This is a genomic window from Acetobacterium wieringae (assembly GCF_001766835.1).
GTDB classification, from domain to species: domain Bacteria; phylum Bacillota; class Clostridia; order Eubacteriales; family Eubacteriaceae; genus Acetobacterium; species Acetobacterium wieringae.
Genome location: NZ_LKEU01000043.1, coordinates 1 through 57671, shown reverse-complemented (window position 1 = coordinate 57671; position 57671 = coordinate 1). Strand labels below are relative to the sequence as shown.

60 protein-coding genes (1 of these 60 running past the window's edge) are annotated in these 57671 nt (G+C 41.9%); 44 read left to right on the top strand and 16 right to left on the bottom strand.

Going from position 1 to position 57671, the window contains the following annotated elements; genetic code table 11:
* The 24 genes from ACWI_RS16555 to ACWI_RS16445 all read left to right on the top strand — a co-directional run.
* Positions 1-1532, top strand: the 3' portion of a protein-coding gene (locus ACWI_RS16555) for a phage major capsid protein (RefSeq protein WP_070372558.1). The gene continues 124 nt to the left of window position 1, outside the view; the window shows 1532 of its 1656 coding nt (coding positions 125-1656); its start codon lies beyond the left edge, outside the window; its stop codon occupies positions 1530-1532.
* A 17-nt stretch (positions 1533-1549) separates the two neighbouring features.
* Entirely contained in the window at positions 1550-1834 is a 285-nt protein-coding gene (locus tag ACWI_RS16550; RefSeq protein WP_070372557.1) for a hypothetical protein, read from the top strand.
* On the top strand, positions 1827-2195 hold the full coding sequence (locus ACWI_RS16545; protein WP_070372556.1) for a hypothetical protein: 369 nt from the start codon (positions 1827-1829) through the stop codon (positions 2193-2195). Before ACWI_RS16550 ends, ACWI_RS16545 begins: the two co-directional genes overlap by 8 nt.
* Complete coding sequence (locus tag ACWI_RS16540) at positions 2182-2514, top strand: DUF3168 domain-containing protein (RefSeq protein WP_070372555.1); 333 nt, start codon at positions 2182-2184, stop codon at positions 2512-2514. Before ACWI_RS16545 ends, ACWI_RS16540 begins: the two co-directional genes overlap by 14 nt.
* A gap of 2 nt (positions 2515-2516) precedes the next feature.
* Positions 2517-2933 carry an HK97-gp10 family putative phage morphogenesis protein gene (locus tag ACWI_RS16535; RefSeq protein ID WP_070372554.1) on the top strand — a complete coding sequence of 139 codons (417 nt, stop codon included), beginning with the start codon at positions 2517-2519 and terminating at the stop codon, positions 2931-2933.
* 41 nt (positions 2934-2974) lie between these two features.
* Positions 2975-3877: a major tail protein gene (locus ACWI_RS16530; protein ID WP_070372553.1), complete on the top strand. Its 903-nt coding sequence runs from the start codon at positions 2975-2977 to the stop codon at positions 3875-3877.
* 47 nt (positions 3878-3924) lie between these two features.
* Entirely contained in the window at positions 3925-4245 is a 321-nt protein-coding gene (gene gpG, locus ACWI_RS16525) for a phage tail assembly chaperone G (RefSeq protein ID WP_070372552.1), read from the top strand.
* A gap of 206 nt (positions 4246-4451) precedes the next feature.
* The gene (locus ACWI_RS16520) at positions 4452-8453 is read left to right on the top strand and encodes a peptidoglycan DD-metalloendopeptidase family protein (protein ID WP_070372551.1); all 4002 of its coding nucleotides are present in this window, start codon (positions 4452-4454) and stop codon (positions 8451-8453) included.
* A 10-nt stretch (positions 8454-8463) separates the two neighbouring features.
* Entirely contained in the window at positions 8464-9342 is an 879-nt protein-coding gene (locus tag ACWI_RS16515) for a phage tail family protein (RefSeq protein ID WP_084633770.1), read from the top strand.
* A gap of 3 nt (positions 9343-9345) precedes the next feature.
* The gene (locus ACWI_RS16510) at positions 9346-10503 is read left to right on the top strand and encodes a siphovirus ReqiPepy6 Gp37-like family protein (protein WP_070372549.1); all 1158 of its coding nucleotides are present in this window, start codon (positions 9346-9348) and stop codon (positions 10501-10503) included.
* A gap of 14 nt (positions 10504-10517) precedes the next feature.
* Positions 10518-11312 (top strand): hypothetical protein, encoded by a 795-nt coding sequence (locus ACWI_RS16505; RefSeq protein WP_070372548.1) that lies wholly within the window; start codon positions 10518-10520, stop codon positions 11310-11312.
* Complete coding sequence (locus ACWI_RS19115) at positions 11312-11641, top strand: hyaluronate lyase N-terminal domain-containing protein (protein ID WP_070372547.1); 330 nt, start codon at positions 11312-11314, stop codon at positions 11639-11641. The genes ACWI_RS16505 and ACWI_RS19115 overlap by 1 nt, the downstream gene beginning before the upstream one ends.
* A gap of 14 nt (positions 11642-11655) precedes the next feature.
* Positions 11656-12870: a hypothetical protein gene (locus tag ACWI_RS16495; protein ID WP_070372546.1), complete on the top strand. Its 1215-nt coding sequence runs from the start codon at positions 11656-11658 to the stop codon at positions 12868-12870.
* A complete protein-coding gene (locus ACWI_RS16490) occupies positions 12870-13064 on the top strand; it encodes a hypothetical protein (protein WP_070372545.1) in 195 nt (64 codons plus the stop codon). The genes ACWI_RS16495 and ACWI_RS16490 overlap by 1 nt, the downstream gene beginning before the upstream one ends.
* A 1-nt stretch (position 13065) precedes the next feature.
* Positions 13066-13401: a hypothetical protein gene (locus tag ACWI_RS16485; RefSeq protein ID WP_070372544.1), complete on the top strand. Its 336-nt coding sequence runs from the start codon at positions 13066-13068 to the stop codon at positions 13399-13401.
* A gap of 12 nt (positions 13402-13413) precedes the next feature.
* Positions 13414-13977 (top strand): hypothetical protein, encoded by a 564-nt coding sequence (locus ACWI_RS16480; RefSeq protein ID WP_070372543.1) that lies wholly within the window; start codon positions 13414-13416, stop codon positions 13975-13977.
* Between the two features lie 14 nt (positions 13978-13991).
* Complete coding sequence (locus ACWI_RS16475; protein ID WP_070372542.1) at positions 13992-14345, top strand: hypothetical protein; 354 nt, start codon at positions 13992-13994, stop codon at positions 14343-14345.
* Positions 14342-14491 (top strand): CD1375 family protein, encoded by a 150-nt coding sequence (locus ACWI_RS19110; RefSeq protein WP_175440968.1) that lies wholly within the window; start codon positions 14342-14344, stop codon positions 14489-14491. The genes ACWI_RS16475 and ACWI_RS19110 overlap by 4 nt, the downstream gene beginning before the upstream one ends.
* Before the next feature lie 57 nt (positions 14492-14548).
* Positions 14549-14923 carry a hypothetical protein gene (locus tag ACWI_RS16470; RefSeq protein WP_084633769.1) on the top strand — a complete coding sequence of 125 codons (375 nt, stop codon included), beginning with the start codon at positions 14549-14551 and terminating at the stop codon, positions 14921-14923.
* A gap of 11 nt (positions 14924-14934) precedes the next feature.
* A complete protein-coding gene (locus tag ACWI_RS16465; RefSeq protein WP_070372541.1) occupies positions 14935-15321 on the top strand; it encodes a phage holin in 387 nt (128 codons plus the stop codon).
* 15 nt (positions 15322-15336) lie between these two features.
* Positions 15337-16851 carry a GH25 family lysozyme gene (locus tag ACWI_RS16460; RefSeq protein ID WP_070372540.1) on the top strand — a complete coding sequence of 505 codons (1515 nt, stop codon included), beginning with the start codon at positions 15337-15339 and terminating at the stop codon, positions 16849-16851.
* 108 nt (positions 16852-16959) lie between these two features.
* Positions 16960-18303, top strand: coding sequence for a P-loop NTPase fold protein (locus tag ACWI_RS16455; protein ID WP_070372539.1), 1344 nt, complete (start codon positions 16960-16962; stop codon positions 18301-18303).
* A gap of 363 nt (positions 18304-18666) precedes the next feature.
* A complete protein-coding gene (locus ACWI_RS16450; RefSeq protein WP_070372538.1) occupies positions 18667-18942 on the top strand; it encodes a type II toxin-antitoxin system RelB/DinJ family antitoxin in 276 nt (91 codons plus the stop codon).
* On the top strand, positions 18939-19181 hold the full coding sequence (locus ACWI_RS16445; protein WP_423230216.1) for a type II toxin-antitoxin system YafQ family toxin: 243 nt from the start codon (positions 18939-18941) through the stop codon (positions 19179-19181). Before ACWI_RS16450 ends, ACWI_RS16445 begins: the two co-directional genes overlap by 4 nt.
* Positions 19182-19216: 35 nt before the next feature.
* On the opposite strand, the gene ACWI_RS16440 is transcribed toward ACWI_RS16445, so the two are convergent.
* The 3 genes from ACWI_RS16440 to istA form a co-directional block, all read right to left on the bottom strand.
* Positions 19217-20137, bottom strand: coding sequence for a LysR family transcriptional regulator (locus ACWI_RS16440; RefSeq protein WP_070372537.1), 921 nt, complete (start codon positions 20135-20137; stop codon positions 19217-19219).
* 181 nt (positions 20138-20318) lie between these two features.
* Entirely contained in the window at positions 20319-21107 is a 789-nt protein-coding gene (gene istB / locus ACWI_RS16435; RefSeq protein WP_070372536.1) for an IS21-like element helper ATPase IstB, read from the bottom strand.
* Entirely contained in the window at positions 21101-22345 is a 1245-nt protein-coding gene (gene istA / locus ACWI_RS16430; protein ID WP_070372535.1) for an IS21 family transposase, read from the bottom strand. The genes istB and istA overlap by 7 nt, the downstream gene beginning before the upstream one ends.
* A gap of 130 nt (positions 22346-22475) precedes the next feature.
* Between istA and ACWI_RS16425 the strand changes: the two genes are divergently transcribed.
* Complete coding sequence (locus ACWI_RS16425; RefSeq protein WP_070372534.1) at positions 22476-23462, top strand: uroporphyrinogen decarboxylase family protein; 987 nt, start codon at positions 22476-22478, stop codon at positions 23460-23462.
* A gap of 441 nt (positions 23463-23903) precedes the next feature.
* Positions 23904-24224 (top strand): hypothetical protein, encoded by a 321-nt coding sequence (locus tag ACWI_RS16420; protein WP_070372533.1) that lies wholly within the window; start codon positions 23904-23906, stop codon positions 24222-24224.
* Between the two features lie 133 nt (positions 24225-24357).
* Here the strand turns inward: ACWI_RS16420 and ACWI_RS16415 are convergent, their stop codons facing one another.
* Both ACWI_RS16415 and ACWI_RS16410 read right to left on the bottom strand, forming a co-directional pair.
* On the bottom strand, positions 24358-24840 hold the full coding sequence (locus ACWI_RS16415) for a hypothetical protein (RefSeq protein WP_070372532.1): 483 nt from the start codon (positions 24838-24840) through the stop codon (positions 24358-24360).
* A 170-nt stretch (positions 24841-25010) separates the two neighbouring features.
* Positions 25011-26036 (bottom strand): uroporphyrinogen decarboxylase family protein, encoded by a 1026-nt coding sequence (locus ACWI_RS16410; RefSeq protein ID WP_070372531.1) that lies wholly within the window; start codon positions 26034-26036, stop codon positions 25011-25013.
* A 128-nt stretch (positions 26037-26164) separates the two neighbouring features.
* Between ACWI_RS16410 and ACWI_RS16405 the strand changes: the two genes are divergently transcribed.
* Complete coding sequence (locus ACWI_RS16405) at positions 26165-27820, top strand: PucR family transcriptional regulator (RefSeq protein ID WP_070372530.1); 1656 nt, start codon at positions 26165-26167, stop codon at positions 27818-27820.
* 240 nt (positions 27821-28060) lie between these two features.
* On the opposite strand, the gene ACWI_RS16400 is transcribed toward ACWI_RS16405, so the two are convergent.
* Positions 28061-29590, bottom strand: a complete 1530-nt coding sequence (locus ACWI_RS16400; protein ID WP_070372529.1) for a PucR family transcriptional regulator — start codon at positions 29588-29590, stop codon at positions 28061-28063.
* Between the two features lie 134 nt (positions 29591-29724).
* Between ACWI_RS16400 and ACWI_RS16395 the strand changes: the two genes are divergently transcribed.
* From ACWI_RS16395 to ACWI_RS16370, 6 genes are all read left to right on the top strand, one after another.
* Positions 29725-30738, top strand: coding sequence for a uroporphyrinogen decarboxylase family protein (locus tag ACWI_RS16395; RefSeq protein ID WP_070372528.1), 1014 nt, complete (start codon positions 29725-29727; stop codon positions 30736-30738).
* 23 nt (positions 30739-30761) lie between these two features.
* Positions 30762-31391 (top strand): GTP-binding protein, encoded by a 630-nt coding sequence (locus tag ACWI_RS16390; RefSeq protein ID WP_070372527.1) that lies wholly within the window; start codon positions 30762-30764, stop codon positions 31389-31391.
* Complete coding sequence (locus tag ACWI_RS16385) at positions 31375-31782, top strand: hypothetical protein (RefSeq protein WP_070372526.1); 408 nt, start codon at positions 31375-31377, stop codon at positions 31780-31782. The genes ACWI_RS16390 and ACWI_RS16385 overlap by 17 nt, the downstream gene beginning before the upstream one ends.
* Before the next feature lie 16 nt (positions 31783-31798).
* On the top strand, positions 31799-32596 hold the full coding sequence (locus ACWI_RS16380) for a methyltetrahydrofolate cobalamin methyltransferase (RefSeq protein WP_070372525.1): 798 nt from the start codon (positions 31799-31801) through the stop codon (positions 32594-32596).
* 94 nt (positions 32597-32690) lie between these two features.
* Entirely contained in the window at positions 32691-33317 is a 627-nt protein-coding gene (locus tag ACWI_RS16375; protein ID WP_070372524.1) for a corrinoid protein, read from the top strand.
* Positions 33318-33567: 250 nt separating this feature from the next.
* Complete coding sequence (locus ACWI_RS16370; protein ID WP_242871641.1) at positions 33568-35952, top strand: methyl-accepting chemotaxis protein; 2385 nt, start codon at positions 33568-33570, stop codon at positions 35950-35952.
* Between the two features lie 64 nt (positions 35953-36016).
* Here ACWI_RS16370 and ACWI_RS16365 read toward each other — a convergent pair whose 3' ends face one another.
* Positions 36017-37348, bottom strand: a complete 1332-nt coding sequence (locus tag ACWI_RS16365; protein ID WP_175440969.1) for an aminomethyltransferase family protein — start codon at positions 37346-37348, stop codon at positions 36017-36019.
* A gap of 175 nt (positions 37349-37523) precedes the next feature.
* On the opposite strand from ACWI_RS16365, the gene ACWI_RS16360 reads away from it, so the two are divergent.
* On the top strand, positions 37524-39074 hold the full coding sequence (locus ACWI_RS16360) for a PucR family transcriptional regulator (protein ID WP_070372523.1): 1551 nt from the start codon (positions 37524-37526) through the stop codon (positions 39072-39074).
* An 85-nt stretch (positions 39075-39159) separates the two neighbouring features.
* Here ACWI_RS16360 and ACWI_RS16355 read toward each other — a convergent pair whose 3' ends face one another.
* From ACWI_RS16355 to ACWI_RS16345, 3 genes are all read right to left on the bottom strand, one after another.
* Entirely contained in the window at positions 39160-39642 is a 483-nt protein-coding gene (locus ACWI_RS16355; RefSeq protein ID WP_070372522.1) for a hypothetical protein, read from the bottom strand.
* 34 nt (positions 39643-39676) lie between these two features.
* The gene (locus ACWI_RS16350) at positions 39677-41008 is read right to left on the bottom strand and encodes an aminomethyltransferase family protein (protein WP_070372521.1); all 1332 of its coding nucleotides are present in this window, start codon (positions 41006-41008) and stop codon (positions 39677-39679) included.
* A gap of 254 nt (positions 41009-41262) precedes the next feature.
* Positions 41263-41535, bottom strand: a complete 273-nt coding sequence (locus ACWI_RS16345; RefSeq protein WP_070372520.1) for a hypothetical protein — start codon at positions 41533-41535, stop codon at positions 41263-41265.
* A 186-nt stretch (positions 41536-41721) separates the two neighbouring features.
* Here ACWI_RS16345 and ACWI_RS16340 point away from each other — a divergent pair, with 186 nt between their 5' ends.
* From ACWI_RS16340 to ACWI_RS16330, 4 genes are all read left to right on the top strand, one after another.
* Positions 41722-42930, top strand: a complete 1209-nt coding sequence (locus tag ACWI_RS16340) for a PucR family transcriptional regulator (RefSeq protein ID WP_070372519.1) — start codon at positions 41722-41724, stop codon at positions 42928-42930.
* Positions 42931-43121: 191 nt separating this feature from the next.
* Positions 43122-45083, top strand: coding sequence for an oxidoreductase (locus ACWI_RS16335; RefSeq protein WP_070372518.1), 1962 nt, complete (start codon positions 43122-43124; stop codon positions 45081-45083).
* 20 nt (positions 45084-45103) lie between these two features.
* Complete coding sequence (locus tag ACWI_RS18650; protein ID WP_423230215.1) at positions 45104-45250, top strand: hypothetical protein; 147 nt, start codon at positions 45104-45106, stop codon at positions 45248-45250.
* Positions 45251-45406: 156 nt separating this feature from the next.
* Positions 45407-46642 (top strand): IS256 family transposase, encoded by a 1236-nt coding sequence (locus ACWI_RS16330; RefSeq protein ID WP_070372517.1) that lies wholly within the window; start codon positions 45407-45409, stop codon positions 46640-46642.
* 275 nt (positions 46643-46917) lie between these two features.
* Here the strand turns inward: ACWI_RS16330 and ACWI_RS16325 are convergent, their stop codons facing one another.
* Both ACWI_RS16325 and ACWI_RS16320 read right to left on the bottom strand, forming a co-directional pair.
* A complete protein-coding gene (locus tag ACWI_RS16325) occupies positions 46918-47403 on the bottom strand; it encodes a pyridoxamine 5'-phosphate oxidase family protein (RefSeq protein ID WP_070372516.1) in 486 nt (161 codons plus the stop codon).
* A 406-nt stretch (positions 47404-47809) separates the two neighbouring features.
* The gene (locus ACWI_RS16320) at positions 47810-49045 is read right to left on the bottom strand and encodes a glycosyltransferase (protein ID WP_070372515.1); all 1236 of its coding nucleotides are present in this window, start codon (positions 49043-49045) and stop codon (positions 47810-47812) included.
* 118 nt (positions 49046-49163) lie between these two features.
* Between ACWI_RS16320 and ACWI_RS16315 the strand changes: the two genes are divergently transcribed.
* On the top strand, positions 49164-49730 hold the full coding sequence (locus tag ACWI_RS16315; protein WP_070372514.1) for a TetR/AcrR family transcriptional regulator: 567 nt from the start codon (positions 49164-49166) through the stop codon (positions 49728-49730).
* Positions 49731-50416: 686 nt separating this feature from the next.
* A complete protein-coding gene (locus ACWI_RS16310) occupies positions 50417-51394 on the top strand; it encodes a Fic family protein (protein WP_070372513.1) in 978 nt (325 codons plus the stop codon).
* A gap of 333 nt (positions 51395-51727) precedes the next feature.
* Here the strand turns inward: ACWI_RS16310 and ACWI_RS16305 are convergent, their stop codons facing one another.
* The 3 genes from ACWI_RS16305 to ACWI_RS16300 are packed head-to-tail and all read right to left on the bottom strand — an operon-like array spanning position 51728 to position 54198.
* Positions 51728-52972, bottom strand: coding sequence for an MFS transporter (locus tag ACWI_RS16305; protein ID WP_070372512.1), 1245 nt, complete (start codon positions 52970-52972; stop codon positions 51728-51730).
* Positions 52973-52976: 4 nt separating this feature from the next.
* Positions 52977-53276 carry a glycosyltransferase gene (locus tag ACWI_RS19430; protein ID WP_242871640.1) on the bottom strand — a complete coding sequence of 100 codons (300 nt, stop codon included), beginning with the start codon at positions 53274-53276 and terminating at the stop codon, positions 52977-52979.
* Complete coding sequence (locus ACWI_RS16300) at positions 53230-54198, bottom strand: glycosyltransferase (protein WP_242871639.1); 969 nt, start codon at positions 54196-54198, stop codon at positions 53230-53232. Before ACWI_RS16300 ends, ACWI_RS19430 begins: the two co-directional genes overlap by 47 nt.
* Positions 54199-54316: 118 nt before the next feature.
* Here ACWI_RS16300 and ACWI_RS16295 point away from each other — a divergent pair, with 118 nt between their 5' ends.
* From ACWI_RS16295 to ACWI_RS16280, 4 genes are all read left to right on the top strand, one after another.
* Positions 54317-54883, top strand: a complete 567-nt coding sequence (locus ACWI_RS16295; RefSeq protein ID WP_070372511.1) for a TetR/AcrR family transcriptional regulator — start codon at positions 54317-54319, stop codon at positions 54881-54883.
* Between the two features lie 191 nt (positions 54884-55074).
* Positions 55075-56007: a 4Fe-4S binding protein gene (locus ACWI_RS16290; RefSeq protein WP_070372510.1), complete on the top strand. Its 933-nt coding sequence runs from the start codon at positions 55075-55077 to the stop codon at positions 56005-56007.
* Between the two features lie 13 nt (positions 56008-56020).
* Positions 56021-56476 carry a MarR family winged helix-turn-helix transcriptional regulator gene (locus ACWI_RS16285; protein WP_070372509.1) on the top strand — a complete coding sequence of 152 codons (456 nt, stop codon included), beginning with the start codon at positions 56021-56023 and terminating at the stop codon, positions 56474-56476.
* Positions 56477-56863, top strand: a complete 387-nt coding sequence (locus tag ACWI_RS16280) for a hypothetical protein (protein WP_070372508.1) — start codon at positions 56477-56479, stop codon at positions 56861-56863.
* Positions 56864-56938: 75 nt separating this feature from the next.
* Here ACWI_RS16280 and ACWI_RS16275 read toward each other — a convergent pair.
* Positions 56939-57671, bottom strand: a 733-nt coding sequence (locus ACWI_RS16275) for an ExeA family protein (protein ID WP_070372507.1), incomplete at its 5' end; no start/stop codon positions are given.

Below are 57671 nucleotides of genomic sequence, written 5' to 3'. Positions count from 1 at the left end.
AGGCCGAAACCGAAGAGGAAAAAAAGGTCGTTGAAGAAGAGGTTGAAAAGTATGAAGCGGATAAAGCTGAAAATGAAGCAGCGATAGCAGAAACTGAGACTGAAATTGCCGGAATCGAAGCGGAGATTGCTGAGATCGAAAGATCTGCACCTGTTGGAACTCCGGCAGAACAACCAAAAAACACAGAAGAAAAGAGAGGTAATATTATGCCAATGAACACCAGAAGATTTTTCGGAATGACACCAGAAACCCGGGACGCATTTCTTGCCCGCGAGGATGTAAGAGACTTTATTGAAGCGATTCGTGAAATCAAAACAAGAGGTATTACAAATGGGAGCCTGTCTGTTCCGGAAGTGATGCTGGAACTTTTACGGGACAACATGGAGCAGTACTCAAAACTTACAAAATACGTAACCTTGAAGCCAATTGGCGGAACAGCCCGGGAAAACATTATGGGCGCCGCTCCTGAGGGCGTATGGATGGAAGCAGAGGGCGAATTGAATGAACTTGATATGTCATTAAACCAGGTTGAGGTTGATGGTTATATGGTCGGTGGAATCATCTGGATCCATAACAATTTGCTGAAAGATAGTGATTTGGCACTTGGCAGCGAAATTATGGATCAACTGGGTAAAGCCATCGGCAAAGGTATTGACAGAGCGTTGCTGTATGGAACGGGAACAAAGATGCCGGTTGGTATTGTAACCAGACTTGCCCAAACAGCAGCACCATCTAACTGGCCAACGTTCGCCCCAGCGTGGACAGATCTGCACACCACAAACGTTAAAAAACTGAATATTAACGGAACCACGGGTGCTGCGTTTTACGCTTCACTCATTGAGGCCCTTGGCGTGGCAGCACCAAATTATTCAGATGGTAAAGCCTTTTGGGTAATGAACAGAAAAACGCATATTAATTTAATGACAAAAGCCCTGGCATTTGATGCGGCAGCCGCTCTGATCGCTGGTGTTAACAATCAGATGCCAATTATCGGCGGCAGCATTGAAGAAATTGAGCTTGTTGGAGATAATGAAATTATCGGAGGTTTTGGTTCTGTTTATATTCTGGCAGAACGGGAAGGATCTGCCCTTGAAAAATCAGAGCATGCCAGATTTGCACAAAACCAGACCGGATTTAAGGGCTATGCCCGTTATGATGGGATGCCTGTTTTTGGGGAAGCATTCGTGATGGTATCATTCGATAATACCGACGCAGCCACTACTTCAACTTTCGAAACTGACTACGCCAACACTGAACTGGGAGCATTGGCCGTAACCTCGGTTGCTGGTACCGCATCGGGTGATACATTAGTAACCGTTGCCGGAGCTGAAGCCAGTGGAACGACCCTGGGTTATAAAGTTCTCGGGAAAGCAGCAGCGGTTAAATCCGGTGATCCAAGCACTGGTTACACAGCCTTTACTACGCCAGACGATATTACCGCAGCAACAGGCAAGATTATTACAGTTGTCGAATTTGACGCTGCTGGCCGGGCCATTAAAGTCGGTACCTGCAGCGTAGTGGCAAAAGCCTAGTTTTAGGAGGTTAAAGGATGCAGGATGATCTATTACTGGTAATGTTAAAGCAGGATCTTGAAATCCTGCATACAGCAAAAGACGAATACCTGACAAATCTGATTAAAATCGCCAAAGAGATGATTGCCCGGGAGGGCATCACTCTGGGCGATGATTATGAGGATCAGGGAATTGTAGTGATGTACGCCGCCTGGATGTACCGGAAACGGGCGGCCCCTGATTCGGCAATGCCCCGGATGATAAGGGCCGCTTTAAACAATAAACTGTTTTCCCAGAAAGCGACGGTGACAACCGATGTTTGATGGGGGACTAGTAAAAATTTATAAGATTGGTAATGTGAGCAACCCCGGCGATACGCCGGTGGAAGCGCTCACGTTTTACCAGTCTTTTTATTTTGAAGAAAAAACAATCGGCATGACCAGGGCATACGCTGCCATGCAAGCCGATTCAAAGATTGACCGGTTGATAAGCATCTGGCAAGACCGATCAGTGACCGATCAATGTGTTTGTGTGATTTTTGATGGCTCAAAGATTGAGGACAATGTTGAGGTCGGGATTCAATACCGGATTACCCAGGCGCAGCATAAGACAAATAACGATGGTCTTAGAATATCAGATCTGACACTGGAAAGGTTGGATGGTGGGTTATATGACATTAGCTGATGTAAAAAACGCCTTATTGGGTGTTTTGCCGGGGAAAGTCTATCATCATTTCGCAGCGACCGGAGCAGTGGCCCCGTATATCGTTTGGGCAGAGGACGGCCAGTCCGGAAGTTTGTATGGTGATGGGAAAATGGTTAAACAGGTCATGGAAGGAACCATTGACTTGTTCACAAAACAGGAATATGATCCGCTGTTTTCAGAAATACAGCATGCATTAAACAATGCCGGGATCGGGTTTCGTCTGAATTCTGTGCAGTTTGAAGAGGACACACAGATATTTCATCACGAATGGGTGTGGAACATACCGATGGGGGTGTAGATATGGCTATGGCATCATTCATGGCGGGAGATGATTTCATGTTGAAGCTTTCAAGACTGGAAACAGATATGGAAATGATCGCAAAGAAAGCGATCTATGCCGGGGCAAAAGTTGTGGCCGATGCCATGAAAATAAATCTCAAAGGGGTATTGTCTGATGAAGCAACCGGGGAGCTGGTTGAAGCCATGGGGATCACACCCATTAAATTGCTGGGCGGACAATGGACTGCAAAAATCGGTTTTGATGGATATGATGCAAATGGAGTAGCATATCAGCTTATTGCCCGTATCCTGGAATCGGGAACGAGCACAAGAAAAAAGAAGCCGTTCATGAGAAAAACAATGAACCAGGTTAAAAAGCAGGTTGCAGAAGTAATGACGCAAGTCATTGATGAAGAAATGAAAAAAATATTTGGTTAAGGCGCTTTCGGGTGTCTATTTTATTTGAAGGAGAAATCAAAATGACGATTAAAAAAATGAATTTACAGTTATTTGGTGATACAGTTCCGGTAAATATTAAAAATTTTTGTTATGCAAAATTGAATGTAAACACCGGTGTCTATGAACCACCAGTGGTAATTCCGGGATTGATGGAAGTAAAAATGGAAATGAAAGTAGAAGAATCAAAACTTTCAGGGGATGGAAAAACAAGATACATTGTCAATACCGAGGGTGATGTCAGCATTGAGGCAACGGTGAATAAATTTCCATTGAAAGATCGGGCAACACTGCTGGGAAGAACGTTCGATGCTGAAAAAGGGACATTGCTGACAACTGAAAATGATGTTGCCCCATATGTAGCAACCGGATTTGAGATTGAAAATGAGGATGGAACCAGTGCGTATACCTGGTTATATAAGGGACGGTTTGGTCAACCATCGGAAAGCTACAAACAAAAGGAAGAAGGCAAGGTCACATTCCCTAATCCAACACTAAAGGGAACATTCATTGCCGATAAAGACGGTCACAAAGGTATTATCATGGATGAGTCCGAAGGAATCACGCCGCCGGCAAACTTTATGGCATCTGTTTATAAACCGACAATCGATTTAGTAGCACCGACGGTAACGAGTGTACCAACTGATGGAGCCACCGGTGTACTGGGAACCGCCAATCTGGTGCTGACATTCAGTAAAGCAATTTTGGCTGATACCATCAATACGGCAAATATCTTCGTGATGAAATCGGACGGAACAGCTGTACCGGCAACATTATCAGTGAACGCCACAAATACCATTGTAACCGTGGATCCGGTTGCGACACTGACGGCAGGGGATTACATTTTAATTGCGACCACTGGCGTGAAGAGTGCTGCAGCAGGCGTCAACATGGCGGAACGATACATCGTAAACTTTACAGTGTAATGTAACAGGGGGGCTTTAAGCCCATTTTTTCGAGAAAGGAATAAATAATGGAAATTAAATTACAAATAGGCGATACAGAAAAAACATTTGTTACCGGAAGACCCAAAGCAAGAGCCGTTCGTGATGCCATCAAACTGGCTAAGAACCTGGACCCGAAGAATATTTCAGAAGAAACGCTTGATGAAATGGTTGATTTTACCGTTGATACATACGGAAAACAGTTTACCAGGGATGATGTATATGACGGAATCTATGCAGATGAAATGATTGAAGTGCTTACCAAAACGGTCAGAGAGGTTGCCAACGGAACATCTAAAAAGGTGGAGTCAAAAAACGATCAGGCGGGGACGGTAGTGGAAAACTGCTGACCCTGCATGAATGGATTGATGAATTCTATCTGCATCTTTTAAAAGACGGATGGAAACTGGGAGAGATTGATGAAATGGATCTGTGGTATTACCTGGATCTGATAAATTACAAACAGGAAAAAGAATATTGGGAAAATCAAAGAAAAGCAGTTGCGATGCTGAAAGGCATATTGTAGCTGTTTTTATTTTTCCGGAAAGGAGGAAACATGGGATATGATGCAGGCTTAAAAGTTGGCATTGATGGAGAAGCGGATTTTAAGAACGGCTTGAAAAGCCTGAACAGTGAAATAAAAACAGTCGGATCCGAATTAAGGGCCGTTACCAAAGAATTCCAGGATAATGCTGACTCCATGGAAGCCTTAACAACCAAAAACAAAGTGTTGGCCAAAGAAGTTGATTTGCATAAATCGAAGGTCGAACTGTTAAGCAGAGAGTACAAAAACCAGACCGATGAGTTAAAAAAACTGGAACAAAAGCTGGAAGAAACAAAAAAAGCCCATAGCGATGATTCTGAAGAGGTAAAAAAGGCCCAGAAAGAATATGAAAACCAGGCGCTTAAAGTAAGAAAACTGGAATCCGATTTGGGTACAGCAACTTCAATGCTGAATCGGTACACCAAAGAGATGAACATCAATTCTCAATCGGTCAAAGATCAGACCAGTGATACCGGAAAACTGGAAAAAGAACTGACTGACCTGAAGACTGAAATGGGATTGCTTGAAAGTGACCAGAAGAAGCTGACCAGCACCTTTAAACTGCAGCGGGCAGAACTGGGACTGAATGTCACCGAGGCTGAAAAAATGGAGCTGGCCCAAAAGCAGTTAAAACAACAGATTGAATTGACTGATATAGTGGTAGCCAATCTTGATACGCAGTTGGACAAAGCAAAAAAGGCCTATGGTGAAAATTCAAAAGAGGTTAAAGACCTGGAAACAAAAATCAATGAAGCAAAAACGCAGATCGTTGATTTTAAAAATAAGCTGGACGATGTCAAAGAAGGTTCTGACAATGCCGGAGCCGGACTGGAAGAACTGAATAAAAATGTCCAGTCCATCACGCTGTTTGAGATGGCAGATGCCCTGCAGGGTGTAACCGACAAGATTATTGAACTTGGAAAAATGGCAATGGATACAGCCATGTATTTTGGTGATTCTCAAACAAATATCAAAGCAAATTTGGGTTTAACAGCGGACGAAGCAGCAGCACTGAATGATGTGGTCAAAAATGTATTTGAAAATGGCGTGGTAGGATCTGTTGAAGAAGCAACCAATGCCGTTATCCTGGCAAAACAATCTTTTGGGGATTTGAATAATGCAGACCTGCAGAATTTAACAAACCAGATTGTCACCATTGCCGATCGTACCGGAACAGATGTTAAAGATAACATCATTGGCGTTGATAAATTGATGACAGCTTTCGGAATAACCGGTGAGCAGTCATTGGATTTGATTGCTGCAGGTTTCCAGAACGGCCTGAATAAAAACGGAGATTTCCTGGACACCTTAAACGAATATCCCTATTACTTTTCACAAGCTGGTTTTTCAGCGTCGGATATGATGCAGATCATTTCTAACGGTATGGAAAACGGGGCAATGAACACTGATAAAGCAGCAGATGCCGTTAAAGAATTTCAAATCAGACTTGGTGACGGATCTATCGAGAAGGTGATTAGCTCTTTTTCAACGGATACCCAGGACATGTTCCAGAAATGGAAGAATGGAGAGGCCACCGTTGCGGATGTGGCAAAGTCGATTGGTGCCGATCTGCAGAAGATGACACCGAGCGAACAGCAGGCAGCATTATCAGCGTTGTCTTCACAATTTGAAGATTTGGGGGTTAATGGAGCAGCAGCGTTATTCAATGTTGGGGATGCGTTCAAAGATACGACCGGAAAAGCAAAGGAAATGGCAGAACAAAGCCCGGGTGAAAAATGGGAAGCATCAATCAGAAAGCTTCAGGATGCATTATTACCAATCGGAAATGCTTTAAAAGATGCATTTTCGCCAATAATCGATGGACTGGCAACGGTAGCTGAACAGGTTGGAAAATTGCCGGCGCCGGTTCAAGCGGCAATAAGTGGTATTGTGATTGCAGTTGGCGGAATCATCAGTGCCATTCCGATTGTGGCAATGTTTGCAGCGTCATTTAACACACTGGCCCCATTGTTTGCAGGAATTACAGGAAGTGCCGGAGGCCTTGGCGGTGCATTGGCAGCATTGACAGGGCCGATCGGTATAGCAATTGCAGCAGTGGCAGCAATCGGGGCCGTGATCGCCGGAGCCTGGCAGAATTCCGAAACGTTCAGAACATCAGTAGGAACGGCATTTGAATCAATAAAGACAACCATTTCAGATGCGTTTGCCCGGATCAGTGAAGCTATGGCACCAGCGGTGGAAGCATTCCAGGGTTTTGCAGTGAATATTCAACCGATATTACAGCAAATCGGTGATTTTCTGGGAATCTATGTTGTGCCTTTGGTACAGCAGTTTATCGAAACATTTATAAACGGGTTTACGGCAATCATTGTGGCTATTGCGCCATTTATTGAAGCCATCGGAAATCTGCTTTCGATTATTGGAAATTTTGTTGGTCTGGTCTTTGCATTGCTGACAGGAGACTGGTCAGGAGCATGGCAGTTCGCTCAAAATATTGCTCAAAGTGCCATTGATTTTCTGGTTAATGTATTTCAGGGTTTGGTTAATTGGGTGACGCTTATTTTCCAGAGTATCTTTGATTTTATAAAAGGGATCTGGGAAGGGATTGTCCAAAAGACAAACGAGAATTGGACAAATATCGTCAATTTTCTACAGACAACGTGTCAGGTAATCTATGACAACACGATTGGGAAAATTACAGAAACCGCCACAGCGATAGCAACCAAGTGGCAGGAAACCAAGACGGATACTCAAATCAAGTGGGATGCGATTAAAAGTGATCTGGCCACCAAGTGGGAAGAGATCAAAACAAACATCTCAACAAAAGTACAAGAAGTATTCAATGATGTTTCTCAAAAATGGCAAGACACACAGAACGATTCAAATGAAAAATGGGGAGGAATTGTTTCTGACCTGACAGCAAAAGCCGGAGAAATCTTCACGAACGTTACCGGAAAAATAAAAGAAATCGTGGATGATCTGCCTTTAAAATGGGAGGACATAAAAACAACAGCCGGAACAAAATGGACAGAGATTTACAATAATATCAAAAATGCGATTACAAGTCTTCCAGGGGAATTGAATGCTATTGCAGTAAATATGCTAACCGAGATGAAAAACGGGATTGATTCAACTTCAAGTGCAGTTTGGGGAGCTATGGAAACTTTGGCTGGTGAATTGCTTAAAAAATTCAAATCAGCGCTAGGAATTGCTTCACCTTCAAAGGAACTGTTTGCAATTGGACAATACATGATTCAAGGTTTGATAAACGGACTTAACGGCGATAGTTTAATGACCTTTGTAAACAATATGGTTGAAGAAATCAAAGCAGCATTTGCTGCAGGAAACTTCAATCTTCAGGCTGCAATAGATTTTGTTGGATCGGGAGCCTTAGAGTTTTTCAAATCAATCGGAGTTGGTGGAGCATCATTTGGAAATCTAGTGGCACCGGTATCGGGAGATATTACATCCGGATTCGGTCCCCGTGATGCAAGCGACACTAATGGTGTAGGATCTACAGATCATATGGGAATTGATATTGGTGCAGCATATGGAGCCACTGTTGGAGCTGCCGGTGCTGGGACAGTTGAATTTGCCGGAGGAGATCCCGGAAGCGGATATGGTTATTACGTCATGATTGACCATGGCAATGGACTCGAAACACTATATGGTCATTTATCACAAATTTTGGTAAATGTTGGCGATTTGGTTAGCCAAATGCAAGCGATTGGACTTGTTGGTTCGACTGGTAATAGTACTGGTCCGCATTTGCATTTTGGAGTCATGCAGAATGGCGAATGGGTGGATCCTTCTTCTATCTTTGGTTTCGATGTGGGATCCCGTTATATTCCGCAGGATATGGTGGCCATGGTCCATGAAGGTGAAATGATCGTGCCTAAATCAGAAAATCCTTATGCAAACTCTGAAGGGCAAATCATGCCGGGTACAACAATTAATCAGACCGTCAACAATTATAGTCCAACGGAACTATCACCATCACAAACTGCTAAATTAAATAAACGGGCATTGCAGGAATTGGCTTTGAGTCTGTAGGGAGGTAATAATGAAGACAGTTAAATTCATAAATGGAATTGGCGCTGAGATAACACTTACAACAGATTCAGAGCCGTTTTTGATGGAAAAGTTCAGCCAGAGCACCGGAGCCACGCAATATACCATCAAGGGATCTGGGCAAGATGGAACGAAGTTCATAGAGAACACATTGAATGAAAGTGATGTGACCGTAAAATTATCTGTTATAGGAAACTCGAATGATGAATATATGCGGTACACAAATCAGGTAAGAAGAATTTTTAATCCGAAGCTGGGCCAGGGATATTTTGTTTATAATGACGGAGAAAAAGATTTGAAACTTACCTGTGTACCGGATAAAGTTTTCTTTCCGGAAGAGGTTGGAAGAATCGCTGGAAAAGGAATTATCAGTCTCACCGCCCATGATCCATATTGGCATGAGCTGCTTGAGACAAAAGAAGAAATCGCACTCTGGGTCGGAGATTTTGAGTTTGACTTCCTAAACGGCCTGCAGATCCCAGAAGAGGGAATCATCATGGGCCACCGGGAACTTAGTCTGATTGTTAATTGTCCCAACGATGGCGACGGGGAAGCCGGTATGATCATCGAGTTTCGGGCTTTGGCCACGCTCACAAATCCATCACTACGGAACGTCAACACCCAGGAATACGTCAAAATAATCAAAACCATGGTCGCCGGCGAGATCATCCGAGTGAATACACATTTCGCTGAAGAGGATGTGGAAATGGAATTAAACGGTGTTACATCCAATGCTTTTAACTACATCGATGAAGATATGACATTCCTGAAGCTTTACCAGGGCGATAATTTATTCAGATACGATGCAGAAACGGGCCTGGATAATCTGATCGTTAACATCTACCGACAAAACAAGTATCTGGGGGTATAGAGCATGGATCTTTATGTAGCAGACAGAAGCTTTAATAAACTGGGTACCGTCAATAATCGGACATCGCTTCGGTGGGTGCGCCGGTACCGGAAAACCGGAGAGTTTGAAATCCATTGCCCGGCAACGTCCCAGAACATAGAGAAGCTGCAGCGGGGCAATGTCATCATCAAGCCCGGTGATCCAGAAGCGGGTTTTATCTCATATCGCAATTTACAGGAAGACAACGAAGGAAAAGAGCTGCTTGTTGTTAAAGGGCAGTTCTTAACCGGATACCTGAACCGGAGGATCATCTGGGGGATTGAAATCATAAATGGACTGGTGGAAGTGGCCATGCGGACGCTGGTCACAAAAAACGCCATTAGTCCCACGGACGCTGACAGAATCATTACGGGATTATCCCTGGGGTCGTTGAAGAACTACACCGAAACAGCTGATTACCAGACATCCTATGCAAATTTGACGGATGAACTTGAAAACCTGAGCAATCTGTCAGATATTGGATTTCGTGTCCGCTATGACGGATCTACCAGGTCAATGAAATTTGAAACCTACAAAGGACTGGATCGAACCGCCGGGCAGTGCGTTAATCCCCGGTGCATTTTCAGTAAAGATTATAACAACGTGGAAAAACAGGAGTTTACCGAAAGCGACGGAAATTACCGGAATGTTTGCCTGGTGGGCGGTATCGGAGAAGGAACAGACAGAAAATTTACAACTGTTGGCAGCGCAGCCGGTCTGGATCGGTACGAAGTGTTTTCAGATCAGAAGAGCCTGAGCAATGTTGTGGATAGCGTAACGCTGACCGATGCAGAATACCAGGCGCTGCTTCAGGGAAAAGGAAGTGAAGTTCTCACCCAAAATAAAAAGATCTGTGTATTTGACAGCTCCATTGATAAGAATGCGAACCGAAAATACAGAGAGGATTATGATCTGGGGGACATCGTGACAAACATCAACAAAAAATGGGGTGTCAAGCTGGATACCAGGATCGAAGAAGTGGAAGAAGTCTATGAGGACGGAAACGAAAAGATAAATGTGGTGTTCGGGGATGAAGCGCCAACGCTGATTGATAAGATTAAACAAATAAATCGACAGGCGGTTTCATCGGGAGGGACATCATCCGGAACGGTGATATCTTCAATCGATGGAGGGATATTTTAGAAAGGGGTGAGTTTATGGCAGAATCGAGTGGTTTTTTTCCGTCGTTCAATGGGGACAGACGGTATTTCACCAGTTTCTTCGCAGAGTATTTTGCGGATTTTATTGGAAATGGGATTTATCCCAATCCGTCAACCCAATGCCAGGTATTGGCCAACAATGATATGACGGTAACGCTGAAGCCTGGAAATGCCTATATCAATGGATACCGATACAAAAATGATAGCGATAAAAGTTTAAGCATTAAAACGGCGGATGGTGTTTTAAAACGAATTGACCGGATTGTATTGCGGCATACGATATTGAATCGGGAAATAAAAGCCTACGTGAAGAAGGGAGCATTTGCCAGCATTCCAGTGGCTCCAACGCTGCAGCGTGATGCAGACATGTGGGAGCTGGGGATTGCAGATATCTATATTGCCAATGGTGCGGTCAGTATTTCCCAGGCAAATATCACAGATTTACGATTGAATAATGATTATTGTGGGATTGTCCACGGGGCAATTGATCAAGTTGATACGACAACGATCTTTAATCAGTTTCAGGCGTGGTATCTTGAGACAACAAATCAGGCAGCAGCCGATATTGCGACGATGCTTTCAGCATTTCAAAGCGGGTTTAACACATGGTTTGCCGGGGTGCAGGATACGTTATCCGGGGATGTGGCCGGAAATCTACTGAATAAGATCAATGATCTGATTGCGAGAATGACAGCGGTTGAAGCGGATATCATCGTTCATACGACAGCAATTGCATTAATAGAGAACAGAAAAATAAATGATTTCAGAAAAATGAGAATGGGTGGGATCTGATGTTAATCCAATTAAGAAGAGGAAATGAAGCAGATCTTCCAATATTGGAATCTGGGGAGCCAGCATTTACGACGGACACCGAAAAATTATATATTGGAACCGGTTCGGAAAACACGCTGGTTTCAGATCAGACCTATACCCACATCCAAATCACTCCATCAACTGAATGGATTATACAACTTCCTGCTGGTTTTAAAAAATATCCGAGTATACTTATAACAGATTCAGCCGGGACAATGGTACAAGGCGATGCGAATTATAATGAAACAACCGGAGAGGTTACGCTATCATTTGCCGCAGCATTTGCTGGTCAGGCACATTTCAATTAGGAAGGAGGTAGACCATGAAGTATTTAGCAAATATTGATTTGAACAAAAACGAGATCCAAAATGCACGTTTCCAGAATCTTGCTGCAGCACCATCTTCACCAGTTGCCGGGTTATTTTATTATGATACGGTTTCAAATACAGCATTATTCCATAACGGGACTGGCTGGATTGACATGGGCCAGGTGCTGACAGGACCGGATATTGTATCACTCATAAACGCTTGTGCATCCTTAATCGATGCGGACAATATCAATTCACTTACGGCCGCAAAGATATCTGATTTTGACACTCAGGTAAGAACCAATGCTCTGAACCAGTTGACAGCACCAACAGCTGATTTATCGTTAAATAGCCATAAATTGACAAACGTTACGGATCCGGTGAGTGCCCAGGACGCTGCCACTAAAAATTATGTTGATGCGGCCAGATCCGGGCTGACAATTAAAGACCCGGTCAGGGTGGCCAGTACAGCCAATGTTGTGATTGCAACGGGAACATTATTGACAATCGACGGGATCACACTGGTTGCGGGAGATCGGGTTTTACTAAAAAACCAGACAGCAGCAGCCGAAAATGGCATCTATGTGGCTGCAACCGGATCATGGTCCCGGGCGTCTGATGCCAACATCAGTGCGGAAGTAATCGCCGGGATGGCGATCTGGGTCAATGAGGGAACTGTGAACGGTGATAGCCGATGGGTATTGACAACCAATAACTCAATCACCCTGGGAACAACTGCCTTGACATTCACAAAGGATTTCCAGGCGTCAGATATTGTCGCCGGCGCCGGTATGACAAAATCAGGGAATCAGCTAGATGTGATTGGGGTATTAAACAGAATTTTAATCAATGCAGACAGCATCGATATATCACCAAATTACGTTGGACAAAATACGATAACAACGCTGGGAACAATTGCAACCGGGGTTTGGAACGGCAGCATTATCCCGCTATTGTATGGTGGTACTGGCGCATCAACGGCAGCGGGTGCAAGAAGTAATCTTGGCGCAACCGGGAAATATGCCGCCAACGTCGGGGATGGATCATCGACAGCGATAACAATAACGCATGGGCTTAATAGTCTGGATGTTGTGATGACGCTGAAAGAGGTGGCATCTCCATACAATGCTGTCATGACTGACTGGCAGATTGTTGATGCGAACAATATTAAGCTTTTGTTTGCGACGGCTCCAACAGCTGCACAATATAGAGTGGTGGTGATCGGATAATGAAATATCTTAACACTATGCAAAATAAAGATGGTAAAGAAGTTGATGTTGATGGCCACCAGCACACAAAGTCAGAAATCACTGACATGCCAACAAAGCTGAGTGAATTTTTGAACGATATTGGTGCAGGTGGCGGTGTGAGTGCGCTAGTTATCATTAACCAGAATAGAAAAAACAGAATGGGAGGAATGTAAAATGGCTATTGGAGATGTAACACCAAGTGAATTATGCTTAGCGGCATTGGGAATAACAGCGGCAACGGTAATCACAAATGCCGGGGCGAGTTACCGAACCCAGGCGACGCAGATTTTTATAGCGAATACCGGGGCGTCTCAACGGACAATTACGTTGTATAAAAATGGGATAGCAACGACAAATATCATTGCAAGTTCGATTGTGATACCCGCGGGGGGATCTGTTATTATCGATACTAAATTAATTTTAACAGGTACCCAGACAATCGGCGCAAAACAGGATGTCGGGACGGATTGCAATATCGCAATCTACGGGATCGTTGAACAGATTGCGTAATGGTGAACAATTATGATTAGAAAATTTGGAGGAGTGGCGGGCGTGGACGGTCAGCCGCAGGGGATTGATATTGGGGTTGGCGGGAGCAATATCAAAAGCATTCAAAACGGGGTGTCTTCAATGGGCACCGGAGTTGGATATATTGATGTTACTATTTCTGCTATTGATATTACAAAAACAGTGGTAATTGTAACTGATGGATATGAAACTAGTGGTAATTATCCATATGATGGATATTGCAAAATGATTGCTTGGGCAATTAATTCGACAACGATAAGAATAGTAAGAGGTGTTACAAATGCGAACGTAAACAATATAAATTGGCAGGTAATTGAGTTTAATAATGTAAAATCATTGCAAACTGGCGGTATGAGTTTATATGTAAGCAACGGTGATCTAACTGTCAACCAATATGATCCAGCGAAATCAATTCTCATTTATAGCTACAATTTATCAACTACAACTAATAGCGACTATACAGTTTCTTTATTTAAAAATGGTTCAAATAAAATTGGTTATAAATCATTCTCTAGTTATAGCGTCTCAGTACGTTGGCAATTAATCGAATTTAATTAAGAAAGGAAATAAAAATGTATTTTTACGCACAACTAAATGAAAACAAAGTATGTATCGGAATCAGCCAACTATCAGGGGAAGTGATTCAGGATAATTTGATAGAGATCCCATCGGCTGATAGTGGTTATTTATGGAAAAAGTTCGAGAATGGGGCATGGAGTACCGGATCATTCGAACCGCAAAGCACAGCTCCGATCAGCGAGTTTGAAGAATTAAAGGTGAAAAACACCGCCCTGCAAACTGATTTAACAAACACAAAACTTGCCATGGCCGAACTTGTGGAGCAGCAGCAAGCTGACAAATTAAGCAGCCAGCTTGCACTAGCGGAAGTCATTGAATCAATTATGGGAGGAGGTGCCACAGCATGATCGTAAAAATGTATGCAGATTTAGTAGAGCAGCAATTACGGGCACTCACCGAAGCGGATGCATCGGCATGGAATTGTCCGATGGTTCCGGTTATTTACCGGGCACGGGTTGAAGCAGAACTGGCAAGCAGACAGGCAGCAGCTTAACGGCTGCTTTTTATTTGCGAAAAAACGACATTGAAAAAGAATCACAGGAGGGTGGAATTGGGGGCGGAAACGGCGTTTGATTTGGCGGTAAAGGTAGTGGGAGGGGTTCTCGTATTGTTAGCATTTAAAGCAAAGGTATGGCCGCCGGTTATTGGGTGCCTAAGAAAAAAGTTTATTAAGCCCCATATCGATCTAAACAATCGTTGTGATGAGTTTGAAAAAGCACAGGAAACCCTTGAAATCGGAGTGCTGGCAATACTTCATGATCGGGTTTACCAGGCGTGTAAACATTATATCGAACAGGAAAGCATCGATGTGGAAGATCTTAAAAACCTGGAACATCTTTATAATGCCTATGCCGCCATGGGCGGAAATGGTACTTGTAAACAGCTTTATGAGCGTGTATGCGCTCTGAAAATCAAAACAGATTAGGAGTATATAAAATGAAAGAAAAAATTATGAAAATTGCGGACGCTCTGAGTGGAGTATCCGTTTCTACGTGGGTAGTACTGGCAACGATTCTATTGGCGGTAACGAATGCGATTTTGACAGCAACCGGTCATAATCCAATTGAGGTATCCGATGATCAATTGTTTAAATTCGTGTCCTGGACGCTGGTATTTGCCAGCATCGGTTATGGGATCTGGAAAAATATGTCAATCACGAAATCAGCGCAAACAGCGGATGAAGTTCTAAAATTATTAAAACAGGGATTGGTAACGGTCGCTGAAGTTCAACAATACGTACAACAGGTAAAAGAAAAACAGAACACATCAGCGGATCAGAATACGAAAACAGTTCAAAACACAGGAAATTATAAAACAGAATAATGCGGAGGTAGCGAAATGCTGCAAATCGAAGGAATAGACGTTTCCCAGCACCAGGGCGATATCCAATGGCCACTCGTAAAAAGCTCAAACAAAAAATTTTCCGGCATCCGGATCGGATGGGGTGAAGCCAGGAATGCATCAGGCGGGGAGCTCGATGCAAAAGCCATGGTTAATTTGGATGCCTGTGTTGTCAATGGTATTCCCCCAATGCCGTATCTTTACTCTTATGCTCAAACCGTGGAAGAAGCAAAGATGGAAGCAAATTTTGTTAAAACTATCTTATCCAAATATCCACGATCAACCTTTGCATACCCGATTGCATATGATGTTGAGGATCAGCAGTATCAGGGAAACATCGACATCAACCCGATCATTGATGCATTCTGTGAAGAGATCCATGATTCCGGATATAAAGTTATTGTTTATACGTCATTGGATTGGTTTGAGAATAAGGTTAATGATATCAACAAAGGAAAGTGGTTCACATGGCTGGGTCAATGGGATGTGGATCAGCCGGAGTTCATACCAAGCATCTGGCAGTATTCAGAAAAAGGATCCGTTGAAGGTATTTCCGGAAACGTCGATCTTAATATCTGTTATCAGGATTATGTGAATATTGACAACCCATTTCCGACGAAAGCGGTTGAAGTCGTGGTTACTAAGCCATCAAGTCAATCTCAGGAAGTGATTGCACCAGCGGATCCGTTAAGTGTCCAGGTATTTTCAATTATTGAAGAGCAACGAGTTTTAAGACTTTTAAATTATGGAGACATCGAGGCAGACGGGCAAGCCGGCGAATTGACAAGATCAGCCAGAAATAATGCAAGAAGAGGTTATGGTCTGGCTGAAACCGGAGAATCCGGGCTGGATCTGGAACGGTGCCTAAGAGGTCAGCTTATGTCAGTGCAGGCCAGACTGAATGAACTGGGTTATGTATGCGATATTGATGGTCGCCTGGGAGATGCCGGCACCCAAACAACAGACCGGGTATTAAGCTTCCAGAGAGATAGAAACCTGACAATTGATGGAATAATCGGGACAAATACTTTTACGGCGTTGTTCTCAGTAACAAACGCACCGGTAGCGGCAACGGCCCCGGTAGTCGCATTACCTGAAGGAATGGCATCAAATAACTTCAGCTGGTACGAGTTCGCTTGTGGCTGCATAAAAGGAGATCCGACCAGTGGTTGCAATGGATATCCGGAAACAAATTATGGACAGATCATAGCGCAGCAGTTAATTGATAAACTGCAGCAGCTCCGGGATTATGTCGGGGCAATTGTCATTACGTGCGGGATCCGCTGTCCAGAGAATAACAAGTATTGGAATGGCGTTTGGGATTCACTTCATATGTTGGGTGAAGCCACAGACTGTTATTGTCCAGGACTGGACATCATCGAGTTTGCCAGAATTGCATGGCAGGTATTTGGAATTGCGGTTAGGGTTTACCCATCACAAGAGTTTGCTCATTTGGAGTTGTCGGATCTTGGAGGCGTGTACAACCAGGAAACAGGAGATTTTATTTATTGATCTCGGCCACCTTCGGGTGGCTGTTTTTTTATTTTTTGTTTTTAGACAATGAAGGGAAGGGATGTTATAATCAAAGAAAGTCTAAATTGATGAATGGAGAATGACTTAATGGAGAAAGAAAAAAAGAATGATTTATTTGTGCAAAGAGAGCAATTAATTGATGAGTTGATTGAGTTTAATAACAGCGAAAAAAATAGAATATGCTCATTGGTTGGAGAATGGGGAAGTGGGAAAAGCTTTTTTATAGATAAATTTATCGAACGAGTTAAACGCGAAAATACTCTTGAGAGCAGTGAAAATGATCTGGATCCAATAGAAAAACAAAATTTTGACATTCTGAAATTTGATGCTTGGGAGAATCAAGCAAGTACGAATATTAATGGCATTTTTTTGGAATTTGTTTATAATGACTTGATAAAACCTTTAAAAGATGGAAAGTCTTTTTATGAGTTCATGCAAGAATATGGGGTTAAGTATTTTAAAGACTTAATAAAAAGTGCGGGTGAAGCTATATTGCCGCTGACTAAGGAAGTTAGCAAACAAATTATAAAACCAATTGATGAGTTCAATAATATGGCAGTGTATAAAATGCTTTCTAATACTATTTTAAACGAGATCATTGATGAAAAAAAATTCTATGAAATTATGATTGACTTGCTTTTTTTCGAAAAACAAGATAGTAAGTACTTATTAATCATTGATGAACTTGACAGATGCGAACCCAGGTTTTCAATTGAGCTAATTAAAAAAGTAATATATTTGAATAAAGAAATAATAAAAAAGGGAAAAGACGTTAATTTCTTAATAGCTATAAATAAAGTAGAATTTGCTAACTTGCTTAAAGGGTACTATGGAAACGAATATGATACACATCAATATTTTGATAAGGTATTTGATTATGAGTTTGATTTGCCAAAAGCAAAAAATGCAAGTGATTATATTGGAGGATTGTTAAAAAAACAAAAAAATGGTCGTATTTTTGAAGCTGAGCTTGAAGATAGATTAAGTTTAATATTAATGGAGAAATTTAGGAGATTAAATTATAGAAAATTAAATATATTGTCCGAAACAATTCAAAGTACAAGAAAAATGAAAGATGATAAATATTCTGATTATTTTACGACCGATTATTATTATGATTTATTGAGGTTTGTTTTAGAAGTTGTGAAATTGAGTAATTACAAAGAATATTTAGAACTTACATATGCAGTTAATAGACTTAAAACAAGCAAGATATATTTAGTCAACCCTAATAAAGGGACAATATCAATAAATAGTAAGATTGAAGATAAAAAGACATTTTTTGATGATGTAGAAACAATAAGCAAATATTTTAAATTTGAAAAGATGACTGTAAATGGAAATGGTAATATGGATGAAATTGAAATAAACAAATTGGAAAATTTGTTAAGTGTAGAGGCACTTTGCTTGATGTCGATTTATGTATTTTAAAAGAAGGAAATAAAGGCTAAATGTTATGTAGAACAAAGCTCAGATAATAACCTGAGCTTGGCGATTAAATGAATATTGAATAGATAAAAGCCGTTTCTGTGAAAGAAAATTTGTTCGACTTCATAATTGAAGCCTCCACCAAATTCATAAATAAAGCTCTGGCACCACTTGGACAAGTGATGTTCAGAGCTTTTTTATTTGTTCGAAATTTATTGTTGCCTGTATTTTTGTCTTTGAGATGATTACCCAACCAGGAATCTTAATGAAGTCTTTTTATTAAATAAGTTCGTATGTGATGCGCGTAATGAATTGATGATATGCGCATTTAATACTATAATGAGGGTAAATAAGGAGGTGCTTATAATGGCTACTAGTACAAATTTGAATATTCGTACCGATAAAGATATCAAAGAAGCGGCCGAGAAAATTTTTGGAGAGCTTGGTCTTAACATGACAACGGCAATCAATATATTTCTTAGACAAGCAATCCGAGAAAATGGGATCCCTTTTGAAATGAAACTCGCTGTCCCAAATCAGGAAACGGTCGCTGCCATTGCCGAAGGTAGAAAACTGGCCAAAGATAGCAGTGTCAAAGGTTATTCCAATATGGATGATTTGCGAGCTGCGCTGGACGAATGAAATACGAAGTTAAATTCACGAATCAGTTTAAAAAGGATCTTAAGCTTGCCAAGAAACAGGGCAAAGATATTGAACGGCTTTATGCTGTTATCGAAAAACTTGCCGATGAAGAACCCCTGGAACAAAAATATCGCGATCATGATTTAAGTGGTAACTTTAAAGGATGCCATGAATGCTGGTTTAGTGTTAATTCTCTATCGTGTAGGCAGTCATTCAACCTTGTTTTAAGAAAATTATAGCTGGATGACATAAATAATGCCGCAACTGTACCACATTATTTTAAATCTTTATAAAAGCTCTTTGCATGCTCGATGAGACGTGCAACCATAGGCCTGGGGTTCTTCTTCCAGATCATCAGCAGACCGCTCTCGGTATCTTCAATTTCCTTGAAAACAACGGCTTTCGTATGAAAAGAATGGTAATATTTATCGGTTATGAACACGTTCGTATCGTTGATATTCAGATAAGCACCACTGCCTGTTTCTGAGAAATTATCAGTTTTTGGTACATATCCATTTCTGGCGCAAAGATCCATGATCCATTTTCGGTAATAAGAATTTCTTTTTTCGCTAGGAAGGATAAATCCCAGATTCTTTACATCCTGCATATTCAATTTTTCTTTACGGCTAAGCGCATTTGTTTCGGATATTCCTGCATACAATGGCGACGGAACAGCCATAAAATAGTCAAGGTTTTCCTGTCTGGATAAGGCTTCTTCAAGAAATTTCGGGGCGAAGAATATATCAATATGGTCTAAGATCAGATCATCGATCATTGCAAAAGATGGCGATGTAACGACTCTGAAAGATACTGCATTATCATTTGTCTCAAATGCACTGATCAGCGGAATGAAATAACGTTCCACATTTGTGGCATCACAGATTCCAAATTTAATCGGGTCATCGATGACTCTCTGTATGCGGCTGGCATGTTCAAAAGAATCATCGATCATAATCATGGCACGGGTCAGGTCTTTATACAGTTCCTTTCCTGCAGGGGTCAGACTCACCCTGTTCTTTTCTCGCACAAACAGAATGAGTCCAGTCGTACTTTCCAGAGAGGCTATCTTTTTACTCACCATACCTGTGGTGATCTGCAGATCTTCTGCCGCCCGAGAAAAATTATTATATTCTGCACATTTCAGAAAAATCTCAATCTGCATGAGATTGATGCTGTAAAAAGAATATGGAATCATGTTAACACCTCGGAAACATATTTTTTATAGTATACCACTTAATATACTGTTTTCGGAGAAATTATTGGGATATCACGTTTCCATTTTGGAAACGTTTTCTTCCGTTTTGATGGCTATAAAGATATTTCAGCCGATGTTATGTCAATACCGTTTTAAAACTTCCCAAAATAAACGGTAAAAATTACCCATTAGCATCGTTCGATTCGTTTTCATATAGGCTGACATCATAAAAGCCAGCCTTTTTCTTTTCCCTGATCCGATAGCTGTCACCTTTGATATTGATCGTTGTGGAATGATGCAGCAGCCGATCCAGGATCGCTGTTGCAACGACATTATTTCCGAACACATCACCCCAACTACCGTAGGACTTGTTGGAAGTCAGAATGATTGAGCCTTTTTCATAGCGATTGGAAACAATCTGAAAAAAGTAATGGGCCACTTCATCATCCATGGCCGCATAACCAACTTCATCAATAATCAGGATATTGGGTTTATTCAGTGTTTTAAGTTTGCGATGAATGCGCCCGGAAACAATATTTTCCTGAATCATTGAAATCAGTTCATGAGCACTGAGAAAATAAGCGGTATAGCCACTTTTGATCGCACATACCGCCAACCCAACGGCCAGATGGGTTTTGCCAACGCCGGGCGGGCCCAAAAACACGATATTTTCGGAACGTTCCACAAAGGCGAGTGTTTTCAGTTCGTTTATCTTACGCTGGTTGGCACTGGGCTGGAAATCAAAATCAAAGGAATCAATGGCCTTGATATAAGGAAATTTTGCAAGTTTCAAGTTCGTCGTAGTTGTCCGTTCTCTTTTTGCATCAATTTCTGCCCAAAGCAGCTTGTCCAGGAACTCCAAATAGGATATACTATCCTTGGAAGCTTCTTCTGCATGGTGGTCATAAATAGCAGCCATATGCGTGAGATTCAGACGAACAAAAGCTTCCTTCAGGTGATGGGTTACCATGTAACCACCTCACTGACTAAAGAATCATAGACTGCGAGCGGTCTTTGATGCACTTTGGGCGATTGTTCTGGAATCATAAGCGGTGCTTTGCGGGCTTTGGCTTTATGATTTTGACTGTTCAATCCTTCAAAGTGCCTTTTCATTTTTTGGACCTGATGTTTTTGGGCCGGTTTCCGGTAACCTTCTATGAAAGTACCGGTTTCATCATAGATTTCAATCGTTCCGTTTCTCAGATCCCGCACACCGACACGGTGACCAACAAAGCGGAAGGGAACGGAATAATAATTGGACTGATAACTGATCATACAATCGTTCATAACTTTCCGGCTGACCAGATCCACAGCAAGAAACGGTTCGGTGTTCATCGGCTTCAGCTGTTCTTCCTTCAGTATATCACGGGGTATTTTGTGAATCGTCTGATGTAGCCGGGTGTTGCATTTCGTATCAAGCCAGAGCCGGGCCTGATCATTGAGTTCGGCCAGATCTGAAAAGCTTTTGATTCTCGGCCAGAAATTGCTGCGTACATATTGGACTCCGCGTTCCACTTTGCCCTTGGAACGGGGCAGATAAGGCCGATGCCGAACCGGAATAAAATGGTGATGCTCGGTAAATCGCAAAAACCGCTGATTCCATTTATCGTTGCCGGTTTTGTGACTGTGGGCAACGACCGTTTTCATGTTGTCATACAGAATACTTTCAGTTACACCGCCCAAATAGGCAAATGCCCGTTCATGGCAGCCGATTAATGTGTCAAATTTTGAATTCTCGGTGAACTCAAGATAATAATTTCTGGAATGGCCCAAAACCATGATGAATGCATACAATTTTTTGAGCTTTCCATCGGGCATCGTGACAACGAATTCTCCCCAGTCAACCTGAGCCTGTTTGCCAGGGGGCGTTTCATAGCGGATTGATGCTTTGGCTAACACTTTTTCGCGATATGGTTTCATGAATTCCCGAAGAATCGTCATTTTCCCCTGGTACCCGTCGGCTGCAATTTCATCAAAAATCACAGCGGCATTGACACAGCCTTCATTCATTCGTTCCAGAATATAATCTTTAAACGGATCAAGCTTTCCTTGCCGAAACCGACGTTTCCGATATGCTGGCGGTTCGTTGTGCTTAAGCCAGTTGCTGACCGTTTTTCGATCAACACCTATTTCTCTGGAAATCTGAATGATTGACATTCCCTTGTTTTTTAAACCTTTGATCATGTAATATTCCTCCATTGTTATCATTCGGTTGTCCTCCTTATATTTAAGAAGAAACATACCGTGTTTTCGGGGAATTTTCAACCGTTTATTATGGATAGTTTAACACCGATTTTGACAGTTATAATCAAATCACCAATAAAGGGGGTATAACATTATGACTGAAAGAGAAAATGCATTGCACGTAATCAACCATGATGGACTTGCTGAATGGATTCCGGCCGGCTGTGATTGTCTGGAAATGATCATTCCTACAAATGTTGTCAGAGAAAGACCTGCATATCTGCTTGGAATGGAAGGAAGTGGTTATGATTACTGGGGATGTTGGTGGGAGTTTGAGCAGGATATCATGGGTGCCAGCCCACTGCCTGGAAGACAGCCTTGCAAAGATATCACAAAATGGAGAGAACAGGTAACTTTCCCGGATATCGACGCCATCGCTTGGAGCGGAGCAGAAATTTTCACATCCCGTCTGGATCGTGAGAATAAGCTATCCATGTTTTTTTGGGAGAGCGGCCCTTTTGAGAGACTTCATGCACTGATAGGTTTCCAGGAAGCATTGGAAGCTATGTATGAGGAGCCGGAAGCATTTATTGAATTGATGCAGGCGATCACCGATTTCCGCGTTGCAATGATTCCTAAGATCAAAGAACATTATAATCCCGATATAATCATCAATCTGGACGATTTTGGCCATCAGACCAATTCTTTCATGTCTAAGGAAGCTTTCCGTGAATTTATCCTTCCTTATGATAAACAAGTTGGAGATGCCATTAAGGCTAACGGTATGATTTATTGCCACCACAGTTGCGGAAAAATTGACGGTCTGATGGACGAAATTGTGGAGATGGGTCCTCAGATGATTCTTGGCCTGTTCGCTCCTTACAATGATCAGAAAGCCGTTGTAGAGAAATATGGCGATAAGCTGATTTTTATTGGCGCAACAAATGCTCAGAGAGTCGATATGACCAATGATGATGCTGTTCTTCGTGAAGAAGCACGAATCTACACCGAAAACTTTGCTCCCACAGGCAGCATGATCTTCGATCCAGGCACCATGAACCCCGTGAAGGCAGGCCCAATGAACGATGAGTTCAAAAAGATCAGAGATCAATACAGCCCTGTCCCAGAAGCTAATTTATAGAGATATTCCTTTCCAATAACCTGCTGGTAGGATTTTTAGTTTATCCGAAGAAGCTGCAGCTTCGTGAAGAATGTATTTCACAAGCTGCAGCTTCTTTTCCTTCACTATTTATAGTTCAACAACAAATACCTCATTCTTATGAACTTAAACCTACGCCTTAAGTTCATCCATACTCTTAACAAGCACTGCATCAACGGCTTCTATTCCCTGCACAAAAGGCTTAAATTTCTCTGCTGTCTTTCCGATAGGGCATCCGCCTGATGTAGCAAAGGCAAGAACTTTCTTTCTGGTCCAATCGTATCTTTTGCAGAATGATTGCATTTATTTGGCTCGCTCAGAAAAAAATGAAAAACATTTCAGTTATTTTGAGGAAATGGATCTGATTTCCATTGGACCCATTAATGTGTTTCCAGAAAAGCGGGAAATCTTTCGGTCATTATTTTGTCTGAAACGGAGAATATTAGCACAGAGTTCAATCAGGTTCAGGATATTTTTTTAAAATACGAACAATGGGATTATGCTTTGATCCGCATGATCGCTGAACATGAATCGCTTCAAGCCATCGCTGATCATGCTGCAACGATGCTGAAAAATCCCTTAGCCCTTCTGGATATCACCTTGAAGCGCATATTGGAGGGTGGAAAAATACCTGATCATTATCAGGATACCACCTGGGAATCTATTATGGACAACGAGTATACGCCCAGCGAAACATTTTTAATGTCAAGAGATGACCTGTTTTTTTCTATCTTACAATTATAAGCCTTACTTCGTCCATGGAGCACCTTATAATCACTTCGTATCTTTGAAAAATGCCTGATAAACAAGAAAAGCTTTTACATCGTTGCGTTTTCGCGTCGATGTAAAAGCTATGTTTAAAAGGGTTTTAAAAATTTTAGTTCGACTCTTGGTCAAAATTGGGTGTCATACCAGCACATTTCATGGAGAATTTTGTAATGAAACCGCCGAAAACTATCAGTAAGATCAGGCCGATCACAAAGAAGGGTAAAAATAGGGCATAAGAATTTGGCAGAACCGCGGCGACGGGAGCGCCCATCAGGACACTGCCCATGAAAATGGTGAGGATGGGACACATAAAAATTAAAATGATAACCAGAAGAACCGAATACATCACCAGATTAAAGAGAAACGTGCCCGGAGTTGCTATTTTGCTGGCCAAACCGCCGCTGATTTTTCCCAGGGGGATAATCATACCCAGTATAAAGCCTACCAATACGCCTACCAGCGCCGAGATGGGGAAATGTACCCAATCAACAGAACCGGTAACGATCAAACCGCCCAGGATGGTAAAGGTGACCCCGAAGACGATGGAATTAAACAGATTGTTTAGGAGATTGAATTTTGTTTCTTTTTTCATTTTAGTCCTCTCAAATTTATAATCAGTGATTTTTGGGATTAACGTATCCCACTGTTTTGATAAAACGTTATATTAATGAGTAATTAAAGCTGCAACCTACGACATCACTAATTCTTAAATTGCTGTAATTTTTGCCATCTGCTGCTCATTTAAAATTCAGATAGAATTAATTATACGGATTGTGTTCGTCCCAGCTCATGACTGTATCGAATCGCCTCGCCCAGCATCGGCATCATCACATCAAGCATGTCTTTAGGATCCAGGGAATTGACGGTAACAAAGGGGAAAATAATGTAAGATGGATACTTGCCATAGGTGTCCAGACAGCGATGGACATCAGCCAGACGTTCTTCAACGGTGGCATCCAGGCGACCGGGGATACCATTGGCATCATAACCACCAATCAAGGCAATGCGATCACCATATTTTTCCAGCAGCTTTACAATATCGTTAACCGGCTGAACCGAGGTCCAGGCAGCAGCACCGGTCTCAATAATGTCTTCAATGAGGGATTCACAAAGACCACAGGTATGCTGGATAGGAATCATCCCGAGTTCTTTTACGGCGTCATTAAGCCGTTTATGATGAGGTTTAATCAACTTGCGATAGACATCTGGTGACATAAACAGACCCCGTTCAGTGGCGATATCATCGTAATTGTTGAAAATATCCGGGTTATAATATTGCTTCACTTTTTTAGCAAACTCAATTTTGTAGTCGGTAATGGCTTCCATCAGTTCATAACAGGCTTCCGGCTCTTCGATCAGTGCCATCAGGGTTTCTTCAAAACCCATTAATGCGGCCACACGTTCAAAAACACCGTTCCCACAGCCAAATTCAAGAGCGGTTTGGTCACGATCGAAGTTGTGCAAGAGTTTCAATTCTTCAGCGGCCATGGTTGGCCAGTCAACCGTTTCCAGGTCTGGAAATTTTACAATGCTTTTCCAGTCCACGATGGTCTCCGAGTCCATGATATGTTCGTTGGGAGCTGGAATTGGGGCACCGCCGCCGGATGCTGGGGTGATCCAACGGATGCCAAAACCATCGTATCCGCCGCCCATGGGGCCTTTTTCAAACCATGGGCCGGGGTAAGCGCCAAAGCCACTGCCGGCACAATCGATCGGAAAGATCGGGGTCCACTCAGTTGGTTTGTGGTTGATTGCATTGAGATAGTTTTCTTTGGGGGTTAAGCTCATTGTATTTCTCCTCCTATGAATCAAATAATTATTAACATTTTATGATGAAAATTTATTTTTGTAAATTAGACATTATTATTGACTTTTCAAGCGATGAATTATACACTTTGTACAAGGAGGGTTGCCGAATGGAATTATCACTGAATTTAATCAAGGAAAAGTTGGCTGATCTTGTAATCGATTATAAACTGGAAAAATCAGGTCAAAGACTGCACTTGCAACGACCTGTATTTTACCAGGATCAGAAAGAATTGGACTCAAACACATTATATATAGCTCAGTCTGATCAATTACCAGCTGATCTCCAATGTCAGGTTGACACTGCTTTGATTTTAATCGGCAGTCCGGCGATCAGCCTGAATCAGGATGGATTCAGTTATCTGGTTATTTCTGAAACGGTGTCGATTTTCGAGTTAAGTAACCGGATTCATCAGATCTATGATTTTTTCGAGATCTGGAATATGAGTCTGCAAAAGAGTATTCGGGAGAACAAGCCTCTACAGTATCTTATTGATCTCTCGGAACCGGTGTTCGAAAATGGTATCACGATTATGAATCCGGATTTTTATATCATCGCCCGGACATCCCTGACTCTCGATTTTAATTTATTTGAAGAACTTAAAACCGATGAATTTGGTCGACTTCAGCCGCAACAGGTCAATTCTTTCAAAAATGATTTGGCCTATCAAAAGATAAAAAATGAAAAAGAAGTATTTATTTATCCGAAAAACATTTTACCCTATCGCACGCTGTGCAAAAATATTTTTCATCACGACAGTTTTCTGTTTCGGTTGGTTGTTTGTGAAAACATTCATCCTTTTTCAGAGAGTGATGCGGTGCTGCTAGAGCATCTGGGAAAATATCTCACAGAAGATTCAGAGTATCTGGTTTCGGTGAATCGTTTTGATGATGATGAATTGATTGAATTACTAAACGATATGGTTGCGGGGAAGGCCTATCATTTGGCGGATTTTGAAAAAGAACTGAAGCGGCTAGGCTGGGAGCTGAACCATTTTTATTGTGTGGCGTATGTGCTTCCCAGTGATCAGGATATCTATAACCAAACTTTGACCTATTTCGGCAATAAGATACGGCACAATTTTGAGGAGGCCTTTGCCTTCGCCCATAAGGATCATTTGATTGTTCTCTTTAATCTGAGCCGGATTAAAAACAGGCAGGAATTTTTCGATGGCTTTAATGTATTTATAAAAGCGAGTAATTTTAAAATCGGCTATAGTAACGAGTCAAATGGTTTAGGCAATTTTAGGGATTATTTCAAAGAGGCCCAGATTGCTCTGGATTTTGGCGGTCAGTTAGCCCCCCAAAATGACGTCCATCAATTTAGTGATTATGTTTTATTGTATCTGTTGAGCCAGATGACTAGAGAGCTTCCGGTGGCAAACTTAAACGCACCGATTTTATCTCGTTTAAGTGACTATGATGACAAAAATAGCACCGAATATATAAAAACTCTAACCATCTATTTGCAGAACAACATGAATGCGCTTCAAACGGCCAAAGATTTATCGATTCATCGTGGCACGATGGTCTATCGCCTTGAGCGAATCCGGGAAATTGGAAAAATTGATTTTGAGAATCCCGATGAATTGCTGCATGTGAATATTTCACTAAAGCTTCATAATAATTTAACTAGCATAAAACCGGTCAAAGAAAATACGGGTGAGGAGTTTGCGGAGCAGATTTTAGCAGACTTGATCGCTAAAGGATATCATGGAAAAAAACTACTAAAAAAATTCAAGGAAGAGCAGAAAAAGTTTGACTAGCTGTTGAGAATATGATTAGCTGAAATGATAGATCAAATTAAGAAAATGAACAATTTCTATAAAAGCAAAAGATAATCTGAATCTACCCAATAACGAAAGAAGCATAATTTTTTTCAATTGTAGCAATCTTATTATTATACAAAGCCTCATAATTTAGCGAAAGCGTTTAATAGCGCAGCAAAGCGGGTGGCCGTTAACCTACAATCGGTTAGCGGCCACCCGTTTTTCATCGCCAATTTTTCAGTTGGCGGCTAAGCGGATGAGTTCAAATGAAAGATGCAGGTGCAGCAGATCATTTTTATTCTTTAAGTCGGTCTGGCCGATTTCTTTAATCCGTTCCAACCGGTAAACAATGGTGGCCCGGTGGATAAACAAGTCTTTGGCAGTCTGAACCGCATTGAGATTATTTTCAAGAAACACTTCCAGCGTGAGGACATAGTCGGTATGGTTCTTTAAATCATAATCCTGAAGACGTAATAAAATCGGCGAAGACAGCAATTGGCCCGGCAATTCGGCAGTGATCTGATTAAATATGTAGGGCAGCACGGTGTCACAGAATTTATGTATCCATTTAGCGGGATGATAGCGGGTGCCGATTTCCAGGGCGATTTCGGCCTCGCGAAAATACTCTTTCAGATGAATAAGCCCATCAGCATAATTGCTGTAGCCTACTCTGAAATTACCGTCTTTGACCATCCGATTAAATTTTTTGAAATACTCGTCCCGGGACTCGTCAAGGTGATCCAGGTTAATGATGACCAGGATACTCTGGTTGTGTGAAAAGGCAAAGGTCTGCCTAAAATCCTGCATGATCACATTACAAAAATAGGTGACAGTGGTATGATAAATATCCTGACTGCTGGGTTGGATGTGGACAGCGCAATAGCTGTTGTTTTGACTCCAACCCATTTGTTGCAATTCCTTTTCAAAAGCAGTCTGGTTATAAGCATTTCCCAGCATAATATTTTGAAGCAGGGTCGTCAATTGGCTATTCTTACTGCGATGAAAGGTGACAAGATAGTCAGGATCCTGAACCAGCTGATGCGATAAATATTCTAAAATTTGGGTATCGCTGTCGTTGAAGGGCTGGACGATTTCGGGCACAATGATCCGAAAAAGAAAGGTGTCATTGAGAAAAATGTTTTGACAAAGGGTCCGAAAAGGCAAAACCTCGGAAGGATAGATAAAAACATTTTTTTCGTTCTTGATTTTATTGTAGACGGCATCGTTTTTAAATAAATTGACCTGCTCAATGGAGATCCGCCCTGATGCGTCAAGATGTAAATTGGGAGAGTCATAGAGTGCATGCGTTGTTGAATGGGCAATCATATAAAAGTCGCCATTCATGATAAGCATGCCGTTTCCAAAAATTGGCTCGGAAATATCCGCCAGATACTGCAGGGAATTTTTCTCGCGAATACAGCGTTGTAGCTTTAAATCCCAGGTTCCATAAATATCGTAAATTTCATGAATGGCATTGCTTAGTTCAAAGATATCGGTAGTATCCGCAATCACCAGCAGCTCCAGCTCATCGTTATAACAGCGGGGAGGGGGATCGCCAATGCAGATTAAGGCCGAAGCCGGCATAAAGGTCAGATCAGGTGGCAGCTTTTCGGCCATGGTTATATATAATATGTGGGAAGCCAAACAGGCATCACCGGCATAAAAAACCGGATGGGGTAAGTGCAATAAAGATCCAGATACACCAATGTTGTCATCTTTTACAAGTGCGGCCAGTTTTTCTTTCAGCAGGGCTAAAGATAGGTTCATAATTTATCACCTCCTTATACAGAGTGTATAGATTAAAACCGAAAAAGTCAATCAGCTTGTATAATTTACAGTTTCGTAAATTTATCGTAAGATTTAAATATCAATTACGCAAAAATTTAAGGAGGATTATTGATATGGCACTTACACCGAAAGAAAACTATTTAAACGCAATCAATCACAAAGAAACCGAATGGACACCGGTACACCTTGCCGATTGTGGCGTGCTGGGATTTGGCGCCCTGCCAGGACCCTGGATTGAAAAAGGACCATTGGGTGGCGGCTATGATGGCTTTGGCATTCGTTGGATCACGCCAGCTTCCGGTGGCGGCGCACCGATTCCAGCACCCAATGAACATATTATGGATGCCGATACCATCGTGGACTGGAAAAGCATTGTCAAATTTCCCGATCTGGAAGCCGTTGACTGGCAGGAAATGGTGAATGCTGAACTAAGCATGATGCCTGTTGACAGAACGGTGCAGGCCATTGAATTTGGTTGTGGCAATGGCGTGTTTGAGCGACTGGCGGCCTTGATGGGTTTTGAGGAAGCCCTAATGGCATTGGCCGAAGAACCGGAGGCCTGTAATGAACTAATGACAGCTATTACTGATTACAAAATTGAGTTTGCCAAAAAAGTAAAACAGTATTATAACCCGGATCTGTTTACCAATTACGATGATATTGCCACTGAAAGAGGTCTGTTTATGTCACCGACGGTCTATCGCGAACTGATTAAACCTCATCACAAACGGCTTAACGACGCCGTCAGAGAATTGGGGATGATACCGGTGCAGCATACCTGCGGTTACTGTGAACCCCTGATTGAAGACATCATCGAAACCGGAGCTGCTGTCTGGACTTCCGTTCAGCCAACCAATGATATTGTCGGGATGCAGAAAAAATACGGCGATAAAATTATTTTAATGGGTGGATTTGATACCAACGGTGCCCCCGGCGCTCCCGATGCGACCCTGGAAACACGAATTGCCGAAATTCACCGTTGCTTTGATGAATATGGCCAACAACCAGGATTTATCTTCTTCGGACATGTGCTGGTCAATAGTTTAGATCCCGCAGAAATGGGCGCGCAAATGATGCCTATTATTCAGGAAGCGGTTCGTTACAGTCATCAGCTGGCAACAAAATAACGGCACCAGAAAAGGAAACCATTGTGAAGATATTAATTCTCGGGGGATTTTTAGGCTCCGGAAAAACCAGCGTATTGCTGCAACTGGCAGAATATCTCGACAGTCTTGAAAAAGAGTATCATTCTGAAATAAAAGTTGCGATTGTCGAAAATGAAATTGGTGCCATCGGAATTGATGATAAAGTCCTGAAGAAGGCCGGATTTAATGTTAGCAATCTTTTTAGTGGATGCGCCTGCTGCTCACTCACCGGAGAACTGGTTGCCAGTATTAAAAAAATCCAGACCGAACTTGATCCCCAATGGCTGATCATTGAAGCTACTGGAGTTGCTTATCCCGGCAGTATCAGAAAAGTAATTTTAGCTGAGTTGGGTCTTGACGCCACAATCCTGACCGTCGCGGATGCCAAACGCTGGCAACGATTGGTTAACGCCATGGAATTACTGGTATCTGGACAGCTGGAGGACACGTCGATCGTATTACTGAATAAAGTGGATTTGGTCAGCAGTGCAGAACTTAAACAGGTTGAGCACAGCATATTAAACTATAATCAAACAGCGGCGATCATTCCAATATCCGCAAAAGCGGTAATTCCGGAAGCCATATTGAAAAAAATAGTCAATCAAGCGGAGGCGTTAGATGATAACAAAGCATAACCACGCTGAATCCTGTAACCATCACTATCATTCCGGTCATCATCATCATGGGATTGAATCTCACTTGCATGATGATGCGTTGGTATGCTCCGGCAAACGGGATATTATTGGAGATTTGGAAACCATAAAACAAAATTTGGCAGATGAAATTGAAATCCTGGCCAAATGGATCCAGGAAATGAGTGGGATTATTGGTCATGTCAAGGCTTTGGTTCAATGCGATTCCCCGGTAACCATGATATCAACGACTGGGGAAGATGTAACAGTCAAAGAAATAGCGGGATCATCGATTCATGTAAGCGTTGTAGCAATTGTGTTCAATACCAATGTCCAAAGCCTGGAATGCCGCATCGCAACACTATTTGACACTTTACAGAAACAAACAGATTAGTAAGAGGAGTAAGAAAATGATCATTATCGGAGAAAAAATTAACGGTGCCATCCCATCAACAGCCAAAGCGATTGCTGCCAAGGATGCGGAATTTATTAAAAACCTGGCCATTAAACAGGCCGAAGCCGGAGCAGACTTTATTGATGTTTGTGCTTCAGTGGATGATGACATCGAACTGGAAACCATGAAATGGCTGATTGACATTGTTCAGGATGCGGTGGATACGCCGATTGCGGTGGACAGCCCCAATGTGTACACCTGCATCGAATCGATAAAATACTGTAATAAACCCGGACTGTTTAATTCGGTTTCCTTAGAAGGTGATAAGGTCGACGTGGCCTTTAAAGCGATCGCCGACACCAAATGGGAATGCGTCGCGCTGTTAAACAGCGACAAGGGGATTCCGAAAACCGCCAAAGATCGTCTGGATGTTTTTGCCGATCTGATGGTTAAGGTCAAAGAATACAACATTGATCCTTCCCGTATGCACATTGATCCCTTGATTGAAATGCTGTGCACCTCGGAAGACGGGATTCAGATGGTCACCGAGGTCATTCGCGGCATCAAAGCTCAATACCCCACCATCCATGTCACCGGTGCCGTCAGCAACATTTCCTTTAATCTACCGGCCCGTCGGATTGCCAACCAGGCCTTTGCCGTTCTGGCCATGAGTGCCGGGATGGACAGCTTCATTCTCGATCCCCTGAACAAAGATATGATGGGCATGCTGTTTGCCACTGAAGCCATGATGGGCGAAGACGAATACTGCATGGAATATATCGGTGCTTTCCGGGAAGGTATTTTTGTAAAATAAGTTACAACCAAACCCGGGGCACACACAGGTTTCGGGTGGCTGAAATAAAGATGAGTGCATGCATTTAAATCAAAAATCAAAAGGAGAAATTAACATGTCTAAAATTGAAGAAGTAAAAGTTCTGGTCGAAACAGGTAAATCAAAGAAGGTTGCCGCAGCGGTTCAGGAAGCATTAGATGCCGGCGATAAAGCACAGGATATTCTGGATGCGATGATCGCGTCCATGGGTGTGGTTGGCGATAAATTCTCATCCGGAGAAATCTTTGTCCCAGAAATGCTGATTGCTGCCAAAGCGATGTCAAAAGGCGTGGAAGTGTTAAAACCAGTGATGGCTGGTGACGTATCCAATTCCTTAGGTACCTGTATCATCGGAACAGTTGCTGGGGATCTCCACGATATCGGTAAGAATCTAGTTACGATGATGATCGAAAGTGCCGGCTTTGACATGGTGGATCTGGGTGTCGATGTGCCAGCTGAGCGATTTGTGGAAGCAGTGAAAGAAAATGACAACGTGGTTCTGGTCGCCTGTTCTGGTCTGTTGACTACCACCATGCCAGCCTTAAAAGAAGCTGTTCAAACCGTTAAAGCAGCTTTACCTGACATGAAAGTCCTTGTTGGCGGTGCCCCAGTTACCCAGGCTTATGCCGACGAAATTGGCGCTGATGGTTACGCAACGGATGCTGGTAGTGCTGCTGTTAAAGCAAAAGAACTGATTGCCTAAAAAAAGTAAGCGTTTTTGAAATACAAAAAGATCTGGTTTTTTTACCAGGTCTTTTCGTGATTCTTATTATTGCTAGAATAGTTCTGTTTTTTAACGAATTAATGGTTAACCGTGCATAAAGCTGGCGGTGAACCGGTAGAGATAGGATATCTGACATCATAATTGGTGAGGCTTTAGAGATACCGGTAAAATGACGACAACGCTCCAGACTGGTCTATACAACAGACCAAGTCGATGAAAGGAAATGAAAATGAATGATATCAATACAAAATACAGTAGAAGTGACCAGAGAATCTATAAATCGAGCCTGGCTGGAAAAATAGCGTTGCTGGTGATTGTCTTCTCGGCCATTGGCGTTGCGATTACTGTGATGGGTGCTTATCTTTCAGCCAGAAAGGTGCTAATGACGACGCTCCCACACGATAATCTGACACAGGCTTTGCATTCCCTGGGACTGACAGTCGGTCTGGTTGCGTTGGCAATCGTTGTAATCAGTGTACCGTTGGCAATTATTTGGGGTAGAATCTTGACGAAACCCGTCATCCGGTTAAACGAGGCGTTCGCTCGTATGAATGATGGCGAAATTGAATTTGATGAGCAGTTATTCAATGATTTGAAAATCAGATCTGAAGATGAAATCGGTCAAATGATGACATCGTTTACGATGATGATCGAAAGTCGACGACAGTTGGTTGAAGCGGCTGAAGCCTTGGCTAAAGGAGATCTGACTGTTGAAATCAAACCGAGTTCGCAACAGGACCGGATGGCCTATGCACTGATTGATTTGGTAGGGGAACTGAATCTTCTTTATAAGGAAATAGAAAAGGCTGGATATGAAGTTGCTTTTCATGGGCATTTTAATTACAAGGGTGATCCGAATGTTTTAGCTGGTTCCTATCAGGATTTTGTTTCAGGGCTCAATCTGATTATGGACGGACTTATTCAACCGCTTCGAAATGCCAGTCGTTACATCAATCAGATTGGTTCCGGTGAAATTCCTGAAAAAATCACAGAAACTTACAATGGCGATTTCAATGTTCTAAAAGACAGCATTAACGCTTGCATTGATGGACTGGGCGCACTCGTTGCAGGCAATGAGGTACTTGATCACATTGATCGAAATGATTTTTCCAGAAAAATTGCCGGAAATTATAGTGGGCTTTATGGATCAATTTCTGAATCCATCAATCGCGCGGTAGATCAGTTTAATCAAATTATTATGGTGGTTGATTCTATCGCGCAGGGTGAATTTACTTATCTTGACAAATTGAAGGAGATAGGAAAACTCAGCGATGCAGATACCTTGACACCGAGTCTGATCGAGATGATCGAGATAATTCAGCGGCTGGTTGAAGAAACCAGAAAAATGACACAAAGTGCGGTTGCCGGTGATTTAAGCAAACGCGGTGATCCGGATTGTTTTAAAGGTGGTTATGCCAAAGTCGTCAACGGTTTTAATCAGACCCTGGACGCCGTTATCGCCCCGATCAATGAAGCCTCTGAAGTGATGACAGCACTGTCAAAAGGAAATCTGCAGGCAGTGATGACAGGGGATTACGCCGGAGATCACGCAGCAATCAAAACAGCCCTCAACAAAACGACGCAATTTTTGAACCGGGTTGTTGGTGAAATCACGATGATTTTAAACAACATGCAAAAGGGTGATTTGAACCATGAAATTACATCCGACTATCACGGTGATTTTTTCGAAATTAAAAAAGCTCTAAATGATATCACGACTCAACTCAGCAGTACGCTTTCAGAAATTAATGTGGCTTCAAAACAAGTCGAAAATGGTGCCCAGCAGATTTCCAGTGGTGGTCAGGCATTGTCTCAAGGGGCAACCGAACAGGCCAGTGCCATTGAGGAACTGACAGCGTCCATAGAAGAAGTGGCAGCCGAGACGAAAAAGAATGCCATCAGTGCCAATCAGGCCAGAGAGCTAACCGTTGAAGTCCAGGAAAACGCTCAGATTGGGAATAGGCAGATGAAAAAAATGATGTCAGCGATGGACGAGATTAACACTTCATCAAAGAACATTTCAAAAATTATTAAAGTTATTGACGACATAGCTTTTCAGACCAATATCCTTGCGCTCAATGCAGCGGTCGAAGCCGCCAGAGCCGGTCAGCAGGGCAAAGGGTTTGCAGTAGTAGCTGAAGAGGTGCGCACCCTCGCTGCCCGTAGCGCTGAAGCCGCAAAGGAAACCACCGGTCTAATCGAAGGTTCCATTAAAAAGGTAGAAGTGGGGAACACCATTGCCGATGAAACGGCCGTCAGCTTACAGACGATTCTCGAAAAAATTGAGGAAGTCACCGGAATTGTCAGTGAAATTGCCAAGGGTTCCAATGAGCAGGCATCGGCGATTGCCGAAATCACTCAGGGAATTGAACAGGTCTCCCAGGTGGTACAAACCAATTCTGCCACTGCCGAACAAAGTGCCGCAGCCAGTGAAGAACTATCCGGGCAGGCAGAAATGCTTAAACACATGATTGGAGCCTTTAAGCTGAAGGATCTGCAAGAGAGTGGTATAGAATCGGGAAAAGTTGAGGGCAGTCCAATGCCCCAAAATTTAGAGCAGCGACAGCGTGTACCGGCTATTATTCTGGATACGTCTGAAACAGACAAATACTAAGAAGAAAAAAGCACCCCTGTTCCTCATAATAAGAAGAACAGGGGTGTTGCTTATGAGCTAAGAATTAGTATTTTCGGGGAATTTTTTCAACATCAAATGTCTCGTTGCGGAACTCGGCATTAAAATAGGGGAAACGTGCAACTTTCGCCCGTATTTCTTTTTGCGGTGTACCGGGAGAACCCCAAAGGACAACCACATCAGTACCTTCTTTGGCATATTTTTGATCGATTGAGGCCAGTGAGATCATCCGCTGTTCATAGAATGAGTAGGTTTTTCCGGTGGCGACACCGATTTTTTTGCCATCAACTAAAACATAATCGCCACGAATCGCTGCCCCTTGAGAAGCATCAGACAGGCCGGAAATATGCTCGATCTGTTCACAGGGTTCAACGTCAGTTCCTCTAAACTGGGAGGCAAAGACATCGGCCACATCATCCGCATTCCATTCTAAAGTCACCATGGTACGTGATGGTTTTTGGGAAATTTCCGCCAATGCCGTTTTTCCGATAAAATCGTCCTTGTCAAAACTGATCAGTTTTTCCCAGCCTAAATCATAGGGGGTGGAGTAGAAGTTTTCGGGGTTATCGGAGGCACTGCCTGCAAAGGGCGCATTCAGGCCACCAATTTTTTCGGCAAATTCTGCCAGGCCAGCACCACTTGACTGAAATGGATACCAGAAATGTTGGAATTGATTGGGGTAGCCGGCTGGGGTATGTTGAATCTGAACATAATTACGGGCGCCCTGAAGTTTTCCACCAAATTTAAACAGCACTTCACGGAGTTTTTTGTAAGCCGTTTCGGCATCTTTCGCAGCACCGTGTACTTCGTATGCTAAAGCACCGGTCATGCCAAGGCGATAGACAATCATGTCAGTGCCACAAATTTTTACTTTCTTGTTTTGTCCAAATTTAAGATCATGTAAATCGGTTTGGGTTGCTTCTTCGAGAATTTCCAGCGATTTTGGACCGTCAAGTTGATAAAAATATTCATCATTCAAGTATTCACCTTTTACATCCAGACCACTTGTTATCAGAAAATATTGGATTGCCGGAGCTAACCAATAGGTGCGATAGTCACCATTTTCTTTTTTAAGAATGACGCCGCTGGCTAAAAGTTGTCCCTTATCATTACAGATCAGGCCATGTCGTGAGCCGCCTGGCTTCATCAAGTTGAAATCACGATTGACACAGACTTTATTGAGAAATTTCTCAGCATCTTTACCCGAAATATCATAAATGGGGCTGCTGTTCAGAAACACGCCTAAAGAAGCCGTGGTGCGGGTGGCCATAAATTCGTCCCTGGGGCCAGTAAATTCATAAGGTAGAATGTTTCCGCCAAAGTCTTTCCAGAAGGTGAAAGCACCTTCCATAATCGCACTGTCAAAATTAAACTTCATTTTTGTACCTCCAAAACATAACAAATTTTTTATTGTAAACATTTTCGAAAATGCGCATTTCGATGATTAGGTATATCATAACAAATTGTATTTTACGAAGCACTGTGCAATAATGTAGATAATTATTTTTTCCGTTGTGCACTTTATCAAATTCAGAGTTTGAGGTGAAAGTCAGATGAAATTGAATCTTCACATTATTGGCGATGCATTAGCCATTGAAAAAACAAAAATAATCACCGACAGCAGCATTGAGATGGAACTGGTAAATGTCCGGTTGCTACCAGATGATCCCAGTCAGTGTGAGGATCAATACCTTTATCTGACCGATCATCAGATGTCGGAAGCCTATTGGCAACATGAAAAGCTGTCTTTGATTATTTTGAGTGACGATGATGCAGAGTTGAAAATCAACCATTCCTGGAACGTTATCGTGATGGCGAAAAAAGAGCAGCTTTGGGATGTTTTTGAAAAAGTGCAGGACATTTTCGATGATTTCAATCGGTGGCATGAAGCATTGACCCAGGCGATTTTGAATCGGCAGCCCATTCAACAATTGCTGGATCTTTCGGCCAAGGTATTAAATAATCCCATTGCCTTACTGGATATATCCTTTATTATGATTGCCAAATCAGGAAATTTTCCGGACCAGTTTAACGATCCGATTTGGGAATCCGTGCTCTACAAAGGCTATGGAGCGGTAGAAAACATTCCGCAACAATACCGTAATCTATCGGATTTAACCATTAAAGAGCGAAAACCCGTCTTGGTCCCACCTTTAGACGAGACTTATCAGCAGCGCATTATTTGTGCGACCCTCGTTCAGAATCAGGTTCCTTTTGCCAATCTGGCGATGACCAATCTGGTTAGTGAATTTACGGTTGGACAGCTTTCACTGGTATACCATATTCAACAGCTTTTGGAAATTTCACTGCAGCTGCCCAAGCCAGCTCAGAATGTCAACAATGACATTTGTTATCTCATTTCACAGTTAGTTCAGAAAAAGTATGTCGATCCTGATCTCGTCAAGCATTTTTTTGCTGCCCGGAAGTGGGATAAGGATGATCCCTTTTTTTGCGTTGCTTTTGATCTGAACAGTGACATAACGTTGTCAGAGTACAATCATCTGGTTTATCTCAATCATCTTCGTGAAGCGCTACCCCATGCATATACCTTGTTTGTAGACAATCGAATCGTTTCGATCTGCCTCTGTAAATATGGAATGGTGTCTCCGGAAACAATTGTTCAGATGATTTTGCCAAAGCTCACAAAACTGTCACTTTGTGCCAGCGTCAGTTTAAAACAACCCGGTTATGAATTTTTGTCGGCGGCCATGCACCAGGCCGAAATGGCTTTGCAGCTGGGTCGTAAAAAGGCGGTGGATCAGCAGTTTTTTACGTTTAAGGAAGTTTACGCCGAGTATATCGTTCAAGTTTTAAGTAAAGATCAGGATGCTTATTCACTGTGTCATCCGATTGTCCAGAAAATCGTAAAAAATCAGGATCAATGGTCACTGGAACTCATTCACACCTTGTGGATTTATCTGCAAAACGGAAAACGGATTTCTCAAACCGCCGATAAACTGTTTATTCACCGTAATACCCTGGTTAATCGTCTGCAGTCAATTGAGAAGATTCTGGAAATCGACTTTGAAACCATTGATGATAAGGATCTTGATATGCTGTTGATCTCCTGTTTTATTGTGAAAACCAAGCTGCAATTGCAGTAAGATCATAATCTAAAAAAGGGCTTTTGCATCATTGCTTATTCGCAATTTTGCAAAAGCCCTTTTTGTTCACATAAAAAATCGATCGTTATGCTACTTCCTGGTTAGTTTCGGCAGGCATTCCGGCACATTTCATCGAAAGTTTCATAACAAAACCGCCTAAAATCGTAAGAAGAATGAGACCGATAAAAAAGAACGGTATAAAAAGCGCATACGAGTTTGGCAGAACTGCTGATATCGGCGCTCCCATGAGAACACTGCCCATAAAAATTGTCAGGACTGGGCACATAAACAATAACATCAGGATAAGAAGCACGGCATTCATCACAAGGCTGAATAGAAAGGTGCCTGGTTTTGAGACTTTACTGGCTGCTGCAGCACCAATCTTACCGATGGGAATGATGAGACCGATCACAAAGCCCGCCAGGACACCGACCAGCGCAGAAATGGGGAAACTGTTCCAGTCGACGGTTCCAGTTGTAATTAAACCGCCAATGATTGTGAAGGCTACACCGAAAATAATGGAATTAAACAGGTTGTTATATAGATTGATTTTAGTTTCTGTTTTCATAAAAAATACCTTTCAAATACTCTCAAACATTTCTTTAAAACTGAGGGTGGGGAATATTCTCAACATCAAAACTTTCATTACGGTCTTCTTTGATGTAGGGGAATAGTGAGACTTTAGCTCTAATTCGCATTTGTCTGGTACCGGGTGTTCCCCATAACACTTCGACAATTTTATTTTCAATAGCATAATCCTGATCAAGCGTACATAGTGAGATCATTTCATTGGTTTTAGGTGAAAGCATTCGACCAGAGGCTGCGCCAATCAATTTGTCTCCATCGTATACTTCGTCGATATGAATGCTGTTATTACCGGCCACATAATCGTAATCTTCAACCATTTCCATGATATCGCAGCGGTTTCCTTTTTCAAATACAGTTTTCATTACTGCAACCAGATCATCAGGATCCCAAATTAGCGTAACCATACTATTGTGATGATTTTCCAGTTCGTTCTTTAAGGCCTCTTTTCCAGGGAAGTCATGGTTGAAATTAATCATTTTTTCCCAACCCACATCGATGGGACTACGGTGAACAAGTTGCGAATTTGGATCTAGACTGCCGGTAATTTTTACCGGAAAGGGTGGGTTGGTGCTTGGAAAGTGTGTACCTATTTGGGGTATGCTCCCTTCCGTATGGGCATTACGATAGGCGTGTCGACCCAGTTCGGTAATGCCGTAGGGCTGGCCGGCTTCCATGATCGCCGTGTAGACGGCAACAGCATCTTCGGCATTACCATGAACCTCATAGCCTAAAGTTCCGGCCATTCCGGTTCTCAGGATAAAAACCGGTTTTCCGGCAATTGATGAGTCTCTTGAAAACATGAATTTAATATCATGTAAGTCCTCTTTAGTGGCCATTTCGACAATTTCCAACGATCGCGGACCGCAAAGCTGGAAGAAGAAATTTTGACTGCTCACATCTTCAGATGTAAAGTCATACTGATTTCCTGACATTTGGTTAAGTAGATTAGGATCCGGCAAACACATCGTAATAAATTCATCTTCAGATCTTCTGACAACGATACCGTCAATCTGGATCTTGCCCTGATCGTTACACAAAACGGTATGTCTTGCTTTGCCAATGGGGAATTTATTAAAGGTGCTTATGCTTAAATCGGAGTACATTCGCAGAACATCTTTCCCCTTTATGGTATAAAAAAGGAAAGGATTAAGACCTGCATGGATATAGCAATTATCATACCAACTTAATTCCTCATTAACCCAATTGGTAAATTCAAATGGATAGACGGGAAATTTATTGTTGGACATTGGTCGCCAGCAGCCTTCCGGGCTGACGTGGACATTATATTTCAGCAAGTCGATTGGCATATAAGGTGATGGAACGATTTCATATTGGTTTTGAGACATTTTTATTCCTCCTGGAGTTTGAATTGATTTGTATTTTTTTCATGATTTTGCTTTTGGCAGTGTGGACACGTCGGTACTTTCGTTTCGCAAGACGTTATTGCAAGGGAATCGGACTACTTTGGTACGAATTTTCTTCTGATGCAAACCCGGGTCTCCTCAGAGAACCATAATCTCGGTTCCAAGTTCTAAAAAGTCAGGATCCAGTCTGCAAATTGAGATCATCCGTAAGAACCCACGGATAAATACCAAGCGAATTAATCAAAAATCGGATGTGGAATGGTTTCCGTATCAAAATTTTCGTTTCTATTTACAGCGAATTGCAGAAATGGATTCAAACCTGCATGGATATAGCAGGTATCATGCCAGCTCAATTCCGCTATCTCCCATTTATCATAGGCAAAAGGATGGAGCGGCCAAGTACCATCGGTCATCGGATGCCACAATCCTTCTGGTGCGACCATTACCTTTACTTCTGGTACATTGTTGGGAATGTGTGGTACAAATGATAATGTGTTTTGGGAATTCATTAAATATACCTCTTTCTCTAAGATGAAATTATCATAACTTAAAATAGAAACGTTCGATATGTGATTTCTTCCATTGATTTACTTTTATTTTGAACTTTTATACAAATGGTTATTTATACTTTTTTACGGTTATCTTAATTAACCAATGGTATAATGACATAAAGGTTTTATGTAGGAGAAAATACGATGGCTGTTATAAAAGCAACATATTCAGAGCGAAAAGATAAAATATTAAATGCATTGATCGATAGAAGAGGTCTGCAACATTTCACTGATTTAGCAGCAGAAGTAATGAACAATCCATTATTTATATATGATGTTAGTGGAAAAATTTTAGCTAAGAGTCAGATCGATGGGCATAAGGAGATTTGGGAAGAGTTATTACCCCAAGGCTACCTGAATTCTGAGAAAAGTATCATCACCGAAAATTCAGGGGTGATGAAGAAATTGATGGAAGAGGATACTCCTGTTATTGGGGAATTTTCGTATAGTCAGTTTCGGTTTTTAGGATGTCGTGTTCGAGATAAGCACGGTGTGGTTGCCTTAGTGACAATTGTCGAAAAGGAAGCATTTAGCAGTGAAGATTCGGATTTATTGGTGATTGTCTGCAAAGCTATTTTGTTTGAATTATTATATCAAGAACGTACAGCAATGCAAACGATACCCTATTTTAGGATTTTTAAAGATATTATTGAAGCAACGGCCTCCACAAGCGAAATCAGGGAAAGGTGTCGGGCTCTGCATTTAGATTTCCCTGAATCAATGCGATTGCTTGGCATCAAAATTGATGATAGTAAAAATAATACATTGTCATTATTCTTTCTTCGGGAAACGTTCTTAGCTTCGGTACCATTTTGTTACTGTATTATATATGATGAAAGTTTGATCATGGTTATCTCAGAAAAACATTTCAGCAAATCTTACTTGAGTAAAGTTCAAAATATCTTCAGCAACTATGAAATCCGAATCGGTGTAAGTACCCGATTTGCAGACATATTAGATGTGAAAAGTGCATTTCAGGAGATGCAGGCGATTCAAAGCGTATATCAAAAACTAAATGTTGAAAAGTCATTAATATTTTATGAGGAAATACTGTTGTATCATTTTATGGAATTGGCTTCAAAAGAATATGATTTGAACAAATTTTGTTTGCCAATACTAAGGACGATCGAAGAATACGATAATCAGAATGGAACATTATTAGAAAATAGCCTTGAAGCATATCTCGAGGCAGGAAGAAATATCCAGAAAGCATCCGATCGCTTACATATGCATAAAAATACGCTTTACTACCGGTTAAAGCGGATCGAGGATTTTTTTGACTTGGACTTAGATGATGAAAATTTATGTTTTAATTTACAATTCTCGCTTCGGATGAAACGAATGGCAAGATAATTTGTGAAAATGTTCAAAATAACAATCAAAATATGGGCAAATAAACGTATACATAACACCCCTTCTCCAGTAGAATTTTACTTGAGCAGGGGATTTTTTATGGAAAAATGCCGAACTCATAAAAATGAATGAAACAACAGATGTAGCTGCGTTGCCAAAAACAGAAGCAGTCTGTAAATAGAAAGGTAGAAATGAGAAAATATAAAAACTTAGCCAGCCCGTATACGATTAGAAATATTACGTTTCGTAATCGAATTGTGACGACGCCAACCGGAATGACATATCCCGATGAATACAGTGGCGCCCCTGATTTCAAAACAGTGCTTTTTTACGAAAAAAAGGCCAGAGGTGGTGCCGCTGGTGTAACCTATGGAGAAACTCCCGTGAATAATGTGGATGCGATCAGACGGCCAAATGTTGATTTAATTCGCCCTGATTTTTCACGAATGATTCTGCCAAACAAGGATTGGATAAAATACACTGACGCAATTAAGCGTCATGGCGCAGTGCCTTCGATTCAGTTGGCCCATGCAGGATTATTTGCGGAACCCTTCTTCAATCAGGAACATGGGTCACCCATCGGACCCGTTTCATTTGTGAAAGAAAGTGGAACAACTGTGAAAGCCATGGATGAAAATGATATGGAACGGATCGCAAATGATTTCGCTGAAACAGCTTTTTGTGCAAAGACCGCCGGTTTTCAGGAAGTAATGATCCAGTGCTGCCATGGGTGGCTGCTGGCGCAGTTCTTATCACCGGTATGGAATACCAGAACAGATGAATATGGTGGATCCATTGAAAACAGAGCCAAATTCCCATTACAGGTTTTGAAAGCAGTTCGGGAAAAAATTGGAGATGATGTGGTAATCGAAATTCGCATCAGTGGCGATGAGCATCAACCAAACGGATGGTCGGTCGAGGACTGTATTGCGTTTTGCAAAATGTTAGAAGGTATTGTGGATATCATTCAGATTTCTTCCGGGGATTATCATAATTCCGAACATTATTGTTTTACGTCAACCTTGATGCCGCATTTTATCAACGTGCCTTATGCAAAGATACTGAAAGACGCTGGCATTAAAACGGCGATTTCTGCGGTTGGAGCTAATGATGATCCCGCTGAAATGGAACGCTTGATAGCCGATGGAATTCTCGATTTTGTCGCAATTGGAAGAGGTACTCTGGCCGATAGTGATCTGCCAAAAAAAATATTGCAGAATAAAGAAGATGAGGTTCGTCCCTGCATTCGCTGTAATTGTTGTATGGCGGGTCTATATGATGGGTTTTACCAATGTAATATCAATCCTACAGCGGGACAGGAAGCTTACCTTTTAAATACACCAGCGGTAGAAGAAAAGAAGAAGGTGCTTGTAGTCGGTGGTGGCCCGGGCGGAATGCAGGCGGCGATCACAGCAAGTGACCGGGGTCACCAGGTGATCCTGGTAGACAATCAAGAAAAATTAGGTGGGGCGCTACTATTTACTGATTATGATGCGCATAAGCATGACTTGAAAAAATATACCGACTACCTTGTCCGACAGACATTAAAACGTGATATTGATGTGAGATTAAATACAGCGGCGAGCAGAGATTTACTTGAAGAACTGCAACCACAGGCAATTATTGTAGCGGCCGGCGCTACGCCACGGGTTCCCAATATTGAAGGGATCGATCAGGCATATCATGCGACAGCGGCCTATTATCAGCCAGAAAAGATGGGTGATAAAATCATTCTGATTGGTGGTGGACTGATTGGCTGTGAATTGGCGCTTCATTTAGCTGAATTCGGGAAGCATGTTACAATTTTAGAAATCACAAACCAGTTGGCACAGGATGCGAATATGTTACATCGACCGACCCTGCTTGAATATATGGATCAGAAAAAGGATCAGATTCAAAGCATTCTTGGTGCAAATACCGCGAAAATTCTCGAAAATGGCGTTATTTATAAAGACGAGAATAATGTAGAACATTTTGTTGAAGCAGATACCGTCTTATATGCGGTTGGCAGTCTACCCAATTCTGGTATTGTGGAAGAACTTCGTGAATGGGAGGAATGGGAAACATTCAGGGCAATTGGCGATTGCACCGGAGCGAGTGTTGTAAAAAAAGCGGTTCATGAGGGCTACTTTGCCGCAATGGATATTATTTAAACACGTAAATGATTCCGGAAATGCTGATTGCCCCCAAAGCGATGTCAAAAGGCGTGGAAGTTTTAAAACCAGTGATGGCTCGTGATGTATTCAACTCTTTAGGAACCGGTGTCATCGGAACGGTTGTTGGCAGTGCCGCTGTTAAAGCAAAAGAACTGATTGCTTAAAAAAGTTAGCGTTTCTGAAATATAAAAAGATCTGGTTTTTTTGCCAGATCTTTTTGTATTCTTATTTTTGTAAGAATGGTTTTGGAGACCGTTTCAAAAATTGTGTAAACCTCGTGGTTGATGTAGAATAAATACATTAGCCAGGAGGTTTTTATTATGGCAAGAAGAAACGAAAGTAACGAAGAAAAGAATCGTCGGAAATTAGTGGAAAGTTTTCTAAGCGAAAATCCCATCAAAGATCCAAATGACATCCAGGAACTGATGAAGGAAATGATGCGCCAAGTGCTGGAAGGCGGTCTCACCGCTGAATTGGATGACGAACTGGGTTATACCCGCTATGATTATCGAAACAAGGAAACCGAGAACAGCCGGAACGGCTATTCGAAGAAAACAGTCCATACCAGTCTGGGTGATATGGAAATTGATGTTCCCAGAGACCGGAATGGGGAGTTTGAACCCCAATTGATGCCGAAACACAAAAATACCCTGACTCAGGACATTGAAGCAAAAATCATTTCCATGTATGCTAAAGGCATGACCACCAGCGATATTGAGACGCACATTAAAGATCTCTATGGGATCGAGATGTCCGATAGTACCATCAGCCGGGTGACGGATAAAATTCTGCCGATTGCCAAAGAATGGCAGAATCGGCCATTGGAAGAAATCTACGCCGTCGTTTTTATGGATGCGATTCATTTCCATGTGCGAAGCGAAGGCCAGATTATCAAGAAGGCCGTTTATATCGCCATCGGGATCAACATGGACGGGTGCCGGGATGTGCTGGGTTTATGGATTGGGGAAAATGAAAGTGCCAAATTCTGGCTTTCCGTCATGAATGGATTAAGAAATCGTGGTGTCGAAGATATTCTGATTGCCTGTGTGGATGGGTTGACCGGATTTTCCAATGCGATCGAAGCCGTCTTCCCTAAAACTGAAATCCAGCAATGCATCATCCACCAGATCAGAAATACCACCCGGTTTGTTTCCTATAAAGATATCCGGTCACTCATGGCCGATCTGAAGCGGGTTTATACGGCGCCAACTGAAGATGCTGCTTTGAGTGAACTGGCTACATTTGAGGAAAAATGGGGCAAAAAATATCCAAAAATTCCGGATTCCTGGCGAAACAACTGGCCGAAACTCGCGACCTATTTCAAATATCCGCAGGAAGTTCGAACCCTCATTTATACAACCAATTCCATTGAGGGATTCAACCGACAGCTCCGAAAAGTGACGAAAAGCAAAACCGTATTCCCAACCGATGATAGTCTCTTTAAAATGCTGTATCTGGCCACCATGGATATCACCCAAAAGTGGACCGGGCGGAGAAAAGATTGGGGCCAGATTCACTCCCAGCTGGAAATATTTTTTTCTGAGCGCCTGGATTAATCCCCCATAATCACATCAGGGCATTCCGGAGTTAGATCCAGACTTGCTTTTTATTGACATGCAATCAATTCGGATTATAATACAGGTAAGGGGCAAGCGTCATTTCAATGCCCTTGCCCCTTAATTAAATACTCTATTCTATATCAATTTTCGCAAATACACAAAACTTGAAACGCTCCCTGGTTTTGTTTTTTTAAGAATTAGTGGTTAACAGTGCATAAAGCTGGCAGTGAACCATCAAGACTTATGGATAGCAACATGTAACTCGGGAATGATTATTTTTTTGCTCTGACAAATTCAATTGCTTCCTTGCCGGTTATGTGTTCAATGTCAATTGCAATAATGTAAGCGTGTAAGCATTCGTCTATTTCTTTGTGCTGGGATTTTTCGGGTTGATCGCCTGAGTATTTTTTTACTAAAGAGAGGAATGCGCCCAACTTTTCATCACCTTCCACAATTCTTGCTTTACCAAAAGCAATAACACTGCGAAAATAAGTTGTGTATTCCTTGCTTATAATCGTATCTTCATCGGTGACTGAAAAAGACACTTTTGAATTGTTTGTGATGGCATCAATTTTATGACCAGTTTTTGCTGAATGAAAATAGATTTTGTCATTAAAATAGACGTAGCTTAATGGGATAGCGTAAGGATAATCTTCATCTCCTAAACAGGCCAAAACACCATTGGTGTTTCTATTCATTACTGCGATAGTATCTTCAGTTGATAATAATTGTTTACCTCTTCTCATTTCTCTAAACATTAGCTTTTCTCACTTTCATCGAATAATAAATTATAAATAGATATCAACATAAAATATCTATTCGGTAGTTGGAACACTTGCGTTATTCATAAAATTGGGTGACTGCACGCCCGCATTACAAATGAATAAAAAGAGATTATTAAGCGATCTGATAGTTATATCGAGTCACTTTTTATCTAAAAAACCCCTTCCACACAAGTTGTCACATCTTGTTAAAGATAAATTATGCATAATAATTTAAATGCAGGAGGATTCTTTTCTTCTAGCCAAAATAAAAACCTCCTGACTAATGTATTTATTTTACATCAAACACGGGGATTACACAATTTCTAAGACTGTCTCAGCAGGAGCAGAGTTCTTAAAGGGAAAAGAATGATTTATCTCAGGCTAGATTTTTTTCATAAAGCTACCGCTCCAGATAATCCACTATTATTTGGGCGCCATCCCGGGCACCATTTTCAGTCCCAATATTGTGGCCCAGCTTTTGGGCATTCGTGATAATCGTATCGGTTAGGGCATATTGAATCGCTGCCGCCAGCTTGACAGTGGTTAAATGCTTACGGTAAATCGGCTTTGCGCCAACCCCGAGGTCATAGGATCGGTGAGCCCAGGCAAATTGGTCATTGGAAAATGGCACGATGATGCTTGGGATACCGGCTTGAAAGCCAGCGGCGGTGGTGCCGGCACCACCATGATGACAAACCAGAGAAACCCGCTCAAACAGCCAGCTGTGGGGGATATTGTTAATCGCCAGCAGGTTTTTCGGCAAGTTGTCAATCGTCCCCATACCAGAGATGATCCCGCGCTTGCCGGTTTGTCGAAGGGCTTCGATAATGATGGCGACCGTCTCGACCTGCTGGTTGCTGTCAAAAACGCTGCCAAAGCCGAAATATAGCGGTTTTTCACCCGCTGCCAGCAAGTCCGCCAATTCTTTGGCGGGGGTATAATCATCCGTTTCGGTCACAAACCAATAGCCATTCTGATGGATATCGGCGTTCCAGTCCTGGGGCCGGGGAAAGACAAAATTACTGCAGGAGATAATGGCCGGATGGGCGTGATCTATTTTTTCAAAAGGGCTGCCAAAATCCTCGGGGAGTTTGCCATATTCTTTTTTGAAAAAGGTTTTAATGCCGGTCTTTCCTGCCATCCACAGCATCCCCTGCAAGAGCTTGTAACTTACTGCTTTGGGCATGATGTTTTTACCGTAGGCGATCAGTGAAGCCACTTCGGTGGTTTTGTGCATCGGAAAGGGCGCCGCCAGGATCGTCGGGATACCCAACTTGGCGCCGGCAAAATAACCAATCGAACAGCCTGGATGGTAAACAATCAGTTCACTGCCCTGACAAGCCGCAAACATTTCGGCGGTTAGGCCAATCACATATTTTTTCATTTTGTTAAAGGTCAAGATCATTTTAAGGGGATTATCCGATGATTGGGCATCCTGAAGCAATTTAGGTTCAATCTCGGCGGACTGATAATCAGCCGATAGTGGATAAAAATCGATGCCGTAGCTTTTGATAAAGTCTTCAAAACTTTTACCGCCGGTAATCCGCACGGTTTTTCCCAACTTTTGCAGTTCCTGGGCAAGAGCAATATAGGGCTGAAAATCCCCCCGAGATCCCGAACAAAGAATTGTAATCATAGTCGTTCCTCCTTGAATCATCCAACATCCTGTTGTATGATTCAATTATAAATCCCGGCGGCCAGAGGATCAACCAACAATGTGGTTGCATTTGTCGGATTTGAAATGGAGGATGAAGATGAATAGACGGACAGCGATTACGACACAGACAAAACAGAATCTCATCGATGCGTTTTGGTCCCTATACTGTGACATGAGAATTGAAAAAATTACCATCAAAGATATTACCAATAAAGCCGGCTATAACCGGGGGACATTTTACGAATATTTTAAAGACGTTTATGATGTTCTGGAACATATTGAAGATTCTTTAATCCCCAGCCTGGACGAGCTGCCACCAATTACAATCGGTTCGGAAATGCGAGGCATGCCGACGAACACGTTTCTTGAGCTTTATGAAAAGAACAGCAAATACTATGCCGTGTTACTTGGCGACGGTGGCGACCCGGCTTTTGCAAGCAAACTAAAAAATGCAATTAAACCAATAATAATCCAGGAATTCGCCAATAAACCAACGGTTAATCTACAGGAATTGGACTATGTTGTCGAATATACCCTATCGGCGATGATTGGTATGATGAGTTACTGGTACCGGCAGACTGATAAACTGCCTTCTGATCAATTACATGAATTGATCAAAAAATTAACGGAACAAGGCATCACCAGACAATTGCCAGCGTTTTAAAAGGCCATGATCTGCCAAGATGGTATGACGGTCGCGCAAATGCTCAATGTTACGGTCATGTTGTATATCATGTCCAGGCTCGGTACGGATAAATCAATCACCAATGAATTTTTCAAATAATCGGAAAAAACCCTCGGATATTTGAAGATTTTGCAAAAGCTAATATTGGTGCTCTCATGAAAGGTAATGATAACTAAACGATAAGGATATTGCTTCTGAAATCAATAACGATAATTTATGAGTAATAACAGAAAATTCTGAATATTCTGTTGTTAAAATGGGTGCTTCGGTTACGTAATTCCGATGATGCTGAGGTTAGCAGCGTGAATCTGCAATGTATTTGCTTATATGAAGATTAATTATGATGATAATCTTCAATACAAATTGTCACCTCAAACCGGTACGGATCACCTCCACCATTGTTAAATTAAATGCAATTTACTTAACAGCTGATTAGTGATAATCAGCTGTTTTTTTAATTAAGTTATTATGTTATATAAATATTATTGAATGTAAATGATATTTTGCGAACAGGGGTTCGGTATGGTCTTTTCTACTAAAAGTAACTTTATAAGTCTGTCCTATAATAATATTTTATTTTGAAATTTTCATAGACAATTTCAACTTGTACGGTATAATAATAGACAAGTGTTTTAAAAATAATATTTATGAGGAAAAACAAACAAATGGATTATATTCCGCCGTATACGATAACAGATAAAACCGTTAATTTAGTTTCAAAGATAACGGAAATAATTACGCATATTACAATTGCTGATAACATGGACAGCAATCCAAGACTTAGAAGAGATAATCGAATTCGAACTATCCATGCTTCTTTAGCAATTGAGAACAACTCATTATCTTTGGATCAAGTAACAGACATTATTAATGGAAGAAGGATTCTCGGTGCGCCAGACGAAATATGTGAAGTTAAAAATGCTTTTGAAGCATATAATATACTTTTAAAAATGAATCCATTTTCAATTAATGCTTTATTGCAAGCTCATAGAATTTTAATGAATGATTTATCAAAAGAATCCGGAATTTTTAGAAACGGTGGTGTCGGTATATTTGCAGGAGATCATTTGGTTCATATGGCTCCACCGGCTAATCATGTTCCGCATTTGATACAAGATCTGTTTAGCTGGGCTAAAGAAGCAGAAGTGCATCCGCTAATTAAAAGTTGTGTTTTCCATTACGAATTTGAGTTTATTCACCCGTTTGCCGATGGAAATGGACGAATGGGGCGAATGTGGCAAACTTTACTACTTTATAAGTGGAAACCACTATTCGGTTGGCTGCCTATCGAAACGCTTATTAGGGAACGTCAGGATGAGTATTACAAAGTACTTGGAGAATGTGATCATCGAGCAGATTCAGGTCAGTTTGTTGAATTTCTATTGGAAGCAATTTATGATGCGCTACAAGATGTTTCAAATACCGGACAAGTAACCGATCAAGTAACCGAACAAGTCGAAAGATTATTAAATGTGATCGGTGACAACGCTTATTCGACAAAAGAATTGATGGAATTATTAGGTTTAAAACATCGACAAACCTTTAGAGATAACTATTTATTGCCGGCAATGGAAAAAGGGCTGATTGAAATGACAATTCCAGATAAACCCAATAGCAGCAAGCAAAAATATAAAAAAACGTAAGATAAAATTGTACTTTGTAAAAAATAAATATTAATGTTATTAAAATTGAAATTAGCCATTTGTATAAATTAATATTGAACTTTGGGATTTTAAAGTATTGTATGAAAGATTTAGTAGTCATTAATTATTAGAAAAGGTACAATAAAGGCCACCTTGTGATGAGGTGGCTTTTTTCTGTTTTGAGTAGAAATGGCTTTGTTACTGTATTTAAGAGTTTGTATAGTATTGATGATTTTTACAAAGAGGTTGTTTAGTGCGTTGAATAAGTTTATAAATTCGTATCAGGCACTGATCTGCTAATATGATTTAAAATAATCACCAGCTGCATGGTGATTATTTGTTTTCTCCACAAGCAGCGGATTCCTTGATCAAAGGGATATCAAATTCACGTGTCAAAAGATAACATGACAAGCTTACAAATACCATTAAAATACCGGCAAGAATCATCCAATTGCTTACACCAAGCAGTTCAGATACAGGTCCGGCAATAAACATCCCAACAGGAGCTGCAAAACTCATAATACTGGTAACAAGCGAAATGACCTTACCCAAGTTTTCTGAAGGAACCGTTCTTTGGATATAGGCGGTGAAGGGAATGTTGAAACCCATACTGGTTGTCCCCATAATAAATACAGCGATACAGAAAACCCAGAACCAAGTTGCTGGTAAAAAACCGCTAATAAAGGAGCATAAACCGAGCAAACCCATGGAAAGTGCGATCATTAAAAATTGTCGCTGGAGACCACCAGTTAAACCGATAATCATCGCAGCAATCAGCATGCCACTGGAAAATAAGGTTTGAACGATCCCATTATGCCATGCCGTACCATTAAAATAACCCTTGACCATAAGCGGCAGCAAAGTTCCTAAAGGTACAAAAATAATCGTTGATATCAGCACTGGAATCGAAAGTCGCAACAAGGCCTTGTTCGATTTAATCGTCAGGATACCCTGCTTCATATCTTCAATAACGGTTAACTTACTGTTAAGATTAATTGGGGGGGTGGAAACGTGGACCAGTGATAAGGTTAAAATGGCCAAAATTGCCCCAATTACATCAATTAGCATCGTATAGGGTAGGGTTGTAACGCTCATCAATAAGGCACCGAGCATGGGCCCGATCATCGAACAAGCGGAGTTGATCATTTGTCCGAAGCCACCAGCTTTTGTAAGTTCAGCAGAAGGAACAAGCTGAGGAATAAGGGTTTGCATAGCAGGCTTATGAAAAGTCTCACCCAAGGCCCTGATCAATAAAACAACATAAACAAATGAGAGCGATTGGTAGCCAAGTAAAAATAACACGCATAAAAATAAACTGGAAAGGGCAACAGCAGCATCAGCAATAATCATTATTTTTTTACGATTAAATCGGTCAATCCAGACACCAGCAAAAGGACCGATTATCGCCTGAGGCAATAATCCGACAACACTTGCGATCGTTAATGCCAGGGCCGAACCGGTTTCCATCGTGATCCACCAGATCATTGAAAACTGTACGGCACTGGAACTTAAAAGGGAAAAGGCCTGACCAAGATAAATGGTGAAAAAGGTTTTTCTCCAAGTAGACATTTTTTTCATAAATCTACCGCACCAGATAATCTGCTATTATTTTCGCACCTGCCCAGGCACCATTTTCAGTCCCAATATTGTGGCCGAGCTTTCGGGCATTCGTGATAATCGGATCGGTTAGGGCATATTGAATTGCTGCCGCCAGCTTATCAGCGTTTAAATGCTTACGGTAAATCGGCTTTGCGCCAACTCCCAGGTCATAGGATCGGTGAGCCCAGGCAAATTGGTCATTGGAAAATGGCACGATGACACTTGGGATACCGGCTTTAAAACCAGCGGCGACCATGATGACAAACCAGGGAAATCCGCTCAAACAGCCAACTGTGGGGAACACTGTCAATCGCCAGCAGGTTTTTCGGCAGGTTGTCAATCGCACCCATACCAGAGATGATCCCGCGCTTACCGGTTCGCCGAAGGGCTTCGATAATGATGGCGACCGTCTCGACCTGGTGGTTGCTGTCAAAAACGCTGCCAAAGCCGAAATATAGCGGCTTTTCACCCGCTGCCAGGAAGTCCGCCAATTCTTTGGCGGGGGTATAATCATCTTTTTCGGTCACAAACCAATAGCCATTCTGATGGATATCGGCGTTCCAGTCCTGGGGACGGGGAAAGACAAAATTACTGCAGGAGATGATGGCCGGATGGGTGTGATCGATTTTTTCAAAGGGGCTGGCAAGATCATCGGGGAGTTTGCCATATTCTTTTTTGAAAAAGGCTTTAATGCCAGTCTTTCCAGCCATCCACAGCATCCCCTGCAAGAGCTTGTAACTTACTGCTTTGGGCATGATGGTTTTACCGTAGGCGATCAGTGAAGCCACTTCGGTGGTTTTGTGCATCGGAAAGGGTGCCGCCAGGATCGTCGGGATACCCAACTTGGCGCCGGCAAAATAACCAATCGAACAGCCTGGATGGTAAACAATCAGTTCACTGCCCTGACAAGCCGCAAACATTTCGGCGGTTAGGCCAATCACATATTTTTTCATTTTGTTAAAGGTCAAGATCATTTTAAGGGGATTATCCGATGATTGGGCATCCTGAAGCAATTTAGGTTCAATCTCGGCGGACTGATAATCAGCCGATAGTGGATAAAAATCGATGCCGTAGCTTTTGATAAAGTCTTCAAAACTTTTACCGCCGGTAATCCGCACGGTTTTTCCCAACTTTTGCAGTTCCTGGGCAAGAGCAATATAGGGCTGAAAATCCCCCCGAGATCCCGAACAAAGAATTGTAATCATAGTCGTTCCTCCTTGAATCATCCAACATCCTGTTGTATGATTCAATTATAAATCCCGGCGGCCAGAGGATCAACCAACAATGTGGTTGCATTTGTCGGATTTGAAATGGAGGATGAAGATGAATAGACGGACAGCGATTACGACACAGACAAAACAGAATCTCATCGATGCGTTTTGGTCCCTATACTGTGACATGAGAATTGAAAAAATTACCATCAAAGATATTACCAATAAAGCCGGCTATAACCGGGGGACATTTTACGAATATTTTAAAGACGTTTATGATGTTCTGGAACATATTGAAAATTCATTAATCCCCAGCCTGGACGAGCTGCCACCAATTACAATCGGTTCGGACATGTGCGGCATGCCTACGAACACGTTTCTTGAGCTATATGAAAAAAACAGCAAATACTATGCCGTGTTGCTTGGCGACGGTGGTGACCCGGCTTTTGCAAGCAAACTCAAAAATGCTATTAAACCAATAATAATCCAGGAATTCGCCAATAAACCGACGGTTAATCAAAAAGAATTGGACTATGTTATCGAATATACCCTATCGGCGATGATTGGTATGATGAGTTACTGGTACCGGCAGACTGATAAACTGCCTTCTGATCAATTGCATGAATTGATCAGAAAACTAACGGAACAAGGCGTCACCAGACAATTGCCGGCGTTATAAAAGGCAAAGATCTGTTTCAGGATATTTTATACTCATTTATATAGGCGGTCCCTGTGGGAAAAAAATGAGGAACGGTTTCTAAAATAACAAAAATATTAGTTGACTGGCATACTATTGTGATATATAATCTGGCCAAACAGTTTACCGGTAAACTAATTAAAATGATGTGTTATTTTACAGGAGGTCACCAGATGGGGCTAAGTCTGAATAAAATAGTAAAACCGCAAACTACTGCGTTGAATGAACGAGGTCGGGTGTTCTCCTCAGCACAATCACCAACAAAACGACCTTACGTTGAGGGTGAACGGATTAAATTCATAAACAAAGATATCAGGTATCTTTTAAAGAACATAACAAAGATATATCGATTACCTCAGACAATTCAAACAACAGTAAAATTAATTAAGAAAGATCATGAAGGTTTAAATAGTCGGATCACAGCAGCAGTTTTCAATGAACTGGAAAAACTGCTGCAAAAGTTACAAGTTGATGAATACGGATATTTTGAAGTGATGCCCGAACAATTATTTAAGGGCTGTGGTGTTCCCCATCAGTATGCGCTCGTTTTTTCATCTGCAATGGATCCCGATGCCTTTAAAACAGCGCCAAGTATCGTTTGTCAGGTGGAAGTAGCAAAAGTGTATGTAAAAACTGGAGATATTGCTAACAGTGTTGCTGGTTTTCTTCAAAAAAATGGATTTGGTGCCAGTCCAAACCACTCGATAGGAGGCCAGCTAGACTACTCAATGGCGGCCCAGTGGGCGGGAATCGGAATCGTTGGTCGACATAGTATGGCGATCACCAGAAAAAATGGTGCCTGCCAACGTCTCTCAGTGGTTTACACCAATATTGAAAATCTCGATGAGTATATCGTCTCGAATCCAAGAGACTTAACGTGGGTCAACGAATTCTGTCAAAAATGTGGAAAGTGTATTCGAAACTGTCCGACAGAGGCGATTTATAAAGAACCAGTGATCTGCGATGGTTTTAATCCAACCCGGGTTGATTATGACAAGTGCTCTCGCGGTTTTGTAAATTATGGTTGCGGTGTTTGCATCGGAGAGTGCCCATTTACAGTTGGTAATTACGATCAAATAAAATCTGCCTATTTGAAAAAAAGATAAGGAAGGTGCAAATATGGAAGCCATGGATTTTGGAAAGATGATTCGCACTATTACGGCAAATACCAATAATTATATTGGCGGTATGATTGAAAAGTTTGGGATCCGGCAGGGTCAGTTTGAGTATTTTCTACTGATCTACGGCAGCCCCGGCATTAATCAGAATGAATTAGCCAGGCTAAAATCGGTTGGTAAAGCCAGCGTGACCAAGGCTTTGAAAATTCTTGAAGATGATGGTTTTATCCGCAGAGTCTCCGATGATGTGGACAAACGAAACACCCGGTGTTACATTACCGGAAAGGGCGAATTGATTGTCAATGATTTGCTTAAAATCAGAGCAGAAGCGGAAAAAGTCCTTTTTGACGGTTTTACCGAAGCAGGCAAAGCGGCCTTATATGAGCATCTTTTTCGATTATATCAGAATTCAGAGCAGTTGGGGGCTAATCCTCAGTACGAGATTGGAGTTGATTAGATGAAATTTCCGATGCCTAGAGAATATAAACATATCAGACCCATCGATACGGTCTGGTATGGCAATCCGCAATTAAAAGAAGGACTATCAGTACCCGAGATTACAATCAAATATGGTAGTTTATCCTCACGAATAAAAACGATGCCGTCGTATGCTAAATATTTGCTTGGATCACTGCGTGAATTAGCCAAAGCGGTAAAATCGATTAAGCGAAATCCCTACACATCAAATAAAACGCTGTCGGCAGAAGGATTGGCAGAAATAGAAGCAGTTGCGCAAGGGCTGGGTATTTCGGGTATTGTAAATTTTCACATTATTTCGGACTGGTTTAATCACAATAAAACGGATCGAAATGTGCGAAAGAGTGTGAAAAATATGGTGAGTTGAAAATATAATGCCAGTTTTTAATCACATAATCACGCTTTATTTCTCCAGAAAAAAAGGAAATAACGCCGTCAGGCGTTAAATCCCAGCTTCTGTAGAAGCGGCAAAAACAATCTCTTCATCGATAAGGTCGGTTTGCTTCTGAAAGGCAAGAATCAGACACTGGGTAACCAGATTACCGACCAGTCGCGGATAACCGCCAGTGGATGACGAAATGGCTTCATAGGCGTTCTCGTTGATCAGATTCCGTGAAACACCGGCATGCTTGAACCGGTGTCTGATATAGTCCCGGACCTCATCCGGTGTCAGCGGCGAGAAATGAAATCGGGTCACCAGTCGCTGATCGAGGGAACGATTCTGATTTAAACCCAGCCGGTTGCCCAGCGTCGGTAAACCGGTGAGAATCAGAATAAAAGGATTGCGTTTATCCATGTCAAAGTTAAAAATAATGCTCAGATCGTGAAGAAACTGAGCGGAAGCCGACTGCATTTCATCGAGGATAAAAACCGGCGTGATGCGGCGCTTATCATAAAGATCGGTAATGGCGTTCTGAATCTGAAAGAACAGCTCCACTTTGCGGAATCTCGGCTGTTCCCCAAGGGAAAAGGCCAGCCCCCGGTAAAAATCCATGGTGGTTCCGGAAGACATCGGAAAATACATGACCTTATATAATGACGGATTCAGACTGTCGGCAAAGACTCGTAGGGTCGATGTTTTACCAACCCCGGGATCGCCAGTAATCAGACCGAAACCTCTGGTGGTTTTGAGATAATCCAATCGGGCCAGAACTTCCCTGTAAGCTTCCGATTGA

Coding starts and splice junctions, on each gene's coding strand:
- ACWI_RS16370 (WP_242871641.1), top strand. CDS start 33,568: ATGAATGATATCAATACAAAATACAGTAGAAGTGACCAGAGAATCTAT.
- ACWI_RS16335 (WP_070372518.1), top strand. CDS start 43,122: ATGAGAAAATATAAAAACTTAGCCAGCCCGTATACGATTAGAAATATT.
- ACWI_RS16450 (WP_070372538.1), top strand. CDS start 18,667: ATGGCTACTAGTACAAATTTGAATATTCGTACCGATAAAGATATCAAA.
- ACWI_RS16465 (WP_070372541.1), top strand. CDS start 14,935: ATGAAAGAAAAAATTATGAAAATTGCGGACGCTCTGAGTGGAGTATCC.
- gpG (WP_070372552.1), top strand. CDS start 3,925: ATGGAAATTAAATTACAAATAGGCGATACAGAAAAAACATTTGTTACC.
- ACWI_RS16385 (WP_070372526.1), top strand. CDS start 31,375: ATGATAACAAAGCATAACCACGCTGAATCCTGTAACCATCACTATCAT.
- istA (WP_070372535.1), bottom strand. CDS start 22,345: ATGATAACAATGGAGGAATATTACATGATCAAAGGTTTAAAAAACAAG.
- ACWI_RS16505 (WP_070372548.1), top strand. CDS start 10,518: ATGGCAGAATCGAGTGGTTTTTTTCCGTCGTTCAATGGGGACAGACGG.
- ACWI_RS16365 (WP_175440969.1), bottom strand. CDS start 37,348: ATGAAGTTTAATTTTGACAGTGCGATTATGGAAGGTGCTTTCACCTTC.
- ACWI_RS16315 (WP_070372514.1), top strand. CDS start 49,164: ATGAATAGACGGACAGCGATTACGACACAGACAAAACAGAATCTCATC.
- ACWI_RS16350 (WP_070372521.1), bottom strand. CDS start 41,008: ATGTCTCAAAACCAATATGAAATCGTTCCATCACCTTATATGCCAATC.
- ACWI_RS16425 (WP_070372534.1), top strand. CDS start 22,476: ATGACTGAAAGAGAAAATGCATTGCACGTAATCAACCATGATGGACTT.
- ACWI_RS16395 (WP_070372528.1), top strand. CDS start 29,725: ATGGCACTTACACCGAAAGAAAACTATTTAAACGCAATCAATCACAAA.
- ACWI_RS16455 (WP_070372539.1), top strand. CDS start 16,960: ATGGAGAAAGAAAAAAAGAATGATTTATTTGTGCAAAGAGAGCAATTA.
- ACWI_RS16515 (WP_084633770.1), top strand. CDS start 8,464: ATGAAGACAGTTAAATTCATAAATGGAATTGGCGCTGAGATAACACTT.
- ACWI_RS16480 (WP_070372543.1), top strand. CDS start 13,414: ATGATTAGAAAATTTGGAGGAGTGGCGGGCGTGGACGGTCAGCCGCAG.
- ACWI_RS16405 (WP_070372530.1), top strand. CDS start 26,165: ATGGAATTATCACTGAATTTAATCAAGGAAAAGTTGGCTGATCTTGTA.
- ACWI_RS16495 (WP_070372546.1), top strand. CDS start 11,656: ATGAAGTATTTAGCAAATATTGATTTGAACAAAAACGAGATCCAAAAT.
- ACWI_RS16320 (WP_070372515.1), bottom strand. CDS start 49,045: ATGATTACAATTCTTTGTTCGGGATCTCGGGGGGATTTTCAGCCCTAT.
- ACWI_RS16475 (WP_070372542.1), top strand. CDS start 13,992: ATGTATTTTTACGCACAACTAAATGAAAACAAAGTATGTATCGGAATC.
- ACWI_RS16290 (WP_070372510.1), top strand. CDS start 55,075: ATGGGGCTAAGTCTGAATAAAATAGTAAAACCGCAAACTACTGCGTTG.
- ACWI_RS19110 (WP_175440968.1), top strand. CDS start 14,342: ATGATCGTAAAAATGTATGCAGATTTAGTAGAGCAGCAATTACGGGCA.
- ACWI_RS16540 (WP_070372555.1), top strand. CDS start 2,182: ATGACATTAGCTGATGTAAAAAACGCCTTATTGGGTGTTTTGCCGGGG.
- ACWI_RS16545 (WP_070372556.1), top strand. CDS start 1,827: ATGTTTGATGGGGGACTAGTAAAAATTTATAAGATTGGTAATGTGAGC.
- ACWI_RS16440 (WP_070372537.1), bottom strand. CDS start 20,137: ATGATTCCATATTCTTTTTACAGCATCAATCTCATGCAGATTGAGATT.
- ACWI_RS16535 (WP_070372554.1), top strand. CDS start 2,517: ATGGCTATGGCATCATTCATGGCGGGAGATGATTTCATGTTGAAGCTT.
- ACWI_RS16410 (WP_070372531.1), bottom strand. CDS start 26,036: ATGAGCTTAACCCCCAAAGAAAACTATCTCAATGCAATCAACCACAAA.
- ACWI_RS16355 (WP_070372522.1), bottom strand. CDS start 39,642: ATGAAAACAGAAACTAAAATCAATCTATATAACAACCTGTTTAATTCC.
- ACWI_RS16305 (WP_070372512.1), bottom strand. CDS start 52,972: ATGAAAAAAATGTCTACTTGGAGAAAAACCTTTTTCACCATTTATCTT.
- ACWI_RS16490 (WP_070372545.1), top strand. CDS start 12,870: ATGAAATATCTTAACACTATGCAAAATAAAGATGGTAAAGAAGTTGAT.
- ACWI_RS19115 (WP_070372547.1), top strand. CDS start 11,312: ATGTTAATCCAATTAAGAAGAGGAAATGAAGCAGATCTTCCAATATTG.
- ACWI_RS16300 (WP_242871639.1), bottom strand. CDS start 54,198: ATGATTACAATTCTTTGTTCGGGATCTCGGGGGGATTTTCAGCCCTAT.
- ACWI_RS18650 (WP_423230215.1), top strand. CDS start 45,104: ATGCTGATTGCCCCCAAAGCGATGTCAAAAGGCGTGGAAGTTTTAAAA.
- ACWI_RS16295 (WP_070372511.1), top strand. CDS start 54,317: ATGAATAGACGGACAGCGATTACGACACAGACAAAACAGAATCTCATC.
- ACWI_RS16460 (WP_070372540.1), top strand. CDS start 15,337: ATGCTGCAAATCGAAGGAATAGACGTTTCCCAGCACCAGGGCGATATC.
- ACWI_RS16380 (WP_070372525.1), top strand. CDS start 31,799: ATGATCATTATCGGAGAAAAAATTAACGGTGCCATCCCATCAACAGCC.
- ACWI_RS16375 (WP_070372524.1), top strand. CDS start 32,691: ATGTCTAAAATTGAAGAAGTAAAAGTTCTGGTCGAAACAGGTAAATCA.
- ACWI_RS16400 (WP_070372529.1), bottom strand. CDS start 29,590: ATGAACCTATCTTTAGCCCTGCTGAAAGAAAAACTGGCCGCACTTGTA.
- ACWI_RS16445 (WP_423230216.1), top strand. CDS start 18,939: ATGAAATACGAAGTTAAATTCACGAATCAGTTTAAAAAGGATCTTAAG.
- ACWI_RS16550 (WP_070372557.1), top strand. CDS start 1,550: ATGCAGGATGATCTATTACTGGTAATGTTAAAGCAGGATCTTGAAATC.
- ACWI_RS16510 (WP_070372549.1), top strand. CDS start 9,346: ATGGATCTTTATGTAGCAGACAGAAGCTTTAATAAACTGGGTACCGTC.
- ACWI_RS16280 (WP_070372508.1), top strand. CDS start 56,477: ATGAAATTTCCGATGCCTAGAGAATATAAACATATCAGACCCATCGAT.
- ACWI_RS16485 (WP_070372544.1), top strand. CDS start 13,066: ATGGCTATTGGAGATGTAACACCAAGTGAATTATGCTTAGCGGCATTG.
- ACWI_RS16325 (WP_070372516.1), bottom strand. CDS start 47,403: ATGTTTAGAGAAATGAGAAGAGGTAAACAATTATTATCAACTGAAGAT.
- ACWI_RS16285 (WP_070372509.1), top strand. CDS start 56,021: ATGGAAGCCATGGATTTTGGAAAGATGATTCGCACTATTACGGCAAAT.
- ACWI_RS16520 (WP_070372551.1), top strand. CDS start 4,452: ATGGGATATGATGCAGGCTTAAAAGTTGGCATTGATGGAGAAGCGGAT.
- ACWI_RS16530 (WP_070372553.1), top strand. CDS start 2,975: ATGACGATTAAAAAAATGAATTTACAGTTATTTGGTGATACAGTTCCG.
- ACWI_RS16415 (WP_070372532.1), bottom strand. CDS start 24,840: ATGAAAAAAGAAACAAAATTCAATCTCCTAAACAATCTGTTTAATTCC.
- ACWI_RS16330 (WP_070372517.1), top strand. CDS start 45,407: ATGGCAAGAAGAAACGAAAGTAACGAAGAAAAGAATCGTCGGAAATTA.
- ACWI_RS16310 (WP_070372513.1), top strand. CDS start 50,417: ATGGATTATATTCCGCCGTATACGATAACAGATAAAACCGTTAATTTA.
- ACWI_RS16360 (WP_070372523.1), top strand. CDS start 37,524: ATGAAATTGAATCTTCACATTATTGGCGATGCATTAGCCATTGAAAAA.
- istB (WP_070372536.1), bottom strand. CDS start 21,107: ATGGTAACCCATCACCTGAAGGAAGCTTTTGTTCGTCTGAATCTCACG.
- ACWI_RS16345 (WP_070372520.1), bottom strand. CDS start 41,535: ATGAATTCCCAAAACACATTATCATTTGTACCACACATTCCCAACAAT.
- ACWI_RS16340 (WP_070372519.1), top strand. CDS start 41,722: ATGGCTGTTATAAAAGCAACATATTCAGAGCGAAAAGATAAAATATTA.